Consider the following 56,995-nt stretch of genomic DNA (forward strand, 5'->3'; position numbering starts at 1 on the left):
CATGGGTTCATAGCAGAATACGGTGGCCGATGGCCATTCGCGGTGGGCGCGGAGTGCGAATGCGCCAATATTCGCGCCGATATCGAGCACGGTGTGCGGGGTCGTCCGAATCGGGACAACAAAATAGTCGTTGACCTCGTCATGAAGCCATTGCGGAATCGTGCTCATGGTGTCGCGCCCCTATTCTGGACAAGGATGGGAAAAGCAGCGCGAATTATAGGCAAGATTCCTGTGGAAATCGCCATGCGGCGTTTTGGTGAATCCCGTTTTCGTAAAACTGCTATTTGATAATAGAAAATCTACGAAATAATCATCGAAATATCTGACCGTTTTGCTGAAATCAACGGCTGCCGCGTTTATCACGTATCGTAACTTTGCGAAACACTGTTCTTACAGGTAAACCCTGGGATCACGGTAAGATGCCACCCGTGATTGCCGCGTGGCGCCTCCCGGGCCGCAGGCAAGCCTTGGGATGTACGCCTGTGAACGCAGTGAACAACAATCAGCGGCGCACCGAGATCGACCTCATTCGCGGCATCGCGCTGCTCTTCATCGTGGTCGATCATGTCAACGGCAGTGTGCTGGCCGACTACACGATCCGGAATTTCCAGCTTTTCGACGCCGCCGAGGTGTTCGTCTTCCTGGCCGGCTGCTCGGCCGGCGCCGCCTATCTGGCCATGGAAGCGCGCGACGGTGCCAGCGCGGCGCGCAAGCGGCTGCGCCGCCGCAGCTGGGAGATCTACAAGGCATTCGTGCTGACCGGCGTGCTGATGCTGCTGTTCGGCTTTGTGCTGGCGATGTGCAAGATCCCCGCGCCGGCCGTGCGCGCGACCGAGGCGCTCGATTTCATGGCGCAGCCGCTGGCCACGCTGCTGCAGGTCTTCGCGCTGGCGCGCCAGCCGTTCGTGTCCGATGTGCTGCCGATGTACGCCGTGTTCATCGGCATTGCGCCGCTGGCCATCCGCTGGGCGCGCGCGCAGCCGCTGGCGTTTATCTGCGGCAGCGTGGCGCTCTGGATCATGTCGCCTACGCTGCTGCCGCTCTTGCCCAGCAGCGAGCCGCGCGGCTGGAGCTTCAACCCGTTTGCCTGGCAGCTGATGTTCGCCCTGGGTCTGCTGGCGCGGCTGCGTCCCGACTTCGTCCTGCCACAGCAGACCATCGTGCGCCGTGCCTTTACGGCCGGCGCCGTGGTGGTGGCGCTGCTCTGCATGGGCGCCGCCTACCTGTGGATGCGTCCGCACCTGTATGAGTCCTGGCTACCGGCATGGATCCCTACGATGGCGTTCCCGCTGCCCAAGCAGAGCCTGGCCGCGCTGCGCGTGGTCAGCTTCCTGGGTCTGGCATGGCTGGTGTACCTGGCCGTGCGCGCCGGGTGGATCGCGCGGATGGCCCGCTTCATGGGCCCCGTCGTGCAGATCGGCCGCCACAGCCTGTTCTGCTTCGTGCTGGGCGCCGTGGTGTCGGTGGGCATCGAAGGTCTGACCTATGGCTTCGCGGGTGGGCGCCCGACGCGGCCCGTGGCCCTGACGGGCGACCTTATCGCGGTGGCGGTGCTGCTGCTGGTGGGCGGCTGGTATGGCCGCCGCAAGGAAGCCCGGAAGGTCGCGGCCAGGTCGAAGATGGTGTCGGCCTAGGCCCTGTTTCGCTGGCTACGGGCGGGCCTGGCTGCGCACCCAGGCAATGGCGCGCGCCAGTTGCGGCGAGGTATCGCCGGCCCGGTAGCTCATGATCACGGGCGAGATGAAGCCGGGGGCGTCGATGGGCACGTAGCGCACGTCGTCGCGATGCAGCCGCTGCACCGACGCCGGCACCAGCGTGATGCCCAGGCCCGCCGCCACGAGGCCCAGCGCGGTCTGCAGTTCGTTGGCTTCCTGCACCACGCGTGGTTGCAGGCCCTGCGCGCGGAACAGCGACAGCACGTGATCGGCGTAGCTGGGGCGCGGTCGGGCGGGATAGAGGATCAGCGGCTGGCGCGCCAGATCGGCCGCATCGAACGGCGCGGCCGGGGGCGGGGCGGTGACCGGCATGGCGGCGACCAGTGTCTCGGCCATCACCACCTGCTGGACGATGGCCGTGTCGTTGAAGGTGAGCCGGCCGAACGCCAGGTCGATGCGGCCGGACTTGAGCGCCTCAAGCTGCTGGACCGTGATCATTTCCGTCAGGCCGACTTCCACCTCGCTGTCATCGCCGCGCAACTCGCGGATCAGCTCCGGCAGTACGCCATAAAGCACCGACGGCACAAAGCCGATGCCGAACCAGCGCTTTTCGTTGCGGCCGATGCGGCGCGTGCCTTCCAGCGTTTCTTCCAGCCGCTGCGTCAGTTGCAGCGATTGCTCCAGCAGGAAGCGGCCCGCCTCGGTCAGCTTCAGGCCACGGCCCACGCGGTCGAACAGCGCCACGCCCACTTCTTCCTCGAACTGACGGATCTGCCGCGACAGCGGCGGCTGGGCCATATGCAGCTTTTCTGCCGCACGCGTCACATTCAGTTCCTGGGCGACGGTCTGGAAATAGCGGAGGTGGCGGAGTTCCATGGCGGAGGAGGGGATACGTCGATGCATACCCATCAGGTATGGATCGAGACATCTTCGGTCTTGGACGCCAGTCAGGTCAAGGTCCATACTGGGTGCAACGCGTACATGAGCATGGAAAAGGTATGACTGCGACAATTTCTTCGATCGAGGCCATCCTGGTGGACCTGCCGACCATCCGGGCCCATCAGCTGGCCATGGCCACGATGCAGCAGCAGACGCTGGTCATCGTGCGCCTGCGTTGCAGCGACGGCGTGGAGGGTATCGGCGAGGCCACGACCATCGGCGGCCTGTCGTATGGTGACGAAAGCCCCGAGGGCATCAAGCTGACGATCGACACCTACCTGGGCCCTGCGCTGGCCGGGCAGGACGCCACCAACGTGCATGGCGCGATGGCGCGCCTGAACAAGGTGGCGCGCGGCAACCGGTTCGCCAAGTCGGCGCTGGAGTCGGCCCTGCTCGACGCGCAGGGCAAGCGCCTGGGCGTGCCGCTGGTCACGCTGCTGGGCGGCGCCGTGCGCGACACGCTGCCGGTGCTCTGGACCCTGGCCAGCGGCGACACCGGCCGCGACATCGAGGAAGCCGAGCGTTTTCTGGAAGAACGCCGGCACAACACGTTCAAGCTCAAGATCGGCCGCCGCAGCGTGCGCGACGACGTGGCGCACGTGTCGGCCATCAAGCGTGCGCTGGGCGACCGGGCCCGCGTGACCGTGGACGTCAACCAGGCCTGGAACGAAGCCGATGCCGCGACCGGCATCGCCATGCTGGAAGCCGCCGGCATCGATCTGATCGAGCAGCCCACCCCGCGCGAGCATCGCACCGCGCTGGCCCGGCTGGCGGCGCGCTTCGTGGTGCCGATCATGGCCGACGAAGCCGTGACCGGGCCCGAGGACGCGATGGAACTGGCCCGCCTGGGGGCCGCCGACGTGTTTGCGCTGAAGATCGCCAAGTCGGGCGGCATCTTCGGCATGCTGCGCACGGCTGCCGTGGGCGACGCGGCCGGCATCGCGCTCTATGGCGGCACCATGCTCGAAGGCGCCGTGGGCACCATCGCCGCCGCGCACGGCTTCTGCACGCTGCCGCAACTGGCGTGGGGCACCGAGCTGTTCGGTCCGCTGCTGGTGAAGGACGACATCGTGGTGGACCGCCCGGTGTTCAAGGACTTTGCGCTGCACCTGCCGAAGGGTCCGGGGCTGGGCCTGGCCATCGACGAAGACAAGCTACGCCACTATCGCCGCAAGGCGGGCTGAGACGGTCATTCAGCCATTCCGATTACGCATTCAATCCGGAGACACATCCCATGTTGTTCCTTGTCAGGATGGACGTGCAGATCCCGCACGACCTGCCGGCCGCTACGGCCGACGAGATCAAGGCCCGCGAAAAGGCCTATTCGCAGGACCTGCAGCGCCAGGGCAAGTGGCAGGCGCTGTACCGCGTGGTGGGCGAGTATGCCAACTACAGCGTGTTCGATGTGGAATCGAACGACGAACTGCACACGCTGCTGGCCAGCCTGCCGCTGTTCCCGTTCATGAAGATCCACGTCACCCCGCTGGCAAAACACCCGTCGTCGATCCGCTGATCGGCAACCAGAAAAGAAGGAACGGAGACATGAAGTCCTTGCTGCAACGGTCGGCCCGCGTGCCGGCCGCATTTGCCATTTCCGCATCGCTGCTGTTTGCCGCAGCCGCCCCGGCGCACGCCGCCTATCCCGACCATCCGATCCGCTGGGTGGTGCCGTTCCCAGCGGGCGGTGCGATGGACAACATCGCGCGTACGCTGGGCGAAGACATGGCGAAGTCGCTGGGCCAGGCCATCGTGGTCGAGAACCGCCCCGGCGCCGGCGGCAATATCGGCGCCGAGATGGTGGCGCGCGCGCCGGCCGACGGCTACACGCTGATCATCGTGGCCAACGGCATGGCCGTGAATCCGGCGCTGTACGGCAAGCTCAGCTACGACCCGATCAAGGATTTCGCGCCGGTGTCGCTGCTGGCCGTGGTGCCCAACGTGCTGGTCGCCAACAAGGCGAAGAATCCGCAGAAGACGGTGGCCGAGGTCATCGCCAGCGCCAAGGCCCGGCCCGGCAAATACACCTATGCGTCGGCCGGCAACGGCACGTCGATCCACCTGGCCGGCGAGCTGTTCACGTCGATGGCGCACGTGGACCTGCTGCATATCCCGTACAAGGGATCGGGCCCGGCCATGACCGATCTGCTGGGCGGACAGGTGGACTACATGTTCGACAGCATCACGTCGGCCAAGCCCCATATCGACAGCGGCAAGCTGACGCCGATTGCGGTGACCACCAGCAAGCGGTCGACTGCGCTGCCCAATGTGCCGACGGTGGCCGAGGCGGGCGTGCCGGGCTATGAGCTGTCGCCGTGGTTTGCCGCGTTCGTGCCGGCCAAGACCCCGCAGGCGGTGATCGACACGTTGAACCGCGCCATGCTCGAATCGCTGAAGAAGCCGTCCGTGCAGCAGCGTCTGGCTGGCATCGGCGCGGAGCCGATCGGCAGCACGCCGGCGCAGCTGAAGGACCACCTGGCCAAGGAAACGGTCAAGTGGGGCACGCTGATCCGCGAACGGGGCATCCATGCCGACTGAGCGGACGGCGGCGACCGATTGCCGCCAGCGGCGCTGACCGGATTGTGTTTTTCCCCTCGCCCATGGAAGGGCGAGGCGCGAGTCGGGCCTTGCTGCTACGGCACGATTGTCAGGAACAGGTACGCCGCGAAGATCACCATGTGGACCACGCCCTGGAGGATGGTCGTGCGGCCCATGCCAAGCGTCAGCGACGCGACGATCATCGTCAGGAACAGCAGCACCATTTCCTTGGCGCTCAAGCCCAGTTCCAGCGGCTGCCCGATGGTGATGAACACGATGGCCACCGTCGGAATGGTCAGGCCGATACTGGCCAGGGCCGACCCCAGCGCCAGGTTCAGGCTGGTCTGGATGCGGTCGGACCGCGCGGCGCGCAGCGCGGCAAGCCCTTCGGGCAGCAGCACCAGTGCCGCGATCACCACCCCGACCACCGCTGCCGGCAACCCGGCGTCCGCAACGGCCTTTTCCACCGACGGCGACAGCAGCTTGGCCAATGCCACCACGGCCACCAGGCAGACCACCAGCAGCACGCCGCTGGCCGCCGCCACGCGCCCGGGGGGCGGCGGCGCATGGACGTTTTCGTCGTTGCTGCCGTCCACCAGGAAGTAGTCGCGATGCCGCACGGTCTGCACGAAGACGAAGCAGCCGTAGAGCAGCAGCGACATCACGCCGGAGAACGCCAGCTGGGACGATGACAGGACAGGCCCCGGCGTGGTGCTGGTGAAGTTCGGCAGCACCATCGTCAACCCGAGCAGCGTGACCAGGATGGCCATGGCCGCATTGGCGCCCGGCGCCTGGAAGGCCTGCTCGCGATGGTGCAGCGCGCCCACAAACAGGCAGATGCCGACAATGCCGTTGCAGATGATCATGACCGCCGCGAACACCGTGTCGCGCGCCAGGCCGGCTTTCTCCGGCCCGGACGACAGCATGACCGATACGATCAGCGCCACCTCGATCACGGTCACGGCAACGGCCAGCACCAGCGTGCCGAACGGTTCGCCAACCTTGTGAGCCACCACCTCGGCATGATGGACGGCCGAAAACACCGCACCGGCCAATGCGATCGACATCAGGGCGATCAGCCAGGCCTGCCCCGTCATTGCAACGCCCAGGCCGAAGGCGGCCCAGGCGGCCAGCGGGGACCAGATGGTCCAGGCCGGCAGTTTGTTGGCAGTTGCCATGTCTTGTTCCCTTTGTTCTTGTGGCTCACAGGCGCGAGCGTGCACGCCGCGTGGCGCGGGCGCAAGAGGTTCAGGCAACGACAGGGCGCGGCAGTTCCCGGCGCGTGCGCGGATCAGTCGCGCGACGGGCCGCCGCGCGGCGCGCCGGCGCCATCGTCGCGGCGTGCGGGGGGCGGCGGATCGGTGTCCCGCAGGGCCGGGTGATTTCGATAGATCCAGCGGGCGGCGATGATGATCACCGCCAGAAACGCGAGCGCGTATCCGACAAACGAGACTGCGTGCATGTTCTGACCCAGGTTGGTCCGGCTCTTCTGGCCGGTGGCCGGTCAGTATGGGTGCGGGCCGATATGGCGCCCACCCTCTATCGGTGGGGCGCTGGCATCACCCAAACGCGGGGTGTGCCGTTCCAGGATCGGTGATGCGACAGCGATGTCTTGAGGGCTCAACTCGTGTGGAGTTCGACAAATGTCGTCTATGGGCAACACATTGTCGTGATCGGCATACATTAAGCGCGTCTTTTCCCCGTGGGACTACAAACGAGAACCGTTATCACTTACATTCGTGGCCTTTGTCAGTGTCTTGTTACAAGGGAAGACCATGAATTCGAGCCGTCGCGGACTGCCATTCGCCGCGCCCCACTTTGCCCCGTGCGCCACGGCGCTGGCTGTCTCGATGCTGTGCCTGACGCCGCAATGGGCGGCCGCCCAGGACGCCCCGGGACCGGTGCAGGGCGGTGAGACGGAAAAGATGCTCGAAACGGTGCAGGTTTCCGGAAACTGGCTCGGCACGGGGCTGCAGAACAGCGTGAAGACCTTCCCGGGCGCGCGCACGGTGGTCAGCGAGCAGCAGATCGAACAAAGCGGCGCACAGAGCATTGGCGACGTCATGCGCCGCATCCCCGGCGTGCAGGCGACCGACAACTCCGGCACGGCCGGCAGCGCCGTGTCGCTCAACATCGGCGTACGGGGCCTGTCCGGTCGCTACACGCCGCGCTCCACGGTGCTGCTCGACGGCATCCCGATGGCCGTGGCGCCGTACGGCCAGCCCCAGTTGTCGTTTGCCCCGGTCAGCCTGGGCAACATCGAATCGATCGACGTGGTGCGCAGCGGCGGCGCCGTGCGCTACGGCCCGCAGAACGTGGGCGGCATCATCAATTTCAACACCAGGCCGATTCCGGGCGTGTTCAGCGGCGAGGCGTCGGTACGCGAGAACCTCTACACCGAAGGTGGCGGCAAGAACACCCAGTACAACGCGTTCGTGGGCACCACGCTCGACAGCGGCCTGGGCATCGCGCTGCTCTACTCGGGCATGACGGGGCGCGAATGGCGCCAGGGCAGCGACGACAACGTCAACGACCTGGCCGTGAAGTTCGCCTACGACATCACGCCGACGTCGCAGGTCTACGGCAAGTTGTCGTACTACGACGTCAAGTCGAAGACGCCGGGCGGGCTGAGCGTGGCGCAGTACAACGCCAATCCGTTCCAGAACACGCGCCCCGACGACTACTGGAGCGGCAACCGCTACGGTTTCGACCTGGGCTACGTGAACACGATTTCCGCGAACCAGGAATTCGAGATCCGCACGTTCTTCAACGAAAGCTACCGCCAGAGCACGCTGCAGCAGAGCGCCACCGTGATCGCGCACCAGCCGCGCAACTACACGACGTTCGGCATCGAGCCGCGCTTCACGCAGCGTTTCGGCGTGGGCCCGACCACGCATGACGTGACGGTCGGCTACCGCTACATCCGCGAACGCGGTGACGACAACCAGTTCAGCACGAACCGCCAGACCGGCGTGAACGGTCCGACCACCACGTTCGACAATGCCACCGACGCCCACGCCGTCTACATCGACGACCGCATCGCCTACGGCAACTGGCGCATCGTGCCGGGCGTGCGCTTCGAGCATATCGACACGTCCCGCCAGCAGCGCAACACCGCGACGCAGTGGGAAAGCCTGAACAACAAGGCGCTGCCGTCGGTCAACGTGTCGTACCTGGTGAACAGCGCCTGGACGGTGTTTGCCGACTACAGCACGTCGTTCGGCCCGGTGCAGAACACGCAGCTCAATTCGCAGACGCCGAACAATCCGCTGCAGCCTGAAGTGGCCAAGACGTTCGAAGTGGGTACCCGCTGGACGGACAGCCGCATCAAGGGCGAGCTGACCGCGTTCAAGATCAAGTTCGACAACCAGATCCTGCAGGTGCCGGGCCTGTTCCCGGCCACGTTCCAGAACATCGGTGCGACCGATCACGACGGCGTGGAAGCGGCCATCGACTACACGTTCGACCGTGCCAGCGTGCTGGGCGGCCTGAACCTGTACGCCAACTACACGTACACGCGCGCGATCCAGAAATCGGGCACCACGGCCGGCCTGGACGTGCCGTTCTACTCACGCACCACGGACACGATCGGCGCACGCTACGACTGGCGCAGCTGGACGTTCAACGTCTCCACCACGCACCAGAGCAAGCAATACGCGGATCTGGCCAACACCGTGGCCGAGAGCGCGGACGGCAGCAACGGCCTGATCCCGGGCTTCCGTACGTGGAATATCCAGGCCATGTTCAAGCTGCCGCAGCGCAAGAACACCGACATCACGGTCGGCATCAACAACCTGTTCGACAAGCGGTTCTATACGCGTACCACCGACAGCAATGCCGGCCGCCTGGTGGGCGCGCCGCGCATGGTCTACATCCAGGCCCGCGCCGCGTTCTGAGCGTAGCCGGAACGGCTAGTCCGAAGGTGGCGGCGGCCCCTTTGTCGTCCCGCGCGGCGGCAACGGGGCCGGCTCCGCCACCAGTTTCTCGGCTGGCAGCAGGCGCAGCAGCGTTCTGGCCACCTCGGGATCGCGGCAGTTCAGCCATTCGTCCCAGTCTTCGCGTGGCAGGATCACCACGCCGCGCTTCTCGTCTCCGGGTTTGTGAAACCGCTGCATCAGCGGATGCTGGTCGGCATTGACCGTCGGCATCGTGAACGACACGGCGCCACCGGGCCATGCCCGCCAGAGCCCGGCAATCGCAAACGGCTCGCCGCCCGGCAAGCCGATCTTCCACCGCACCGCCTTGCCGCTTTCGTAGTTCGGCTCGTAGAACGCCGCGGCCGGCACCAGCGCCAGCTGGCAGGACTTCCAGAACCTGGCGAAGGACGACAGCTTCCCGATGGTCTCCACACGCGCATTGGCGGTGGGGTAGTAGCGCGTGCCGGGCGGGATGGTCGCCTTGGGCACCATGCTGAACGATGCCAGCACGCTTTCCCAGGCCGCGTCGCCCGTATTCTGGCGCACGATGGGCGCGGCATAGTCGGGCCATGTCTCCTCGGGATACAGGCCCGGCGGGGGCTCGACGCCAAAGATCTCGCGCAGGATGCGTTTCTGGACGGGGGCATAGTTGACGCACATGGGGGCTCCGGGGGCGCGGTTCTGCCGCCTATGGTCGGCACCGCGGCGCGGGCCGTCAATACGCGATCATCGGCGGCGCGTTCGTGCCTCCGGACGTTATGCCGGTCTTTGTGCCGGACTTTGCGCCGGACTGAAGCGCCGCGGACGCCGTCCGGCTGAACGGCTGGACGGTGTCGGGCTGCGCACTTGTCCGGGATTGCCGCCAGCCGGCTCAAACGCCCACCGTGACGCCGGGCGATGCGGCATGTGACGCCAATGCCGCTACGGGCGGGCAACGGACGTTTGAAACACCGGCGCAGGGGCGGCCCCACGGACGGCGACTTTGCCGGGGCGCTTCCTATAATGCCTGTGTGGCGCGGCACCACGTGGGCAAAACGGCCGCACCGCGCCACGCGTGCTTGCAGGCAGGGGCGCGCTTCCCACCCATCTCCACGTCAAATGGGGAGACACATATCATGCTGAGTAGCGAAGCGGTGCTGACGCAGGCGCGAGCCGCGTTGGCGCATGTGCCATATCAGGGCCACCAGATCCATCCCACCATTCACCTGCGACTTTCCGACGGAGCCCTGATTCTGGAAGGCGAAGTGGCCGACGTCATGGACAAGACGCGCGCCACGGCCCGGCTGCGCCGTCTGGACGGCGTTTCCACCGTGATCGATCACCTGCGCATCGCCCATGCCGGCCCGATAGTGGGCGATGGCGATCTGCGCGCGGCCGTTTGCGATCGGCTGCTCAATGCGATCGACTTCCGTAACTGCAAGATCTGCGCGAAGGTGAAGGGGCAAGTCGAGCCGGTGCGCGAAGCCGTGGGCGAGCGCAGCGGCTGGATGGAGGTGGCGGTCCATGACGGCGCGGTCATGCTGAGCGGCCAGGTGATCAGCCTGTCGCACATGCGCCTGGCCGGCGTGCTGGCGTGGTGGTCGCGCGGCTGCCGCAACGTGATCAACGACATCGTGGTGGCGCCGGCCGAGGCCGACAGCGACGAGGAACTGAGCGAGGCGTTGCAACTGGTGCTGGAAACCGACCCGTTCGTGGATGCCGCGCGCATCCGCGTGCGTACCGAGGGCCGGGTCGTGACGCTCGACGGCTACGCGTCCAGCGACGGCGCGCGCAAGCAGGTGGAGCGCGATGCATGGTACGTGCAAGGCGTGGAGGACGTCATCAACCATATCGCCCTGAGTAGCTGACATCTAGTCGACGATGCCGGCATCGACGCGCGCTGCCTGGTCTTCCACGCGCCAGTAGCGGCGCCGCGTGCGCAACGCAAAGCGCGAGCGGTATTCCGACATCGACATCTGCATGGTTCGCTGGAACAGGCGCCGGAAGGCGGCGGCATCGCTGTAGCCGCAGGCCTCGGCAATCGCCTGCGTGCCGTGCAGCGTGACTTCCAGCAGCATGCGTGCGCGCTCCACGCGCAGGCGGTGCAGGTAATCCAATGGGGTGCGCCCGGTCACCTGGCGGAAATGGCGTAGCAGCGTCCGTTCGCTGACGGCTGCGGCGCGCGCCACGGCCGCCAGCCGGTAAGGCTCGCCAACATGCGCCTGCAGCCAGCCGATGGCGCGATAGACCGGGCTATCGGCCGTCTTGCCAAGCCAACGCTGCGAAACCAGCTCGGGTGCCCACTGCTGGCGTTCGGGCTGGTAGAGCAGCAGGCGCGCCACTGCCTGCGCCAGGTCGGGATCGTGCAGATGGCCCAGCACGCGCAGCATGAATTCGGTCTGCAGGGCCGGCGCCACGCAATGGAAGACCTGCCCGTGCAGTCCCATCGGTTCATCCGATGACAGGTCGCACGCGGGAAAGCGTTGCGCGAACCAGCTCTGGAACATCCACGGCGCGCCGCAGCGCGCGCCATCGAGCTGCCCCAGCAACAGTGGATAAGCCATCCCGGTGTAGATCGACGCCACCCAGCCCCCGGCATCCATATGCCGGGCCAGCAGGCGTTGCGTGGCGGTATCGGCGGCGGCCAGTTCGCCGAGATGGGGCGCGCTGGCCGCCATCAGTCCCGGCACCACGATCAGCACCTGGGCCTGGCGCGGAGCGCCCCGGCGCGATGTGGACAGGCCGGGCAGCGGGTCGGGCAGGGCGCGTCCGCTGGCGCCGATGATCTCCCACGTCAACCGGGCCGGCGCGCCCGGCTGCTGCAACCGCGCCACGCCCGCGGCGGTACGCAGGACATCGAGCGCGCCGAACAGCGTGCCAGGCATGGCATCGGGCAACCAGAGCAGCTTGACATGCAGGGGCGCGGCGGGCGGGGGCGTGGGGCGCATGGCGGGATTGGCATCGGGATTGGCGATATTGAACCTCCCCTCCGGATAGCGCAAGCGATACATTGGAGCTCCAACGACAACAGAGAACAGGAGACCCGCATGCCGCTTTCCCTTCGCCGCCTTGCCCGCGCCACGGCTGGTGCCACCGCCATCGCCCTGGCCGCCGCAATGGCCTGCGGTGCCGCGCTGGCCGCCGGACCCGACCAGGCGCTGCTCGATGCCGCGCGCGCCGCGCAGCCCGCCGTGGTGCAGTCGCTCAAGGACATGGTGACGATCGAATCGGGCAGCGCCGACATGCAGGGGCTGACGCGCATGGCCGACTACACGTCGCAGAGGCTGCAGGCGCTGGGCGCGAAGGTGGAGCGGCTGCCCATGACCACCAGCGCCGCGCCGATGGTCAAGGCCACGCTGACCGGCACCGGCAAGCGCCGCATCATGCTGATCGGCCATATGGACACGGTGTATCCGGCAGGCATCCTGGCGTCGCAGCCGATCCGCGAGGACGGCAACCGGCTCTATGGCCCCGGCATCGCCGACGACAAGGGCGGCCTGGCCGTGATCCTGCATTCGCTGGAAATCCTCAAGGCGCAGGGCTGGAAGGACTACGCGCAGATCACGGTGCTGCTGAACCCGGACGAGGAAATCGGCTCGCTGGGCTCGGGCGAGACCATTGCCACGCTGGCCGCGCAGCACGACGTGGTGCTGTCGTGCGAGCCCAACGTGGCGAAGTCGGTGGCGAAATCGGAATCGCTGCTGCTGGCCGCCGCCGGCACCGCCACGGCGACGATGCAGGTCAAGGGCCGGTCATCGCATGCCGGCGCGGCGCCCGAACTGGGCCGCAACGCGCTGCTGGAACTGGCCTACCAGATGCAGGAAACGCGCGACCTGGCCAAGACGATACCGGGCGCGCAGATGAACTGGACGCAGGCCAGGACCACCGGCCCGCTGAACCAGATTCCGGAGACAGCCACCGCCGTGGGCGATGTGCGCGTGACCGCCGGCGGCGCCGCGCAGAAGCTGCAGGCGGCGTTGCAGCAGAAGGTCGATGCGGGCCATCTGATTCCCGACACGAAGACCACGATTGCGATGGAAGAAGGGCGCCCGGCCTTCGTGGCCGATGCGCGCTCGAAGGAACTGGCCGCGCGGGCCCAGCAGATCTATGCGGAGATGGACGGCCGGTCGCTGATCCTGATGCCGGGCACCGGAGGCGGCACCGATGCGGGCTTTGCAGGGCGTTCGGGCAAGGCGGTGGTGCTGGAAAGCTTCGGCCTGTCAGGCTTCGGCTATCACGCACGCGACGAATACGTGGAGCTGGATTCGATCGTGCCGCGCCTGTACCTGATGACGCGGATGCTGCAGGAGATCGGGAAGCACTGAGGTTAGGGGGATGCCTCTCCCGCGCGCGGGACGTACGCGGGAGAGGGGCAGGACATCAGGCCGCCAGCTGCTGCGGCGCGGCGCCGAAGTGCGGATGCCGCGAGAAGATCTCCGCCGCCCAGTTCACGAACACGCGGACCTTGGCCGACAGGTGCCGGTTCTGCGGATACATCGCAGAGATCGGCAGTTCGTCGGTCTGCCAGTCGGTCATGACCTCGACGAGCCGGCCGCTCTGGATATACGGCTCGGCCATGGCGCGCGAGATGCGTGCAATGCCATGGCCTTCCACCGCGCAGCCCAGGTACACGTCGGCATCGTTGGTCGAGATCACCGAGGGCAGCAGCACTTCGGTGCTCTCGCCGCCACGGATCAGCGTCCACGGCGTTTCGCGTCCAGTACGGTTGGACAGGAAGTTGATGGCCTTGTGCTGCGACAGCTCGGTCAGGTCGTGCGGTGTGCCAAAACGCCGCAGGTAGATCGGCGACGCATAGAACGCCAGCTTCACCTGTCCGATGCGCCGTGCCACCATGGCCTCGTCGAGCGCACCCACGCGCAGCACCACATCCACGCCTTCCTTGAGCAGGTCGATGGGCTTGCCGTTGATGGTCAGTTCCAGCTTCAGTTCGGGATAGGCATTGAAGAAGTCGTGCAGTTGAGGCATCAACACCAGCTGCGCGAGCCCGCTGGTGGTATCCACGGCCAGCGTGCCTCGCGGCGAGTTGTTGTGGCGCGTCAGCGACTGCTCCGCTTCCTCCACATCCGCCAGGATGCGCACGCAGCGTTCGTAGTAGGCAGCGCCATCGGTGGTCACGCTGATCCGGCGCGTGGTCCGGTGCAGCAGCTTGACGCCAAGGTGGGTTTCCAGGTTTTGTATCAGGCGGGTGAGGGTGGCCTTGGGCAGGTCCAGCGACTCCGCCGCGCGCGCAAAGCTGCCGACATCCACCACCCGAGTGAATGCCTGCATTGAGACAAGACGATCCATGATGTTGCTTTCGAAAGGAGTAAGACCGGGCTACGTTCCGAAGGATGTCTGGCGGTATGGGTCCGCTGCATGTCAAGTGCGCGGCCTGGATTTGCTGCCGGCGGTCCGCCAGTGGCGGCCGGAGCGGGGACGGGTGGAGGGTGGGGCGCCGGCGTTTGCGCTGTTTCCCCAAGTGCGCAGATGCCGAAGGACCGGAGTGAATCACATTTCAGGTATCCATTTCAAGCCGTGTGGGTTCACTTCGATGATTATTCCAACGCAGAAACAGTGCATTGGCAATAGGTCGCTTTATCCCATCGTTGTCAATCACCATAATTCGCTGCATCGCAATACAGTAATCGACGGTCTTTGCCGGCCGCCGTGCCAACCATGACCAAGACCACGACTCCCCGTAGTTCCGCCGTACAACCGGCCGCAGAACAGGGCGAGGCAATCGTGATCCAGCACGTGGTGGCCAGCGGCGAGCGCGAAATGAAGGTCTGCGTGGGTTACCCCGCAGGTTATTGGCCTGTGAGCGCCGGTGCGCCATTGTTGCCGTGGATGCTCTACCTGCATGCCGGCGGCTTTGTCGACGGCGGTGTCGAAGCCGCGAAGGAACTGGTGCGGGATCTGGCGGAGTCGGTCCCGGCCGTGGTGGTGACGCCGGATTACTCGCTGGCGCCTGAAAATCCGTTCCCGGCAGCGCCCGAGGACGCCGTGAACACGGTGTCGTGGGTGCTCAAGCAGGCCCGCAAGCTCAAGGTCGACAAGCTGCGCTTTGCGCTGGTGGGCGAGGAAGCCGGTGGCAACCTGGCCATCGCCACGGCGCAGATGCTGCGTGACCGTGGCCTGCCACAGCCGGCGGGCCAGTGGCTGATCCGGCCGGTGACCGATCCGTGCCTGCAGCACGCGTCGTCCGGCGGGCAGGTGCCGATGGAAATGCTGCGCAAGCTGGCGTGCAACTATCGCGACTACCTGCCCACGCCGGCCGCCAGCGTGCACCCGTATGCGGCCCCGGCGCTGGCCTCGCGGCTGGCGGGACTGCCGCCCACGCTGGTGCAGGTGGCGGAAAAAGACGCCCTGCGCGCGGAAGGCGAGGCCTTCGCCGCCAAATTGTCCAAGGCCGGCATCCCGGCCAGGGCCCTGATCATGCCCGGCGCCTGTGGCGACGGGGTGGAACAGTCCCATGAGATGTGTCAGGCATGGGTCAAAGAAGGTGCGCGGTTCCTGCGCGAAAGTTTCGCCAAGGCCGACGACGCCTCGTAATCCGGTCCGAACGCCGGCCGGCGCCGTGAATGCTGTGACGGTGCCGGATTCTCCCGCCAGCGCCCTTTGAGGCTGGCACCCCTGTAGTGGCTTGCTTCTGTCCGATCCGGGACGGAGGACCCCTTGTTGTTCCCGTTTTTCCGGCCCCCTGGGCGGGCGGGCAGCGTTCGGCCTGATTTTTTGCTTTTCCAGTTGAAGAAACCCGACGAAAACACGGAGTGAAGAAAGATGAATGACAAGTCTCGACGCACGCTGATCGCCTTTGCCATCGTGGCAATTCTTGGGGCGGGCGTGGCAACCTCGGTACTGCAACCCTGGCACGGCGGGGAAGCACAGGCCAATACGCCGCCCCCGGCGCCGGCCGTGGAAGTGTCGGCCGCGGTGGGCCAGACCATCACCGAATGGGATGAGTTCTCGGGCCGCATCGAAGCCGTGGACCGCGTGGAAATCCGTCCGCGTGTTTCCGGCACCATCGAAACGGTGCATTTCCGGGAAGGCTCCATCGTGAAGAAGGGCGACCCCCTGTTCACGATCGATCCGCGCCCGTACGCCGCCGAAGTGGCACGCGCCGAAGCGGCGCTGGCCGCTGCGCAGGTTCGTGCATCGCATGCGCAGACCGAGAAGGCCCGTGCGCAGCGCCTGCTGGACGACAACGCGATCTCGCGCCGCGAGTTCGACGAGCGCATCAACGCCGCCAGCGAGATGTCGGCGGACGTGCGCGGCGCGCAGGCGGCGCTGGAAGTGGCGAAGCTGAACCTGAGCTACACGCGCATCGTTGCACCGGTCTCGGGCAAGGTGTCGCGGGCGGAAATCACCGTGGGCAACCTGGTGGCCGCGGGCGCCGCGTCGCCGCCGCTGACTTCGGTCGTGTCGGTCTCGCCGGTGTATGCCAGCTTCGATGTCGACGAGCAGAGCTACCTGCGCTACACGGCGCCGGGCGCCAGCGGCGGCAAGAACGACCTGCCGGTGTTCCTGGGCCTGGCCAACGAGGACGGCAATCCGCACAAGGGCAAGATCCATTCGATCGACAACCGGCTCGATACGCGTAGCGGCACCATCCGCGTGCGCGCCGTGTTCGACAACGAGGATGGCCGTCTGCTGCCGGGCCTGTACGCCAAGGTCAAGCTCGGCGGCGGCTCGCCGCATCCGGCCGTGCTGGTCAACGATCGCGCCATCGGTACCGACCAGGGCAAGAAGTTCGTGCTCGTGGTCGACAAGGCCAACAAGCTCGTGTATCGCGAAGTCGAGCTTGGACCGACGTACGAAGGGCTGCGCGTGATCCGCAAGGGGCTGCAACCGGGCGAGAACATCGTCGTGAACGGCCTGATGCGCGTGCGCCCTGGCGACACCGTGGCACCGAAGGCCGTGGCCATGGCCTATCGCAGCGAGCTTGAGCCGCGCGGCACCACCCCCGACCGCAAGCAGGCCGCGGAAGAGGGCAAGGCCGGCAAGGCCAAGGTGAGCTGAGCGCCCGCCCGAAGCCACACCGAACTGAAATTCCCCCTGCAGCAGTACATGGCGTCCGCTCGACGAGCGGACGGCCAGGGGGACTGCTTTCGCCGAGACCAAGATGAATCTCTCGAAATTCTTTATCGATCGCCCCATTTTCGCGGGCGTGCTGTCGGTGCTGATCTTCCTGATCGGCGCCATCTCGATGTTCAAGTTACCGATCTCGGAGTACCCGGAAGTGGTACCGCCCTCGGTGGTGGTGCGCGCGCAGTTCCCGGGCGCCAACCCGAAGGTGATCGCCGAGACCGTGGCCACGCCGCTGGAGGAACAGATCAACGGCGTCGAGGACATGCTCTACATGAACTCGCAGGCCAACAGCGACGGCAACCTGACGCTGACGGTGACCTTCAAGCTGGGCACCGACCCGGACAAGGCCCAGCAGCTGGTGCAGAACCGTGTCTCGCAGGCCGAGCCGCGCCTGCCCGAGGACGTGCGCCGGCTGGGCATCACCACGGTCAAGAGCTCGCCTGACCTGACCATGGTGGTCCACCTGGTGTCGCCGAACGACCGCTACGACATGACGTACCTGCGCAACTATGCGCTGATCAACGTGAAGGACCGCCTGGCGCGGATCCAGGGCGTGGGTCAGGTGCAGATGTTCGGCTCGGGCGACTACTCGATGCGTGTCTGGGTGAACCCCGAGAAGATCGCCGAGCGCGGCCTGGCCGCGTCCGACGTGGTGCGCGCCATCCGCGAGCAGAACGTGCAGGTGGCGGCCGGCGTGATCGGCCAGTCGCCGTCGCTGCCGGGCACCGACCTGCAGCTGTCGGTGAACGCCCAGGGCCGTCTGCAGACCGTGGAGGAGTTTGGCGACATCATCGTCAAGACTTCGCCCGACGGCGTGGTGACGTACCTGAAGGACATCGCGCGCATCGAACTGGGTGCGTCGGAATACGCGCTGCGCTCGCTGCTGGACAACAAGTCCGCCGTGGCGCTGCCGATCTTCCAGTCGCCGGGCTCCAACGCGATCCAGATCTCGAACGACGTGCGCAAGACCATGGCCGAGCTGAAGGCCAACATGCCGGAAGGCGTGGACTACAGCATCGTCTATGACCCGACGCAGTTCGTGCGCCATTCGATCGAGGCCGTGGTCCACACGCTGTTCGAGGCCATCGCGCTGGTGGTGCTGGTGGTGATCCTGTTCCTGCAGACGTGGCGCGCATCGATCATCCCGCTGCTGGCGGTGCCGGTGTCCATCGTCGGTACGTTCGGCCTGATGCATGCGTTCGGCTTCTCGATCAACGCGCTGAGCCTGTTCGGCCTGGTGCTGGCGATCGGTATCGTGGTGGACGATGCGATCGTGGTGGTGGAAAACGTCGAGCGGAACATCGAGGAAGGGCTGTCGCCGAAGGAAGCCACCTACAAGGCCATGCGCGAAGTGTCCGGCCCGATCATCGCCATCGCCCTGACGCTGATCGCCGTGTTCGTGCCGCTGGCGTTCATGACGGGCCTGACCGGCCAGTTCTACAAGCAGTTCGCGCTGACGATCTCGATCTCGACGATCATCTCGGCGTTCAACTCGCTGACGCTGTCCCCGGCCCTGTCAGCACTGCTGCTCAAGGGCCACGACGCGCCCAAGGACTGGCTGACGCGTGGCATGGACCGAGTCTTCGGTGGCTTCTTCGCCCGCTTCAACCGCTTCTTCGGTCGCAGCTCGGACAACTATGGCCGCGGCGTGAAGGGCGTGATCCGCCGCAAGGGTTCGGTGTTCGGCGTCTACGCCGTGATGCTGGTGGCCACCTGGGGCGTGTTCCAGATGGTGCCGAAGGGCTTCGTGCCGGCGCAGGACAAGCAGTACCTGGTGAGCTTCGCAAAGCTGCCTGACGGCGCCACGCTGGACCGTACCGAGGACGTGATCCGCCGCATGTCGGATATCGCGCTCAAGCATCCGGGCGTGGAATCGGCCGTGGCCTTCCCGGGCCTGTCGATCAACGGCTTCACCAACAGCCCGAGCGCCGGCATCGTGTTCGTCACGCTCGACCCGTTCGACAAGCGCAAGAGCAAGGAGCTGTCCGGCAATGCGATTGCCGCCGACCTGAACAAGCAGTACGGGTCGATCCAGGACGCGTTCATCGCCGTGTTCCCGCCGCCGCCGGTACAGGGCCTGGGCACGATCGGCGGGTTCAAGATGATGATCGAGGACCGTGCCGCGCTGGGTTACGACGAATTGTTCAGCGCCACCAACGCGTTCATGACCAAGGCGCGCGCGACCCCGGAACTGGCTGGCATCTTCAGCAACTACCAGGTGAACGTGCCGCAGCTGGACGTGCAGCTTGACCGTACCAAGGCCAAGCAGCTAGGCGTGCCGGTGACCGACGTGTTCGAGACGCTGCAGACCTATCTTGGCTCGTCGTACGTGAACGACTTCAACAAGTTCGGTCGTACGTATCAGGTCAAGGTGCAGGCCGATGCGCAGTTCCGCCAGCATGCCGAGGACATCCTGCAGCTCAAGGCGCGCAGCAGTTCCGGCGAAATGGTGCCGCTGTCGTCGCTGGTGAAGGTCAAGCAGGGCTTCGGTCCGGATAGCGTCACGCGCTACAACGGCTTTACCGCCGCCGACATGAACGGTGGTCCGGCCCCGGGCTTCTCGTCGGGCCAGGCCCAGGCCGCCGCCGAGCGCATTGCCGCCGAAACGCTGCCCAAGGGCATCGGCTTCGAGTGGACCGAGCTGACGTACCAGGACATCCTGGCCGGTAACGCCGGGGTGTGGATCTTCCCGCTGTGCGTGCTGCTGGTGTTCCTGGTGCTGGCCGCCCAGTACGAAAGCCTGACGCTGCCGCTGGCGGTGATCCTGATCGTGCCGATGAGCCTGCTGGCCGCCATGACCGGTGTCTGGCTGACGCGTGGCGACAACAACATCTTCACGCAGATCGGTTTCATCGTGCTGGTGGGGCTGTCCGCGAAGAACGCGATCCTGATCGTTGAGTTTGCCCGGGAACTGGAACACCAGGGCCGCACCGTGGTGCAGGCCGCGATCGAAGCCAGCCGCCTGCGTCTGCGCCCGATCCTGATGACGTCGTTCGCGTTCATCATGGGCGTGGTGCCGCTGGTGGTCTCGACTGGCGCCGGTGCGGAAATGCGCCATGCCATGGGCGTGGCGGTGTTCGCGGGGATGCTGGGCGTGACGTTCTTCGGCCTGTTCCTGACGCCGGTGTTCTACGTGGCACTGCGCCTGCTGGCCACCCGCAAGCAGCGTCGTGAAGCGGTTGCGACGGATGTGCCGGCTTCGCACGCCGTGCCGTCCGCAGAGTGATGGTGAAAGACATGAACAACATCGTGATGAAGCAGTACCTGCCCAGGCTTGGTGCCCTGGCCGCCGCGCTGGTGCTGGCGGGCTGCTCGCTGGCACCGACCTACAAGGTGCCCGAGACGCCAACCGCCGCCACCTTCAAGGAGGCCGATGCAGCCGCCACCGAAGGCGCGCAGTGGAAGACCGCCACGCCGGCCGAAGGCCAGCAGCGCGGCGACTGGTGGCGCGTGTTCGGCGACGCCGAACTGGACCGGCTGATCGACGCCGCCAACGCGCATAACCAGGACCTGGCCGCAGCCGCAGCCCGCCTGAAGCAGGCGCGGGCGTTCACGGGCGCCACCGAGGCGGACATGTATCCGCAGCTGAGCGCGGGCTTCGACCCGACGCGTACGCAGCCGTCGGCCGCGTCGCAGGGCCTGCCCGATGGCACCCGCGTGTCGCCGCAGACCGTGTACAAGGCGCGACTGTTCGCCAACTACGAGCTCGACCTGTTCGGTCGCGTGGCCAGCAGCGTGAACGCTGCCCGCGCCGAAGAGAAGGGCGCAGAGGACCTGTACCGCTCGGTGCAGCTCGCGTTGCAGGCCGATGTGGCGCAGGCTTACTTTGCCCTGCGTACGCTCGACAGCGACCGTGAGCTGCTGAACGCGACGATCAAGTTGCGAGAGGATTCGCTGTCGCTGCTGCGCAAACGTTACGAGGCGGGCGAGACGACCGACCTGGACCCGGCCCGCGCCGAATCGGAACTGGGCACGGCGCGTGCCGACCTGGCCAGCATCGAGCGTCGCCGTGCCAATCAGGAGCATGCGTTGGCGGTGCTGACCGGCGTGGCCCCGTCGCAGTTCGGGCTGGCCGCCAGGCCGTTCGACACGGCGCCGGTGGCGGTGCCGGCGGGGCTGCCGTCGGAACTGCTGGAGCGCCGGCCCGACATCGCTGCGGCGGAGCGCCAGATGGCGGCCGCCAATGCGCGGATCGGCATTGCAAAGGCCGCGTTCTTCCCGCGCATTTCGCTGACGGCGCTGTTCGGCTTCGAGTCTTCGGACCTGTCGAACCTGTTCAAGTGGTCGTCGCGGACATGGATGCTCGGGCCGCTGGTGGGCACGACGGTGGCGCAAACCATCTTTGACGGTGGCCGCAACAGCTCGAACCTGGCCGGCGCCCGCGCCGCCCACGAGGAAAGCGTGGCGCGCTACCAGCAGACCGTGCTGGTGGCCTTCCGCGAGGTCGAAGACAGCCTGGCCGATGTGCGCTGGCTCAGCCAGCAGGCCACGGCGCTCGATGGCGCACTGGCTGGCGCCCGGCGTGCCCAGCGCATTTCGCGCAGCCGCTACGACGCGGGCGCCGTCGATTACCTGACGGTGATCGACGCGGACCGCACCGTGCTGCAATCGCAGCGCGATGCCAACGCGGTGGCCGGCCTGCGCGCGGCGGCGACGGTGGCGCTGGTGCGCAGCCTGGGCGGCGGCTGGGGCCCGTTGCCGGAGGCGGTGGCGAAGAACTGAGGCAGGTTCGCCTGCCGCCGTGGTGCCCACCCTCTCTCGCAAGCGGGAGAGGGTGGGCATCACAATCGGTCACAAACATTGCTGGCGCGATGTTTCCAGGTCACTACACTGGAAAGATCGCGCCAGTTCTGTTTTAGGGAGGGCCGATATGCGATTCCTTCGCCGGATGGCCGTCGCGATTGTCCTGCTCGGCACCTTGCTGCCCGTCGTCTGTGGCGCGCAGACCGTCACCGGCTCCATCGCCGTCGGCGGCTCGGCACGGGTGAAAGGGCCGGCCACGGTGAACGGCACCCTGAGCGTGGACGGCCATGTCTACGCCAACGGCCCGCTGACCGCTGCGTGGTTCGCGACGCCCGGCCGCGGGTATCCGCCGCCGATGGAGCGGTCGCTGCTCAAGGTCTTTCATGGGCCGTTGACCGTGCAGGGATCGATGGTGGTGCACGGCGATCTCTATGTCGACGGCCCGCTGACGGTGAACGGGCCGCTCGAAGCCGGCGGCGGCATCGATGCCAACGGGCCGATGGTGGAGCGTCAGGCACGTTGATGTTGCACAATGGCGACTTCGCTGATTTTCACGACCCGTCATGGCGCACGTCAGCCAAGGAATTGGCCTCAAGAGCATTGCCCTGTTCGAAGCCGCCAAGGGCGCCCTGGTGATCCTGGCCGGGCTGGGCCTGGTGGCGTTGCTGCACGCCGACGCCCAGGCGCTGGCCGAAGCCATTGTCGGCCGCTTCCACCTGAATCCGGCCAGCCACTATCCGAAGGTCTTCCTGGCACTGCTGTCGCATCCCAGCGACGGCCGGCTGTGGGCCATCGGCGGATCGGCCGCGGTGTACGCGCTGATGCGCTTCGCCGAGGCCTACGGACTGTGGTTTGGGCGTGCCTGGGGTAACTGGCTTGGCGTCTGGTCCGGCGGGATCTACATTCCGGTGGAAGTGTACGAGGCCGTGCGGCATCCCACGTGGATCCATGTGGGGCTGGCGGTGGCCAACGCGCTGGTGGTGGTCTACCTGGTGCAAAGCCTGGCGCGCCGCACGGTCAAGTAAGCCGGGCGGCTCAAATCTGCTAAGGTAGACACGCGATGCCGCGCGCCTGGCGTGCGGCCGCCCTGCCACGCGGTGCTGTCAGACAGCCACCGATATCAACCGCCCTAGAGACCCATCATGATTCACGAAATTGCACAGATCACGATCAAGCCCGGCATGGAAGCGCAGTTCGAGGCCAACGTGGCCAAGGCCAAGCCGCTGTTCCTGCGGTCCAGGGGCTGCCATGGCCTGAATCTGCAGCGGTCGATCGAACAGCCGTCGCAGTACGCGCTGGTGGTGGCCTGGGACACCGTGGAAGACCATATGGTCCATTTCCGCGAGTCGGACGAATTCCAGCAATGGCGCACCCTGGTCAGCGACTGCTTTGCCGCGCCGCCGGCCGTCCATCACGTCAACACGGTGCTCTGAGCGGCCCCGATCGCGACTGACCGCCCACGCACGTGACGCAGGCGCCGATGCGCCAAAGGAGCCCGCCGCATGTCGACCCCTCAGCAGCGCCCCCGGCATTTTTCGATGCTGCGCGACCTGCAGCTGGCGGATTTCTTCACGCTGGCCAATGCGGCATGCGGCATGGGCTCGGTGTTCTACGCGATGTATTTCGTTGCCGAGCCGTCGCTCAGGCATTTCTATATCGCGGCGGCGCTGGCGCCGGCCGCGTTTATCTTCGATGTGCTGGACGGCCGCATCGCCCGCTGGCGCCACGCCCATTCGGCGCTGGGCCGTGAGCTGGATTCTCTGTCGGACATCATCTCGTTCGGCGTCGGCCCGGCCACCCTGGCTTTCGCCGCCGGCATGCGCGGCGGCTGGGACCTGGCGGCGCTGATCTACTTCGTCTGCTGCGGCGTCAGCCGCCTGGCCCGCTTCAACGTCACGGCCGAGACCCTGGCCGAAGGCTCGGCCCTGGGCAAGGTCAAATACTTCGAAGGCACGCCCATTCCCACCAGCGTGGTACTCACCGGCATCCTGGCCTGGTGCGCCTCGCATGGGCTGATCGGCGATGCCCTGCCTGCGGGCGCGATGGCCATCGGCCCGGGCACGTTCCACCCGATGTCGCTGCTGTTCGTGCTGAGCGGCTCGCTGATGATCAGCAAGACGCTGCGGATTCCGAAGTTCTGAACAGGCGATTTCGCATCGAAATCTTTTAGATCGGCTGCGAAGACTTTGAATCGACGGCTTGAGGCGGCTGCGCTATGTTCGGCGCGTATCCGAACCCTCGAGGAGCCGTTTTCATGCCGAATTCCGTTGCCATCAGGCTGGGCAGCCTTGCGCTGCTTGCCGCCGGGCTTGCCGGTTGTGCGTCGCAGGCACCGTCTTCCTACAAGATGACCACGCCGATCCCGCCGGAGATCACCACGCCGGCGTCGGTCGATACCCGCATTGGCAGGCTGGAGTTTTTCGACGGTGTGCCGACGGCCGCGACGGCCCAGAAGGTCTTCGACAACATCGATTTCGCGCGCGGGGTCGAGGCGTTCCTGAATGGCGTGCCCGGGGCGCCGATGGTGGCCATCCGCACCGGCTTGCGCAGCGTGGGCGCGGTGGACAGCACCGTGGGCGTGTACGAGCAGCTGATGGATTCGAAGTCGATCTACCTGACGCCAAACAGCGAGACCATCTACTTCTGGAACTGGATGGATCTCAAGGACGGCCCGGTGGTGGTGGAAACCCCGCCGAACATCCTCGGCGTGGTCGACGATTTCTGGTTCCGCTATGTCACGGACATGGGCAACGCGGGGCCGGACAAGGGCAAGGGCGGCAAGTACCTGTTCGTGCCGCCCGGCTACACGGGCCAGCTGCCGGCCAGCGGCTACTACATCGTCAAAAGTCCAACGTACGGCAACCTGCTGTTCGGCCGGGCGTTCATGCAGCATGGCGACCCGCGTCCCGGCGTGGCCAGCCTGAAGGCCGGGCTCACGGTCTACCGGCTGGCTGACGCGGCGCGCCCGCCGGAGACGAAGTTCATCAACCTGTCGGGCAAGGTCATGAACACGGTCCATGCCAACAACTTCCGGTTCTATGAAGAGGTCAACCAGATCATCCAGGAAGAGCCGGCCGGCGCGTACGGCCCCGACATGACCGGCATCTTCACGGCCATCGGCATGCAGAAGGGCAAGCCGTTCGCGCCCGATGCACGCATGAAGCAGATCCTGACCGACAGTGTGGCGGTGGGCAACGCAACGGCCCGTGCCATCGACTTCCGCAATCGTGACCCGCGTACGCTGATCTTCCCGGACCGCCGCTGGACCACGCCGTTCATCGGCGGCAGCTATGAATGGCTGGACAACGGCGCCCGCAATTTCGACGCGCGCACGCTGTTCTTCTACGCCGCCACGATCGACACGCCGGCGATGGCCGTGGCGATGCCGGGCATCGGCTCGCAGTACGCGGCATCGAACCTCGACGCCGCCGGCACCCCGCTGGATGGGGCCAAGACCTATCGGCTGCACGTGCCGCCCAACGTGCCGGTCAAGGACTTCTGGTCGGTGGTGGTGTACGACACGCAGACCCGCTCGATGCTGCAGACGGACCAGCAGTTCCCGAGCCTGTCCAGCGAGAAGTCGCTGGTCAAGAATGCCGACGGCTCCGCCGACCTGTACTTCGGTCCGCAGCCGCCAGCCGGCAAGCAGGCCAACTGGATCCAGACCATTCCGGGCAAGAGCTGGTTCACGATCTTCCGGCTCTACGGCCCGCTGCAGCCGTGGTTCGACAAGCAGTGGAAGCTCGACGACATCGTCGAGGCCTCGTGAACCCGGGCTGACAAGGCGGGAAAATCCACGATGGAGGCGGGGTCAGCAAGGTTTGCGGGCGGCGTCTACAATCCCCGGACGTTGCCCGCTCCCGCGCAGGGAGCCCCCTGGAATCCAAGGAAACTCCCCATGCCTCATCTCTTCGATCCGTACCAGATCGGCAATCTTGCGCTCGCCAACCGCATCGCCATTGCGCCCATGTGCCAGTACTCGGCGGAAGCGGGCTCGGCCACCGACTGGCACATGATCCACCTGGGCAGCCTGGCGCTGTCCGGTGCGGGCCTGATGATCGTGGAGGCCACGGCGGTGTCGCCGGAAGGCCGGATCTCGCCGGCCGACCTGGGCCTCTACAGCGATGCCAACGAAGCGGCGCTGGGCCGCGTGCTCGATGCGGTGCGCCGCTATTCGCCGATTGCCGTGGCGGTGCAGCTGGGCCACGCGGGCCGCAAGGCGTCCAGCCAGGCCCCGTGGGATGGCGGCGCGCAGATTCGTCCCGATGCCCCGACCGGCTGGCAGACCGTGGCGCCGTCGGCCGTTCCCCATGCCGCGGACGAGGTGCCGCCCACGGCGCTCGACCGCGCCGGCATGCAGAAGATCCGCGACGATTTCGTGGCCGCGGCAAAACGTGCGGCACGGATCGGCGTGCAGGGCATCGAGGTACACGGTGCGCATGGCTACCTGCTGCACCAGTTCCTGTCGCCGATCGCCAACCACCGCACCGACGAATACGGCGGCAGCCTGGAGAACCGCATGCGGTTTCCGCTGGAAGTGTTCGACGCCGTGCGCGAGGCGTTTCCGGCCGAGCATCCGGTGTGGATGCGTGTGTCGGCCACCGACTGGGTGCCGAACGGCTGGGATATCGACGGCACGATTGCGTTGTCGCAGGCGCTCAAGGCGCGCGGCTGCGCGGCCGTGCATGTGAGCACCGGCGGCGTGTCGCCGCAGCAGGCCATCAAGCTGGGGCCGGGCTACCAGGTGCCCTATGCCCAGCGCGTAAAGGCCGAAGTGGGCCTGCCGACGCTGGCCGTGGGCCTGATCACCGAACCGGAGCAGGCCGAGGCGATCATCGCCAATAACGAGGCCGACATGATCTCGATTGCGCGCGCCATGCTGTATGACCCGCGCTGGCCGTGGCATGCGGCGGCAAAGCTTGGCGCGCAGGTCGATGCGCCGAAGCAGTACTGGCGCTCGCAGCCGCGCGGGCTGGAGCACCTGTTCCGCAGCGCGCATTTCGGGCAGCGGTAAGCGCCACGCGGCGCGGGGCGAGGGGTCCCCGAGGTGTCCCCGAGGTGTCCCCGAGGTGTCCCCGAGGTGTCCCTTTCGCGAGGTTCGGCGCAGGAATCGCGAAAGCCGGCGGCTTCGGCATCCGGCAGACTACGGTGTTCAGAAGACCAACAACGAACCCGGGGGAGACACCCAATGAACACCGAGCTTTCGCCAGCGCCGACGGCTGAAAACGCCACCGAGGCACCCCAGGCCGCCCAGGCGGCCACCGATAACCACCCGCTGCGTGTGGTCCTGCTGCTCAATGTCGGCCACGCGCTGGACCACCTGTTCCTGCTGATCTTTGCCACGGCGGTGGGCACCATCGCTTCGGAATTCGGGTTCGCCCGCTGGGAAGACCTGATGCCTTACGGCGTGGGCGCGTTCTTCCTGTTTGGGCTCGGCTCGGTGCCTTCGGGCCGCCTGGGCGACATGTGGGGGCGCCGCCAGATGATGCTGGTGTTCTTCTTCGGGCTGGGCGTGGCGGCGCTGCTGACCGCGCTGGCGCAGGGCCCATGGCAACTGGCGGGCGGGCTGGCCCTGATTGGCCTGTTTGCGTCGATCTATCACCCGGTGGGCATTCCGATGCTCGTGCAGCGCGCGAGCCGGCCCGGTTCGGCCATCGGGCTCAACGGCCTCGCCGGCAACCTTGGCGTGGCCGGCGCCGCGCTGCTCACGGGGTTTCTGGTCCAGGCATTGGGCTGGCGGGCGGCGTTTGCCGTGCCCGGCGTCATCGCCATCATCTGCGGATTTGCCTTTGCGTGGCTCTGCGCGCCGCAAGGGCCGGCGCCGGGCCGCAGCCGCAAGCCGCCGCAGGTGGTCTTGCCGCCCCGGCTGCTGGCCCGGGCGCTGGTCGTGATGACGGCGGCCGCCGTGACCGGCAGCCTGCTGTTCAACTTCACCACCAATGGCAACACCCAGTTCCTCACCGAGCGGTTCGACGGGCGGATCGACGACCCGGTCATGATCGGCCTGCTGCTGGCCGTGATCTATGCGCTGGCGTCGTTCACGCAGGTGATCGTCGGCAAGCTGATCGACACGGTGCCGCTCAAGCGGCTGTACCTGGGCCTGGTGCTGGCGCAGATCCCCTGGCTGGTCCTTGCCGCCCATGCGCAGGGATGGTGGCTGTTCGTGGCGCTGCTGGGCGCCATGGTGTGCATCTTCGGCAGCATCCCGTTCACCGACGCGATGATCGTGCGCTACGTCGATGACAGCGTGCGATCGCGTGTCGCCGGCATGCGGCTGGCCGTGTCGTTCGGCATCAGCTCGCTCTGGCAGTGTGGCTGCTTGGCCCGGTGGTCAAGGCGTCGAGCTTTGCCTCGCTGTTTCTGGCGATGGCCTGCATCGCCGCCTGTACCGCGCTGGTGGTGCTGCTGCTGCCCGGCGAAGCCGCCGCAGGGCAGGGCGAGGCCCGCCGTTGATCCGGGCCCGGACCTGATCCGCTGTCAGGGCAGCAGGTGGGTATCGTTCGGGGCCTGCGGTGGCAGCTTGATGGCCAGCGACCGGAACTCGCCGCTGGTCGCGATCGAGCCTGCGTGCGCCGCACCTTTCGGAATGATGATGAGGTCGCCGGGCCCCACCTGGTGCTGTTCGTTGCCAAGCCAGAAGGTGCCGGTGCCCGCAATCACATACTGGATCTCGTCGGCGCTGGTGTGATAGTGCTTGGGCACATTGCCCGACTGCACGGCAATCGTGCCGCTTGGCGTGTTCACCAGCCCCTTGCTGCGTAGCGTGCCCATGTTGGGCACCTGCGGGCCGATGTCGTCGTTGCTCATCGCAGCCAGGTTCTTGATGATCTGCGGCGTCAGCGCGGACGGCGGCGTCTGCGCGTGGGCCAGCGGCAAGTCCACGTGAGCCGTCAGGAACCCGGCGGCAAACGTGGCAACGAAAGCGGCCGGGACGGCGGCAAGCACGGCAAGTCGATGCATGGTTGTCTCCCTTTCTTGTATTGGCGGTCATGGCACTGCGGCAACGCGGCTCGCCTGCCATGCCGCGCAGCATTGTCTCACCGGGATCGGCATCCCGCGCCAGGGTCCGGGCATCGGGACTTTCCTCCTTGACTTCCGCAGCCGGGCAAGGCGGTACCGGTATCGCCCGCAATCCCGCGCTGCAGCATCGTTCAAACGCCAATAACGAAGGGATTACCATGATTGCCGCGCCCCATCGATGGCGCGACCATCGGCGCAAATAGATTGCAGTGGGCAGTACCCGGGCGCCCCGAAAGCACGCCCGTCATCACAGAAGTAGTCGAAGAACGAACTCTGGGAGACACCAACCATGCAAGTCTATGACGGGCTCGTTTTTGCCTGCGCCATGATCCTTGTCTGCATGTACGCCTATCTGGGCGTGCAGTCGCAGAGCCTTGCGCTGAAATACGTGTCGCCAGCCATCGTGGGCGCATTGACGCTCGTGTATGCGCTGCTGCCGATGCGCATGATCGGCTGATCGCCGCCGCGCAAATGAAAACCCCGCCAGGCCTTGGCGGGGCATGCGCCGTTGCGCCGGCCGCCGTGGCGGCCATGTCCGTTGACGCCTAGCGCAGCGACAACCAGATCGCCTTCGGTTCCGTGAAGTTCTCGATGGCGGCGTCGCCATGTTCGCGCCCCAGGCCGGAGTCTCCCGCGCCGCCCCACGGCAGGCGCACGTCGGTGTACCCATAGGTGTTGATCCAGACCGTCCCGGCACGCAGCTCGCCGGCCACCTTGTGTACGCGCTGAATGTCCGCGCTCCACACGCCGGCGGCCAGGCTGAACGCGGTGCCGTTGGCAATGCGCACGGCGTCTTCCTCATCGTCGAACGGGATCACGCTGGCCACCGGGCCGAAGATCTCCTCCTGCGAAATGCGCATCTCGTGCGCCACGTTGGCAAACACGGTGGGCTCGACAAAGAAGCCGCGCTCGCCCACGCGCACGCCGCCCGTTACCGCGCTGGCGCCTTCCTGCCTGCCGATGGCGACGTAGTCGAGCACGGTCTTCATCTGCGCGGCCGATACCACCGGCCCCATGGTGGTGTCGGGTGCAGCCGGGTCGCCCACGCGGATGGCGCGGGCGCGCGCGGACAGCCGCTCCACCACCTCGTCATACACCTGGCGCTGCGCCAGGATGCGAGAGCCGGCCGAGCACACCTGCCCCGCGTTGAAGAAGATGCCCGAGGCGGCCGCGCGCGTGGCGGCGTCCAGGTTGGCATCGGCAAAGATCACGTTGGCCGACTTGCCGCCCAGTTCCAGCGTCACGCGCTTGAAGTTGGCCGCCGCGCCCTGCATGATGCCGCGGCCCACGCCGGGCGATCCGGTAAAGGTCACCTTGTCGATGCCCGGGTGCGCGACCATGGCGTTGCCCACCACGCTGCCCTTGCCGGTCACGACGTTGAACACGCCGGGCGGCACGCCCGCTTCGAGGGCCAGTTCGGCCACCCGCAGCGCGGTCAGCGGCGTGATCTCGGCGGGCTTCACGATCAGCGTGCAGCCGCAGGCCAGCGCCGGGGCGATCTTCCACATGCCGATCATCAGCGGGAAATTCCACGGCACGATGGCGGCTACCACGCCCACGGGTTCGCGCACCGTATAGGTCAGCGCGTCAGGGCGGGCCGGGATCACGCTGCCGTGGATCTTGTCGCACCAGCCCGCGTAGTAGCGCACCGTGTCGATCACGGCCGGCATGTCCTGGCGGCGTACGGAGGCCAGCGGCTTGCCGGCGTCCTGGCTTTCCAGCGTCACCAGTTCCTCGGCATGGGTTTCGAGCAGGTCGGCAAAGCGGTTCAGGATGCGTGCGCGGTCTGCCGCGCGCATGCCCGCCCAGCCTTTCAACGCCGTGCGGGCGGCCTTCACCGCGGTATCCACGTCGGCGGCGCTGCCTTGCGCCACCAGCGCAATGGGCGCTTCAGTGGCCGGATTGATGTCGGTGGAATACTCGCCAGTGCCGGGCGGCAGGCGCTTGCCGTCGATCAGCAGGTCATGCCGGGGCAGGTCGGGGCGTGAGGCGGTCATAACAGGCTCCTCGCTTGTGTCGTGGTTCTGGAATGACGGGCGCGGTGGCCGAAGCATCACAACAATCAGCCCGCTTTGTTTCTGGAGTGTGGGCGGGCGTCAGACCTAAGTCCAATTAATAGGAATGATTCATTCATACGATTAATGCATGAATGACGGATGTGCTTATCGTCCGGCGCCATGCCATCAGGTGTGCGAGCGCCCCCCAGCAGCGTGGCAGCCCGGCGCTTTCAGCCGGCGTCGTTGAGCAGGGCGCCGATGGCGGCGTGCAGTTCGCCCGGCACCACGGGCTTGTGCAGCAGGGCGGTGCCGCCGGCGTGGACGTTGCGCAGGCGATCGGCGGCAGTGTCGCCCGTGATGACGATGGCGGGCAGGTCGCGGCCCGTGCGCTCGCGGATGGCGGCAATCGCCTCCAGTCCCGTGCGGTGGCCGCGCAGGCGATAGTCGGCCAGGATCAGGTCCGGCGCGAATTCCGCAAGCAAGGCCAGCGCCTCTTCCTCGGTTTCGGCGGCGCGGTTCGGGCAGTTCCAGACCGTGAGCAGGCCGGACATGGCCTCGCGGATGGCCGGATCGTCGTCGATCACCAGCACGCGCAGCCCATCCAGCCGCGTGGCGGCACCGGGCAGGATCGATTCCTCGGGCGCCGTCCACGCCAGTGGCAGGCGCAGGCGGAACACCGAGCCCCGGTCCGGTACCGATGCCAGCGTCACCGAGGTGTGCATCGTCCTCGCCAGGCCGTCCACGATGGCCAGCCCCAGGCCCAGCCCCTTGCGCTGGTCGCGCTCGGGATTCCCCAGCTGATGGAACTCGCGGAAGATCGCCCGATGCTGGGTGGCCGGAATGCCGATGCCGGTATCCCAGACTTCGATCGACATATGGAAGCGCCGCTTGCGACACGCCACCAGCACGCCGCCCGTGCGCGTATAGCGGATGGCGTTGGCGATCAGGTTGCGCAGGATCAGTTCGGTCAGGGTGGGATCGCCAAAGGCTGTGGCCGTGGTATCGCGCGTGCGATAGACCAGTCCGCGCGCGTTGGCCTGCGGGGCGAACTCGTTTTCGAGCTTGTGCAGCAGCGGCTGTAGCCGGAAGGGCCGGGGCCGCGGCGTGACCACGCCGGCATCGAGCTTGGAAAAATCGAGCAGCGTGTACAGCATTTCGCGCGCCGCGCCGGACGATGCCTCGATATGGTCCAGAAGCTGGCGCTGCCGCGCGTCCAGCGGCGTGCGGCCCAGCGACACCAGGAACAGCCCCAGCGCATGCAGCGGCTGGCGCAGGTCGTGGCTGGCCGACGCCAGGAACACCGATTTGGCCCGGTTGGCCTGCTCGGCCTCGCGCTGGGCCTGGCCGGCGCGCGCGGTCTGGTCGCGCAACTGCGAGATCAGCTCGACGTTCTCGAAGCGCAGCGTCAGCGAATGCCGCGCCATGCGGGAGTAGTTGCGCGCGAATACGATCAGCACGAACAGGTACAGTGGGGTGGCCAGGAACATCGGCAGGTAGGCGATATCGTGCGTGACGATGAAGGCCGCCCAGACCGGCACGATGGCCGGGATGAAAAAGCCCACCGCCACAGGCAGGCAAGCCGAGAACACGGCCAGCGCCGCCGCGCTCATGCCGGCAATCAGCGACAGCACGCAGATCACCACGGCGGGCGAGCGGATATCGAGATAGAGCCAGCCCGCCAGCCCCCACAGGCTGCCGATCAGCACCAGCATCGCGGTCATGCCGCGCGCATACAGGCCGGAGCGCGCCTCGGTCAGCCGGTCGCGCATGGCCAACCGGCCAAAGTGGGCGGCGGCGCAGACGACCGCCATCGCCGCTGCCCACGGCAGCGCGCCGGGGTGGCCATCGGTCAGCGACAGCCCGGTGCCCAGGATGATCGCCGCCAGCGCACAGCCCAGCATGGCCATGCCGAAGCTCTGGTCGATCAGCTCCATCTGCGCGGACAGCAGCCGCGGCTCGTCGTAGTGCGGAAGGAAGGGCAACGCCATGGTCGCGCGGCGGGCGGGGCGGGTCGAGATGGCGGTCAGCGATGCGTCTGCACTAGCCCGCGGCGCTGCGCTTCGAGGATGGCCTCCACGCGGCTGACCACGCCAAGGTGGTCGAGGATGGCCGCCACGTGCACGCGCACGGTGTTTTCGGACAGCCCCAGGTGGTAGGCAATGACCTTGTTCGATCGCCCCAGGCTCAATTGCGTCAGCACCTCCAGCTGGCGCGGCGTGAGCTGGCTCGGTTCATAGGCCGGGCCATCGCCGGCGGCGGGGCGGCCCGCGCCGGGGCCATAGCCGCTGCCATCGGCCGGGAAATGCGTGCCGCCCGACAGGCAACTGGCGATGGCGCGTTCGATGTCCACCGCATCGGCAGATTTCGGCAGGAAGCCGGCGATCTCGCGCCGCGATTCGGCCGGGATGGCGTCGATATGCGACGTGCCAGAGACGATCAGGATGCGCGCCGCGGCAAAGTGCCGGCGCAGCACCTTGATGCCTTCGATGCCGTTCAGGCCCGGCATCTGGATATCCAGCAGCAGGATGTCCACGGGCTGGCTGGCGTGGGCCTGCACGGCCTCCATGACCGATCCGGCCTCGATGATCGACGCCACGCTGGGGCTGTCGGCCAGCAGCAGCTTGAGCCCCGTGCGAAACAGGGTGTGGTCATCGATCAGCAGGAGTCGGGCACGCGACATGGAAACACGCACAAAGTGCAGGGGGCGACATGGGGATCGATTGGACTGGATTCGACGCGCGTTGTCCATCGCCAGCATTGGGGGCGCGCCGGGGGGGACGCCGGCGCCAGCCATGCCATGGATACCGGCCTCTAGTCCGGAAAGATTATTGGCAGCGTAGTGGTGCGATGCCAGCATGTTGCCGTGGACGAATTCCGCGACTTGTCCATACCACTTCTGATACCCGCTCCTCCCGGCTGCGGGTATTTTTTTGTCCGCATCCGGGCCCCGCGGCCGGCGTCAGACCGGGATCGACAGCGGCCCGGCCGTCACGTCCCAGGTCGTGGCATCGAGGAACCAGCGCGCCGCATGTGGACCATGCAGCACGTGGAGATCGCCCGACACACGCACCCAGTCGCCTTCGGGCAGGCCCAGCACCGGGGTATCCGGCGACAGCGTGGTGAATTCGGCCAGCCGCTGGTCGCGTGTCTCGCCCCGGAAGCCTTCGATTTCCAGGTTGTAGTAGTGCGGGTTGATCTGGAACGGCACCAGCCCGAGCGCGTCGAAGCCGCCCGGGTCCACCACCGGCATGTCGTTGGTCGTGCGGATGGTCGGCGTGGCCAGGTTGGACCCGGCGCTCCAGCCGATATAGCGCGCGGCGCCGCTGCGCACGCGGGCGGCCATCGGCGCCAGAAGGCCTTGCTGGCGCAGCACCTGCAGCAGGCGGAAGGTATTGCCGCCGCCCACCACGATCAACGTGGCGGCGTTGACCGCAGCCAGCGTATCGGCCTGCTCGTGCAGCGACCGTACCGCGATGCCGACCCGCGCGAAGGCCTCGCGTACCTGTGCGGCGTAGCTGTCCCAGTCGCGCGTCACGCCCGCGTAAGGCACGAACAGGGCGTCGGTACGGCCATCGGCCAGTTCGGCGATGGCGTGGGCAGCGTGAACGAGGTAGCCCTCGTCCGAGGTCGAGTTGCTGAGCAGAAGCAGGTCCATGTCGGGGTGTCGCGGAGTTCCGCCTTGCGGAACATCGGTCCATAAATCAAAAGAAACCGACAATGGTACGCCAATGGCAGCGGCACGCGCACCGGGCGTGTGCCGCTGCCGTCAGTCGATCAGCTTGCCGTCCGCGTCGAAGAACGGGTGCCGCGCCCCGTGGTCGCCAATGGCCGCCAGATGCGTGACCAGGCCGTGTTGCGGATGCCACCAGTGCAGCAGGTAGCCCGGCGGCTCCATGCGGAAGCACGACGGCGCTTGGGGGGCCAGGTCCAGCGCCACCTGGTGCGCCGGGCCGGGCGCGGTCATGGCGATGGTGCCGCCAAAGCGGCGCGTGATCTGCCGGTGCAGATGGCCGCAGATGACGCGTTCCACCTGCGGATGCCGGGCGATGACCGCTTCCAGGGCCGCCGCGTTGTCCAGCCCCTGCACGTCCATGTGGCCGATGCCGGTATGGAACGGCGGATGGTGCAGCATGACCAGCGTGGGTTGCTGGGGCGCGGCGGACAGCGCGGCATCGAGCCAGGCCAGCCCGTCGGGCTCGGCACGGCCTCCCGGCTTGCCGGGCACGGTGCAGTCCAAGCCCACCAGCCGCAGCGGGCCGGCATCGATGGCGTAGTGCACCGGCGCCTCGCCGTTGCCGTTGGCAAACAGATAGTCGTGATCGGCAAATACGCTGCGCAGCGACGTGCGGTGGTCGTGGTTGCCGGGCAGCAGCTTTACGGGCATCGGCAGGCGCTGCAGGATGTCGCGCAGGAAGCGGTATTCGTGGATATCGCCGAAGTCGACCAGGTCGCCGGTGACCACCACCAGATCGGGCAGTTGCGGGGCCGCCAGCAGCGTGTCGATGGCCGCGTGCAGCGCGCCGGCAGTGTCCACCATGCGGTAGGACAGCTTGCCGCCGGCCTTGATGTGCAGATCGGTCAGTTGCGCCACCAGGTAGGGCGCCGGGTTTGCGAGGGTCATACGGCTTGGCCAAGCGTGATCAGGTGTTGGGTGTCGATGCGCAGGCCCACGCGCGTGCCGGCCGCCCAGGCATCGCGCCGGGCGGTATCGACGATCAGCGGCGCGGTGGCGCCCACGTCCACCAGCAGGCGGGTGTGGTTGCCTAGGAACAGCGCCGTGACGACCGTGCCTTCCACATGTGCATCGTCGGCGTGCACCAGCGCCACGTCCTCGGGCCGGAACATCAGGCGCGCGGTCGCGGTCGTCGGCGCATCGTCGGGCGGCCCCATCGGCACGGTGCCGCCGGGCACGCGCCAGCGGCCTGCCTCGGCCGTGCCCGGCAGGTGGTTCATGGTGCCGATGAAGTCGGCCACGAACGCGTTGGCCGGGGCGCGGTAGATGTCCTGCGGCGTGCCGGCCTGGGCAATACGGCCCTTGTCCATCACGATGATGCGGTCGCCCAGCGCCATGGCCTCGGCCTGGTCGTGCGTGACGTACACGGCGGTGATATGCAGGCTGCGCAGCAGCTGGTTGATATCGGCACGCAGCGCATCGCGCAGCTTGGCATCGAGCGCGGTCAGCGGCTCGTCCAGCAGCAGCACGCGCGGCTGCACGGCGATGGCACGCGCCAGCGCCACACGCTGGCGCTGGCCGCCGGACAGCTGGTCGATGCGGCGGTCGGCAAACGGCTCCAGGTGCATCATCGCCAGCATCTCGTCCACGCGGCGGCGGCGCGCGGCGCTGTCCACGCGCCGTACGCGCAGACCATAGGCGATGTTCTCGGACACGCTCATGTTCGGAAACAGCGCGTAGTTCTGGAACACCATGCCCACCCCGCGCTGCTCGATGGGCTGGTCGGTCACGCGCGTGTCGCCAAACCAGACCTCGCCGCCGGCATCGGGCTGCTCCAGACCGGCGATGATGCGCAGCGTGGTGGTCTTGCCGCAGCCCGACGGCCCCAGCAGCACCACGGTTTCACCGGCGCCGATATCCAGGTCCAGCGGCTGCAGCGCCAGTGTGCCGTCTGCGAACGTCTTGGCGCACTGGCGCAGGCGGATGGGAGTGGGCTCATGCATGGCGGCTTCCTGGAACGGTGGAGGCGTTGGGGGTGGGGACGGTCTGTGGCAAGCCCACGGGCGCGTCCGGGGCAGGTTCGGCAACCGGTGCATGGCGGCGTGCGCGGGCCCCCAGCGCGCTGGCGGCCTGCATGACCACCAGCATCGGAATGATCATGACGAAGAACACGATGGTGTAGGCCGACCCGATTTCGAGCCGCATCGACGCGTAGCTGTCGGCCAGGCCTACGGGCAGCGTCTGCGTGGTGGGGGTGTGCAGCATCCAGGTCAGGTTGAACTCGCCCACGGACAGCGTCACCACCATCAGCGCGCCGGCCAGGATGCCCTGGCGGCAGTTCGGCAGCACCACGGTGAAGAAGCGCTGCAGGCGCGTGGCGCCCAGGCTGGCGGCGGCATCTTCCAGCGTGCGGATATCGATGGCCGCCAGGATGGCCAGCACCGCCCGCACCATGAACGGCAGCGTGAACACCACATGGCCGATCAGGATGAACACCCAGCTCGTGCGCAGGCCTTGCCAGCTGCCGTAGAGCAGGATCAGGCCCAGCGCCGTGGCCAGCCCGGGCAGCGCCACGGGCAGCATCAGCAGTTCCTCGATCAGGCGCGTCACGCGGTTGCGCCGCAGCGCCATGTAGTACGCGGCGGGCACGCCGATCACCAGCGTGCAGGCCAGGCAGGCCAGTGCGATGCCCAGCGACAGGAAGATGGTGTTGCGATAGAGCGACCAGACTTCTTCGAGCCAGCGCGTGGTCAGCCCGCTCGACAGGCCCACGAAGATGTTGTTGGTCAGGCCGGCCAGCACGGACAACACCACGGGCACGGTCATGAAGGCGCAGACCAGCAGGGTCAGCGTCAGTTGCAGCCAGTAGCCGGCGCGGCGGGGTTGGGTGGTGCGCATGCGGCGGTCCTCAGGCGGTGGCGGCGACGGTGTCGCCGGAGTACCAGCGCGCCAGCGCCAGCAAGGCCCAGGTGACCACGCCAAGCAGGATCGACAGCGCGGCGGCCATGCCGAAGTTGGCGTAGTTGGTGAACTCGTTGTAGATCGTCAGCGGCAGCACGTCGAGCTGCGTGGCCAGCGTGAAGGCGGTGCCGAACGCGCCCATGCTGGTGGCAAAGCAGATCGCCCCGCTGGACAGCATGGCCGGCATCAGCGCGGGCAGCATCACGTCACGCACCACGCGCCACGGGCTGGCGCCCAGCGAGCGCGCCGCTTCCTCCAGCGACGGGTCAAGCTTCTCCACGGCGGCCATCACGGTCAGGATCACGCGTGGAATCGAGAAATAGAGATAGCCGACGAACAGGCCGGCGAGCCCGTAGGCAAACGTCCATCGCTCGCCCGCCAGCACATCGCCGATGCTGGCCAGCAGGCCGTTGCGGCCCCCGAGCATGATGACCATGAAGCCGATCACCACGCCCGGGAACGCCAGCGGAAAGGTCAGCATGGCCACCAGCACCGGCTTGCCCGGCACCGGGTGCCGCTGCAGGAAGGTGCCCGCGATGCCGGCGATTGCCAGCGTGGCCAGCGTGACCAGCGCGGACAGCACCACGGTCACCATCAGGCTGTGCAGATAGCGGGCGCTGGTCAGCACGGTCCAGTAGACTCCCGCGCCGTCGCGGCCGGTCAGGCTGACTTCGATCAGCCGCGCCATCGGCAGGCAGAAGAACGCCAGGAACACGAGCAGCGCGGGCAGCGCGAACAGGAAGAGGGCGGGAGATCGCTGGGTCATGGTGCGGGCGCGGGCCGGTGGCTTAGCGCACTTCCTTCAGGTACTGGTCGCTGAAGGCCTTCTGCGACTGGGCCATCTTGCCGAAGTCCACCGGCCTGGCGCGGGCATAGTCGGCGGCGGGCAGGAAGCGCGACTGCACTTCGGCCGGCATCGGCACGTTGCGCACCGGACGCAGGTAGGCGTTGGCCCACAGCGCCTGGCCCTGGTCGGACAGCACGAAGTCCAGCACCTTGCGGCCTTCGGCGGCGTGCGGCGCGTTGTTGACCAGGCTCATCACGTAAGGCACCACCAGCGTGCCTTCCTTCGGAATCACGAAGGCCACGTTGGCGCGATCCTTGTACTTCGCGCGGTAGGCGTTGAAGTCGTAGTCCAGCAGGATGGGGATTTCGCCGGACAGCACGCGCGCATAGGCGGTCTGCTTCGGCACGATGGGCTGGTTCTTCTGCAGGTCGCGGAAGTACTTGAAGGCCGGGCCGAAGTTGTCCAGCGAGCCGCCCATGGCCTGGTTCACGGCCACGGCGCCCACATAGCCCACAAAGGCGCTGGCCGGATCGAGGTATCCCACCAGGCCCTTGTATTCGGGCTTGAGCAGGTCGGCCCACGACTGCGGCACGGGCTTGCCGCGCAGCGCATCGACGTTGACCATGAAGCCCAGCGTGCCGGAATGGATGGCGAACCAGTGGCCTTGCGGGTCTTTCAGGCCGTCGGGGATGTCGTTCCAGTGGGCGGGCTTGTATGGCTGGGTTACGCCGTCGGCCTTGGCCTGGATGCCGAAGGTCACGCCCAGGTAGGTCACGTCGGCCACCGGGGCGGCCTTTTCGGCCACCAGCTGCGCCAGCGACTGGCCCGAGTTCTTGTTGTCGAACGGCACGGTGACGCCGGTCTTTTCCTTGATCGCGCGGATCTGCGCGGCCCAGTCGGCCCATTCCGGCGGGCAGTTGTAGCAGATGGCGGTCTGGGCGGCGGCGCCCTGGCTGAAGGCGGCAAAGGTGGTGGCGACAGCGGCGGCGGTGGCCAGCCAGCGCAGCGGACGGCGCCAGAAGGATTGCGTCGACATGTAAGGCTCCCTGGTTAGGTCGGTCGGTCAGTCAGTCGGTGGTTGGATCAGGCAGGAACTGCGGGCGCGCTGACGGTGCCCTCGATACGTAATGCATGCGGCAGCAGCATGGCGTTGCCGTCGGCGCCCGCCGAGCCCACATCGAGCCGGTGCAGCAATTGCGCGACGGCCTGCCTGCCGATGTCGGCATTGGGCTGGACAACGGTGGCCAGCGGCGGCTCCACCAGCGCGCCAAGGGCGATACCGTCGTAGCCCAGGACCGAGACATCGCGCGGCACGCGCAGCCCCAGCCGCTTGAGATCGGAAATCACGCCGATGGCAAGCAGGTCGTTGGTGCAGAAGAACGCGGTGGGGGCGTCGGATTGGGCCATCAGCGCCTGGATCTGCGGCGCGTTGCTGGCCGTGTGGGACGGCAGGTTGACCGGGTCGCGTACCGGCAGGCCGTGGGCGCGCATGGCATCGGCATAGCCGGCAAAGCGTTGGCGGGCGCGGTCCGACGCGGTGAAGGCCCCCGAAATCACCGCGATGCGCCGATGGCCGGCCGCGATCAGCGCGTTGACGCCCTCGCAGGCGCTGGTCTGGTTGTCCACCGACACCGAATGCCGGCCGCGCTGCATGCCGTCGCCCGACACCTTGTTGTAAGCCAGCACGTAGGGCACCGATTCGCGGTCGAGCTGGTCCAGCACGGTGCTGTCGCAGGCGTCGGCCACGGTCAGCACCATGCCGTCGACGCGGTGACGCAACAGATATTCGATGCGCGCGCGTTCGCGGGCCGGATCGTAGTTGCTGGTGACCAGCATCAGGGAGTAGCCTGCCTCCATGGCCGATTCTTCAATTCCGCGCCAGCATTCGGCAAACACGGCGTTGTCCAGCGTGGGCAGCATGACGCCGACGATACGGGTGCGTTGCGCGCGCAGCTTGGCGCCCAGCAGGTTGGGGCGGAACGACAGCCGGCGCGCGGCCTCGTGCACGCGCTGGGCGGTGGCTTCGCGCACCAGCTGCGGATGGCTGAAGACGCGTGACGCAGTGGCCAGCGACACCTTGGCGGCCAGCGCCACGTCGGCCAGCGTGACCCCCTGGCCAGGTTCGGCGGAAGCCAGGCGGGGCGGCAGGACGGCGCGGCGGGATGTCGGCATGCATTCCTCATCGGATGGCGCACTTCAGGATGAAAACGTTTTCATTGAAGTGCCGGAAAATCAGGCGTCAAGGAATATTTGCGCTGCGCTGCCGCAAAGCGGGCAGCGCAGGCTCCCGCGCCTGTCATCGTCGCGCATTGTCACGGGCCTCTGTGACGCGACGATGACAGGCCGGCGGTGCGATCCGATCTGGCGGGGGTGCCTTACTTCGTCTTTGGCGCGGCGCTGAACGTCTTGTTGGCGATCTTCCACACGCCGTCGATCTGCAGCAGGTTCATGTAGTCGGTGAACGTCACCTCGGGATAGTCCAGCACGATCTTGGCCGTGGCGGCGTTGCCCACCACGTCGAAGCTGGCGATATGGCGGCGGCGCTGGGCCTCGTCGGGCTGCGGCTGGCCCTGGAAACGCTTCGAGAACTCGTCCACCGTCAGCGAATGCAGCGCGCCGTCGCGGAACGAAATGATGCGGGCGTCGGCGTGAAACGCCTGGAAGATGTACTCGGCCTTGCCGGTGCGATGGGCTTCCAGGTACTGCTCCAGCGGTGCCAGGGCGGGAATGTGCTGCGAAGTGGCGGCGTGTGCGGTCATGTCTGTCCTCCGTATGGATGCGGGTTGGGCTGGCCCGGAATCGTGCGCCCGGGCCGATGGGGCCGTTCATTGTATCCGTAAATTGTATGCAAAATGGATTTGGACTGTGCCTTGGTCCGGGGCAGGAAAATTTTCGTAACAGACTGCGTGGACGGCCCGGTCAACCAACCGGCGCGCCGGACGTCAAACCGGCATTCCGGCACGCGATGTGCGCACAGGACAAAGGAACGGGCGCCTATGGAACCCCCACGGATCAGCAGGCTGCGTCAATGGCGCATACCAGGTTGGACGGCCTTGCTGGCATGGCTGGCGCTATCGGCGGCGCTGGCCGCCTGTGCGTCGACGGCGGCCGATGATGCAACGCACCATGGCAAGCTGTCGGCGGCCGACCTGCGCTGGCTCAACACGATCAGCTTTGGCGCCGACCAGGCCAGCGTGCAGCGCCTGCAAGCGATCGGGCGGCAGCGCTATCTCGACGAGCAGATCCGGATGCCGCTGGCCGATCCGCCCCAGTTGGCCCAGGCCATTGCCGCATTGCCGCTCAGCCAGGGCGATGCCCTGCAGCGGACGCAGGCCGTGCGCGCCGAGCGGCAGCGTATCCAGGCGCTGACCGACGAGACCGAAAAGCAGCAGGCCCGCGAGGCGCTGAACCGCCAGGGGCGCGAGCTTGTGATCGATACCGGCCGCCGCCACCTGCTGCGCGCGCTCTATTCCCCGGCGCAACTGCGCGAGCAGATGACGTGGTTCTGGCTGAACCATTTCAACGTCTACGCCGAGAAAGGGCAGGTGCGCTACGCGCTGGCCGAATTCGAGGCACGCGCGATCCGGCCGCATGCGCTGGGCAAGTTCCGCGACCTGCTGATGGCTACGGTCACATCGCCGGCCATGCTCGAATATCTGGACAACGCCCAGAGCGCGGCCAATCGCATCAACGAGAACTACGCGCGCGAGCTGATGGAACTGCATACCCTGGGCGTGGCCGGCGGCCCGAGCGGGTCGCGCTATACCCAGCAGGACGTGCAGGAACTGGCGCGCGTGCTGACCGGACTCGGCATTAACGCGCGGGGCGAGCCGCCGCGGCTGTCGGCCGAACGCGCGGCCATGTACCGCAGCGACGGCCTGTTCGAGTTCAATCCCAACCGCCACGACTTCGGCGCCAAGACGCTGCTGGGCCAGACCATCGCGCCGCGCGGGTTTGCCGAGGTGGAGCAGGCCGTGTCGATCCTGGCGCGCGACCCGGCCACGGCGCGCTTCGTGTCGGCCAGGCTGGCCACGTACTTCGTGTCGGACAACCCGCCGCCGCAGCTGGTGACGCAGATGGCGGCCACGTTCACGCGCACCGACGGCGATATCGGCGCGGTGCTGCGCACGATGTTCCTGTCGCACTGGTTCGACCAGTCGGCTGCCGAGGGCGCGCGCAAGTTCAAGGACCCGATGGTCTTCGTGGTGTCCTCGATGCGGCTGGCCTACGATGGCCGGCCGGTGTCGAACCTGCGTCCGATGATCAACTGGCTGAACCAGCTTGGCGAGCCGCTGTATGGCCATGTAGCGCCCGACGGCTATCCGCTGACCGAGAGCGCATGGGCCAGTTCGGGGCAACTGGTCAAGCGTTTCGAGATCGCGCGCACGATCGGCAGCGGGCCGGCCGGGCTGTTCTCGGACGAGAGCGGTCAGCCGGCCGCGCAACGCGGATTCCCGATGCCGAACAACCGCATGTTCTACGACACCATCGAGGGCACGCTGGGCACGGCCACGCGCCAGGCGCTGGCCCAGGCGGGGTCGCAGCAGGAATGGAATGCCGTGCTGCTCAGTTCGCCGGAATGGATGCAGCGGTAGGGCACCGGCACCGGCCATCCAACGATAGGGGCAACCATGAATCGACGCCACTGGCTCAGGACGATGGGCGGCGCGGGGCTCGCGCTGACGCTGCCGACCGTGACATCGCGCGTGTTCGCGCTGCCGGCCCAGGCCGATGCGCGCTTCTTGCTGGTATTCCTGCGCGGCGGCTACGATGCGGCCAACGTGCTGGTGCCGTCCGGCAGCGATTTCTACTACGCGTCGCGACCCAATATCGCCATCCGGCCGCCGGTGGCGCAGGGTGCCGCGCCCGACCCGGCAGCCGCGCTGTCGCTGGGCGTCGATGGCTGGGCCCTGCATCCGGCGCTGGGCGCCACGATGCTGCCGATGTGGCAGCGCCAGCAGTTGGCGTGCGTGCCGTTCGCGGGCACCAGCGACATGTCGCGCAGTCACTTCGAAACCCAGGACGGTATCGAGGCGGGGCTGGCCGGCGACGGCCATGGCGCAGGCGCACCCAAAGGCAGCGGCTTCCTGAACCGGCTGACGCAGGCCATGGGCGGGCAGGCGGCGCCGGTGGCCTTCACCGATGGCCTGCCGATGGTGCTGTCCGGCGCGGCCAACGTGCCCAACGTGTCGCTCAAGGGCACCGGCCGCGCCCCATTCGATGCCCGCCAGACGCAAACACTGGCGCAGATGTACAAGGGCACGCGCTTCGAGTCGCTGATTGCGGAAGGTTTCGACCTGCGCCAGACCGTGGCCGAACAGGCCGAGGCGATGCGCAAGCACGAGGCGGCCATGCGCGCGGCCAGCGCGGGCGCGGCGGGCGAGACCATGTCAGGGCGCATGCAGGAAATGCAGGCAGCCAACCGGCGTGCGCTGACGGCACGCGGTTTCGAGCAGGAGGCGCGCCGCATGGCCGGGCTGATGCGCGATAAATTCAACCTCGGCTTTATCGACGTGGGCGGCTGGGACACGCACGTCAACCAGGGCGGCGCGCAAGGGCAACTGGCCAACCTGCTGGACAACCTGGGCCGCGGCATCGCCGGATTCTCGGAGGAAATGGGGCCGGCGTGGCGCAACACCACCGTGGTGGCCATCTCCGAATTCGGCCGCACCTTCCGCGAGAACGGCACGCGCGGCACCGACCACGGGCACGGCACGGTCTACTGGGTGGCCGGCGGCAACGTGCGGGGCGGGCGCATGGTGGGTGAACAGGTCGCGATTGCCCCGTCAACCTTGAACCAGAACCGCGACTATCCGGTGCTCAACGACTACCGGTCGGTGCTGGGCGGCCTGTTCCGCAGGCTATACGGGCTGGACGACAGCCGCCTGGCGCAGGTCTTTCCGGGTAGCCGGCCAAGCGATATCGGACTGGTGTAGGGCAGGGCGCGACGTCGATCAAGGCTTGCGACGGCTGAAGCGTTGCTCGGTCACCTCGCTGCCCCATTGGGTGCCGGCCGCCTCGCTGGTCAGCACAAAGCCGAACGACTCATAGAGATGCCGGGCCGAATCGAGGCCCTTGAAGGTCCAGAGCCAGGTCTCGTCAAACGCGTGCGCGTCCACGAACTGCATCGCGTGGGCCATCAGCTGCCGGCCCACGCCTAAACCGCGCAGCGCGTCGTCGACGATAAACCAGCGCAGATGGGCGGTCCCCAGCGCCGGGTCGCCGTCGATGGCCAGAGACGCCAGCGTGCGGCCGTCGTCGTGGTACAGCCACAGTGCCTTGCCCGGTGCCGGCAGCGTGGCGGCAAACTCGGCCAGTTCGGTGGCCACCCGCTTTTCGAAGAAGGCGCCAAATCCCCAGTGTTCGGCATAGAAGCGCCCGTGCAGGCTCGCGATATCGCCGATGCACCCGGGCCGGTAGCCTTCGACGATGGGCAGGCTGTCGGGCGTGCCTGCGGCGGCCCTGGCGGCGTTGTCCTGCGCCAGCGCGTCGGCATAGAGCGCCAGGGACCGCAGCAGCGCCTGCTGGTCGGACGGGAGCATGCGGCGCAACGCATTGGATACCTGGTCGGTCGCGAACTGGTCGATCTTCTCCCGCAGCTTTTTCCCTTTTGGCGTCAGGAACAGCTCCGTGGCACGTGCGTCCTCGCTGGAGATTCGGCGATGCAGGAACCCGGCGGCTTCCAGCCGCGCAACCTGCCGGCTGGTGTTCGATTTGTCCAGCCGCAGGATCTGGCCCAGGTCCTTGGCACTGATGCCGGGCGTCATGCCGATCTCCAGCACCGCGTGCACGGCTGAAGGCGCCAGGTCACTATCGGCCAGCGTGGCGCGCATGAAGCCCAGTTCGCGCACCAGGCGGCGCGAGAAATCACGCAGTTCGAGGATGGTCCCGTCGCGGGACTGGGCGGGTGCTTCGATCAGGTCCATGGTGGCCTCCGGCCGGCGGTCGAGGGGTCGCATTGGTTGCGATGCGCAAGCAATATTAGTTGCGATGCGCAACCTTGTCAAAGGTCTGAGGGGGTGGGGGTCACCCTCCCAAAGCAGTACGTGCCACGCCTCAAGTCGGTCCAGGAAGTGCCGTTATCTCAACAGTGGGCGTGGCACCTGCCCACCATATGATTCGTACAACACGATTCCTAGCCAGTTTGAGTGCAAGCCTTGTCGCGACCCCTGACGCCATCCATTGCCGATTGCATCGAGCAACACCTGCTGCGGCCGGTTTTCCAGCCGATCGGCTCGCTCGTCACGGGCGAGGTGTTTGGATACGAGGCACTGATCCGCGGCCCGATGGGCACGCCGCTGGAGAGCCCGATCGCGCTGTTCGCCGAAGCGGCACGCGAGGGCAAGCACGTGGAACTCGAACGGCTGGCCGCCCGCATCTCGATCCGGGCGTTCATGGAATTCGACCTGCCCGGCAAGCTGTTCCTGAACTACAGCGCCGATTCGCTGCGCAATATCGAGGACACGCGCGACGAGGTACGGACCTTTCTGCAGGCCCAGGGCCTGCAATCCGAACGCATTGTGCTGGAGCTGACCGAGCAGGCGCCGCTCGGGCCGCTGGATACGCTGGCCAAGGCCGTGTATTCGATTCGCAGCCGCGGCGCGCAATTCGCGCTGGACGACTACGGCACCGGCCACGCCGGCCTGGGGCAGTGGATTGCCCTGCAACCCGATTACGTGAAGATCGCGCGCGTCATCATTGACGGCGTGGCGTCGTCGCCGTTCCAGCGCGAGGCGCTGCAGGGGCTATGCAAGCTGGCCCGCACAGCGGGCACGCGGCTGATTGCCGAAGGCCTCGAACGCGTGGACGATCTGCTGGTGTGCCGCGACATGGGTATCGACCTGGCCCAGGGCTACCTGCTGGCCCGCCCGTCGCCGGAACCGCCACTGTCGCTGTCCGATGCAGCCCTGCGCGCCCTGCATCGCGGCCGGCTGAGGATTGCCAAGTAACAGGGTGCGGATGGTTTTCTGCGCGTCTCCGCTTTTCCGCTTGGCGTGCGGGGGAGTGGCGCAGGTCAGAGCGCCGCGGGCGCCGAGGCTGGCGCAGGCGCGGAGGATGGTGCCGGGATGGGTGCCGGCATCGGTGCCTGAGCTGGTGCCGGCATCGGTGCCTGAGCAGGCGCCGGCGGCGGCGCCGACGGTTCGCTCGATGCTGCCATCTCATGGCCGCCAGGGGGCACGGCCTCCACCACTTCACCGGGGTCCAGCGCCAGGCCGTTATCCGTCGATGCGGCCGTGGCGGGCGCCGAGGCTGGCGGCATGGCGTCGGCGTCCGTGGCCGGCAAGACCGGCCGGCGCGGTGCCGGGCGCGGCAGTGGCGCGCTGTCGTCCTTGCGGTCCGACGCAAACAGCTTCTGATACCAGCCGCGTACCGTAGCGGTCAGCCCCGAATACCAGGTTTTCTCGTCGACTTCGGCAAACCGCGCGCGTGCGTCTACGATGCGCGCGCGCAGGGCGCGCTGGTAGAAGTCGCCCACGATGGGCAGCGCGCTGTGCGCACCCTGGCCCCAGTAGTCGCTGCGCAGCGTCACGCGGCTGTCGTTGAAGCCTACCCAGGCACCGGCCACCAGTTGCGGATGCATCAGGATGAACCAGCCGTCGGCGTTGTCCTGGGTCGTGCCGGTCTTGCCGGCCACATCGGCGCGAATGCCGTAGCGCGTGCGGATGGCCGTGCCGGTGCCGCGATCGACCACGTCGCGCATCACGTCGAGCAGCGTTTCGTTGGCCGTGGCCGATAGCGCGCGCTCGGGCGACGCGGGCCGGAAGCGGGCCAGTTCCTTGCCGTCGCGGTCCGTGATGCGGGTGATCATCGACGGCGCGATGTACTGGCCGCCGTTGGCGATCGTGCCGTAGGCGCTGACCATCTCCTTGAGCGTGACGGGGCTCGTGCCCAGCGCCAGCGATGGCACTTCCTCCAGTTTGCTGTCGCGCACGCCCATGGCGCGGGCCAGTCTGGCCACGCGGTCGGCGCCCAGGTTCTGCACCAGTTGCGCCGTGATGGTGTTCTTGGAATAGACCAGGCCGTCGCGCAGGCTCATCGCGCGGCCGGTGGGCGCCGTTTCGTCGGTCGGCCGCCAGATTTCGCCGCCGGCCAGCTTGATTTCCACGGGCTGGTCGATGAACGTCTGGTCGGGGCTCTGCCCGCGCGCGAATGCGGCGCCGTAGACAAATGGCTTGAACGTGGAACCGGGCTGGCGGCGGGCCTGCGCCACGTGGTCGAACGCGTCCACGGTGAAATCGCGGCTGCCCACCCAGGCGCGGATTTCGCCGGTGGCCGGGTCCAGCGCCATGAAGCCGGCCTGCACGCGGGTCTTGGTCTGGCGCAGGTTCTGCATGAACGCGTTGTCGCGCATCAGGTGGTTCAGCGCATCGGCATCGGTCTGGCCGCCGGCCACGGCGGCGCGGTATTCGGGCGTTTCGCGCACGAACTGCTGCACCAGGCCCCGGCTTTCGGCCCAGCCCGCGCGCGGCGCCCAGGCGGCATTGGCAATCGACTGCAGCTGGTTGGCCTGGCGTGCCAGCGCCTGGTTGGCCATGGCCTGCAGGCGGGCATCGATCGTCGTATGGATGACCAGGCCGTCGGTATACAGGTTGTAGTCGTTGCTGTCGGCCCACGAGATCAGCCACTTGCGCAGCTGCTGCGCGAAGTGGGCGGCCGGGCCGGGTTCCTCGACCTGCCGCTCGAAATCGATGCGCAACGGGCGCCGGGTCAGCACCTCGTAGCGGGCGGCGTCGAGCTTGCCCCGCTTGACCATCTGCGCCAGCACGATATTGCGGCGTTCCAGCGCGCGCTGCGGGTTCAGTACCGGGTTGTAGTAGCTGTTTCCCTTGAGCATGCCGATCAGCGTGGCGGCTTCCAGCACGTCAAGCTGGCGGGCGGACTTGTCGAAATAGGTGCGCGCGGCCATCTCGATGCCGAACGCGTTGTAGAGGAACGGCACCGTGTTCAGGTACGTCTCCAGGATCTCGTCCTTGGAGTACAGCGCCTCGATCTTCAGCGCCGTGATGGCCTCCTTGAGCTTGCGCGTCAGCGTGGGGGCCCGGCCGATCTCGTCCGGATAGCGGTTGCGCGCCAGCTGCTGGGTGATGGTCGAGCCACCCTGGCGGTCGCCCGAGAACGTGTGCAGCGCCGCCGATGCCGTACGGCGCCAGTCCAGCCCGAAGTGCTGGTAGAAGCGGTGATCCTCGGTGGCGATCAGCGCGTTGACGACGTTGGGCGAAATGTCGGCCAGCTTGACCCAGTCGCGGTTGGCCCAGCGGTAGACGGCCAGTTCCTTGCCGTCGGCCGACAGCACCTGGGCCGGCTGCTCCGACTTGGCCTTGCGGATGTCGCTGATGCCGGGCGTAAACGGGATCAGCAGCAGCAGGTACAGCAGCAACAGCGCGGGAAGCGCGGCCAGGGCCAGCAGGACGGTGCGTCGGCTGGGCCGGCGCAGGCGCTGCCTGAGCTGGGCCAGCCGTGGGGCGATATAGGTCTTGTATGAATCCAGGCGCATTGACGCAAGGCGAGGCAGGGCCGGTGCGCACCGTCACGGACCTGTCAAATGCCTTTCACGGAAAAGTGTGCATCCTACCTGAAGGTGGGTGGGGAAAACCCGCATTCTTCGCTGCCATCCGCCAAATATCCCACAAAAGTGGGGTGTCCCCGCCCGTTGCCGGGCCGCAACAGACACATGGGTTTCATATTTCATTGAAACAATTCGCCTGCCCCCACGGGTCATCGTTTCGGAAAGCGGCAGTACGGATCTCGTCGCCCCGTTCTGAAATAGTGACGGGGAAGCATCTCAATGTCTTGATAAATACGAGAACTCACAGTGAAGAAAGCACTATTTGCGCTGGCGGCAGCGGGTACCTGCGCGATTTCCGGCGTTGCATCGGCCCAGTCCAACACCTCCGTGACGCTGTACGGCATTGCCGACGCCGGCATCGAATTCGCCAACCACTCGGGCACCGCACCGGCCGCCACGGGCAGCAAGGCGATGGTCAGCTCGGGCAACATGTCCGGCTCGCGCTGGGGCCTGCGAGGCGCCGAAGACCTCGGTGGCGGCCTCAAGGCCATTTTCACCCTGGAATCGGGCTTCGACATCGACACCGGCACGTCGGGCCAGGGCAGCCGCCTGTTCGGCCGCCAGGCGTTCGTTGGCCTGCAAGGCAATTTCGGCGCCGTCACCCTGGGTCGCCAGCAAAACGCGCTGTATGACCTGTTCGGTGCCTACGACCCGATGGGCGTGGGCCCGAAGTACTCGCTGAACTCGGTCGACTCGGCCTTCAACGGCCGCGCCGACAATGCCATCAAGTACACGGGCAAGTTCGGTGGCCTGACGGGTACGGCCTTCTACAGCACGGGCCGCGATTCGACCGTGTCGGGCAGCACGGAAGTGCCGGGCAACTATCGCATCGGCCGCAACTTCGGCGCTGGCCTGGCCTATACCGCCGGCGCGTTCTCGGTGGGCACCGCCTACGACCAGTACCAGGGCAATGCCGCCAACGTCGCCGACCGCGCCGTCAAGCGCCTGGCCGTGGGCGGTTCGTACGACCTGGGCGTGGCCAAGCTGTTCGCCGGTTACCGCTGGATGCGTGACGACGGCATCGCCTCGCCCACCACGGCTTCGGCGCGCAACAACGTGTACTGGCTGGGTGGCCTGTATCGCGTGACGCCGGCCTTGTCGCTGACGGGCGCCGCCTACTACCAGGACGCGCACAACAGCGGCAATGATCCGTGGATGTTCGTGCTGTCGGCCGACTACTCGTTCTCGAAGCGTACCGACGTCTACCTGAACGTCGCGTACACGAAGAATAAGGATGCGTCGGCACTGTCGATGAGCAGCTCGGCTCCGGTCACCCCAGGTGCCAACCAGACCGGCGCCGTGGTCGGTATCCGTCACCGCTTCTAAGCAGGGAGACAACCGGCAGACGGGGCCTTTCCCCCCGCGCCTGCCGGATAACAAACGCCCCTCACCCGGCTTGGCGGGAGGAGGGGCGTTCTGCTTCGGGGGTACCCCCCGCCCGCTTCAGGTCGCGGCGCCCTCGGCGGGGCGGTTTGCCCGGTCGGCCTGGGCATCGACCGAACGCAACCGGTCCAGCGCCCGTGTCAGCAAGGCGCCTTCCTCTGCATCGGCCGTGGCACGCAGCGTCTGCACGGCGTGGTGCAGGCGCTCGCGGTCCGGCGCCGAAAGCTTGTCGGTGTCCTCCATGGCTTCGATTTCCTTGTCCACGCGCTTGCACAGCTTGCGCACGAACTCGGGGTCCAGCTGGCCCTGGCTGGCGCCATGTGCGATGTGATAGATCAGGGCCGCCAGCCCCTCTGCCGTGGTCTCTGTTGCGACGGCTGGATCATGTTTCATGTCGGCTCCCCGTTGAGGTCGATTCATTCTAGTGATCGGCGGCGGTCCCGGAAGTTGCGCCTGCCTGGCCATTCCTTCAATTGTGCTGGCGGCGCCGCACCATCTTCTTATTCCCGAAATATTTCATGACGAGAATGTCATCTCGTCGGCCCGACTGAACACGTTGGGAACGCATATGCGACCGGAGGGTCGCCGCGGGCCGGCAGCCGCACCGTTCCAGCGGATCACATGGCAGTCCGCAGAGACACCAGTGAAGGAACGGCGGTGTTGCAGTGAAGTACGCGGGGATCCGAGCCGTCCAACAGGACGGCTCTATTTCTTTCCGGCCCCCCACCGGCGTCATCCCGCAGGCGCGGCGAAATTTGATTATCGTCAATATAACGACGGTATTTTAATTCGATGAGATTGCCATGCCGTCTCGTAAAGGCAAGGCATCCGGTATGTCCTGCACGCGCGCCCAACACATCCATTTCCCCGGAATGCTCGTGTTTATCGGGCCTCAGCATATTCAGCGGCCATGTGATTCGCATGGCGACGCGGTATTCCAATTGACTTGGCTAATCAAGCCAATTGAAACAATTGAATTTTCCCGGGATAACCGTCCACGTAGAGTGCAAAACGCTTGCTGCCGGCCGCGTCCGGCCGTATTCACTGACAAGTGAATATTTGCCGAACGCGCGCAGGAAGCCCCGCGAGAAAGGCCGAGATATCCCCATTTTGCATTTCAATTCACTTGCATTACGGCAGCGGCTTTTGTAACCAACTACAAGGAGGTATTGATTCCATGAACATCGGAAAAACTTTAAAACTTTCCGTCATGGCGGTGGCCGTATCTGCCGCGCTGTACACCAATCCGCTGGTGGCGAGTACGGATGTGACGCCCAATAGTTTCTGGTGGCCAGAGCAACTTGACCTGCAGCCCCTGCGTTTCAATTCGGCGGAATCCGATCCCATGGGCAAGGCCTTCAATTATGCGGAGGCATTTAAGACGCTCGATATCGAGGCGGTCAAGCGGGACATCGCCGGGGTCATGAAGACTTCCCAGCCCTGGTGGCCAGCTGACTTCGGCAACTATGGGCCGTTCTTTATCCGCATGGCCTGGCACGGCGCGGGCGTCTATCGCGTCTTCGATGGCCGGGGCGGCGCTTCGGGCGCCCAGCAGCGGTTCGAACCGCTCAACAGCTGGCCGGACAACGTCGGCCTGGACAAGGCGCGACGCCTGCTGTGGCCGGTCAAGCAGAAGTACGGCCAGAAGATCTCGTGGGGCGACCTCATGGTCCTGGCAGGCAACGTGGCGCTGGAAGAAATGGGCTTCAAGACATTCGGCTACGCCGGCGGGCGCGTGGACGACTGGGAAGCCGAGATGGTGAACTGGGGCCCGGAAAAGAAGATGCTTGCCCATCAACGCCAGGATGCGAAGGGCGCCCTGAAGAAGCCCTACGCGGCAACCGAGATGGGGCTCATCTACGTCAATCCCGAAGGCCCCGCAGGCAAGCCCGACCCGCTGGCTTCGGCCAAGGAGATCCGCGAGACCTTTGGCCGCATGAGCATGGACGATGTGGACACGGTGGCGCTGATCGCCGGCGGACACACCTTCGGCAAGGCGCACGGCGCGCACAAGCCGGCCGGCTGCGTGGGCAAGGAGCCGGCTGCCGCCGGTCTGGAAGAGCAGGGGCTGGGCTGGGTCAGCAAATGTGGCACGGGACATGGCGTGGACACCGTCAACAGCGGCCTGGAAGGTGCTTGGTCGACCAATCCGACGCGTTGGACCCACGAATTCCTGACGTGGCTCTACAGCTTCGACTGGGAAACGACCAAGGGCCCGGGCGGCGCGATCCAGTGGGTGCCCAAGAACAACGCCAGCGCCAATTTCGTGCCCGATGCCCATGATCCGAAGAAGCGGCACAAGCTGATGATGTTCACCACGGACATCGCGCTGAAGATGGACCCCGAGTACCACAAGATCTCGAAGCGATTCCTCGAAAATCCGAAGGAATTCGAGGACGCGTTCGCCAGGGCGTGGTTCAAGCTCATGCATCGCGACCTGGGGCCGAAGTCGCGCTACCTCGGGCCCGATGTGCCCAAGGAAGACCTGATCTGGCAGGATCCGATTCCTCCGGTCGATCACAAGCTGGTGGACGACAAGGACGTGGCCAGCCTGAAGACCACCATCCTGTCGTCGGGCCTGACCATCCCCGAGCTGGTCCGCACCGCCTGGGCATCGGCCGCGACCTTCCGGGTGACGGATATGCGCGGTGGCGCCAACGGTGCGCGCATTCGCCTGGCGCCGCAGAAGGATTGGGGGGTCAACGACCCGGCCGAGCTTGCCAAGGTGCTGAATCGTCTCGAAGCCATCCAGAAGGACTTCAATGCGGCGCAGAAGGGCAGCGGCAAGAAGGTGTCGCTGGCCGACCTCATCGTGCTGGGCGGGACGGCGGCCGTGGAAGACGCGGCCAAAAAGGGCGGTTACAAGCTGAATGTGCCGTTCACGCCGGGCCGCATGGACGCCACGGCGGAACAGACCAGCGTGCAGTCCTTCGCCGTGCTTGAGCCGGTGGCCGACGGCTTCCGCAACTACTATGGCAAGCAGAGCCCCCGCTCGCCGGCGGACATGCTGGTCGAGCGCGCGAGCTACCTGAACCTGAGGGTTCCCGAGATGACCGTGCTGGTAGGCGGCATGCGGGCGCTGGGCGCCAATGCCGGCGGCACGCGCCACGGTGTGTTCACCGACCGGCCCGGCACGCTGAGCAACGACTTCTTTGTCAATCTGCTCGACATGTCCACCAAGTGGTCGAAGTCATCGACCGACCAGGGGATGTATGAGGGCCGCGACCGTGCGACCGGCAAGGTCAAGTGGCAGGCTACCCCGGTGGACCTGATCTTCGGGTCGAATGCGGAGCTGCGCGCCGTCGCGGAAGTCTATGGCTCTGACGACAGCAAGGAAAAGTTCGTGCAGGACTTTGCCAAGGCCTGGGTCAAGGTCATGAACCTCGATCGCTTCGACAAGGCGGCGGCGACCGGGCTCTGACCGGGCGCTGACCGGGCCCCCGAGGCGCCAACCGGGCGGGTCGCAACGGCCCGCCCGGCACGGACGCCTTGCGGCAGGTGTCGCAATCTGAACGTGGCTATCTATACTGGCTCTGTCGCGTGCCCGTGCACGCGGGGGAGCCAGCCATGACACCGAGCCGAATCGCCGCGATCGCCGTGATCGCCCGCATCGCCGTCCTCCTGCTGCCGGTCAGCCTTGCCGGCTGCGTATCGATCAGCAGCAGCGATCCCAACCCGCCGCAATCGTCCACCGTGGTCACGCCTGCCGGCAGTGCAACCACCGTCTGCAGCCCCGGCCCCTGCTAGGGCGCCGGCCGTGCGCCCTGTCGCGCGGCGGCCAGATCCCGCACCTGTCGCATGACGCCCTCGGCGAACAGCACCGGGCCGTGCATCGGGATGCCCGCTTCGCGCAACGCGTCGGCCGTCCAAGTATTGCAGGTATAGAAGCCGTTGTAGCGCGCCGTGGCGCCGAAGTAGAGACCGCCGGGATAGGGGCCGTTGCCCAGCCCCAGCGGCTCGCCGGCGTCGTTTTCCTGGATCGTCCGGTTCAGGAACGCACGCAGGCGGCCGATGCCGGCTTCGTCCAGTTCCAGGTCCACCACATTGCCCGCGCCGAACGCGGCGGCCGGGGTATCGCGCAGGATCGTCAGCAGGATGGCGCCATCGCCGGGCAGCAGGGCCGACAGCAGCGTCAGCGGACCGCGCTCGCCGGTGATCAGGTAGTGGCGGTCGCCAAAGCCAAAACAGAGATAGGTGGAACCGTCATAGCCCCGGGTCACGCGCAGGAGCCGCGCATCGGCATCGACGCTGCGGATGCAGATGTCGGTGTGCCAGTCGCGCTCGACCACCGAGATGGCGGTGACCGGTGGCGCTGCCACGGCCGCCGGTGCCGTGGCGCAGCCGTATATGAGCAGGGTGGTGGCCAGGGTGGTGGCCGCGTGGGTCAGGGCGATGCGCAGGCGGCCGGGCATGGTCACGCGGCCGCCACGGTGCGCCATCGATTCCGGTCTCATGCGATGCCGGCCGCCTGCAGCCCCCAGCCGGCCAGCGCGCACGCCAGCACCACGGCCCATGGCGGCACGCGCCAGACGGCCAGCGCAACCAGCGCCAGCAGGGCCAGCGCGAAATCCGCCGGAGCCAGCACGGCGCTGGTCCAGACCGGGTGATACAAGGCCGCCAGCAGCAGTCCCACCACCGCCGCGTTGACACCTGCCAGCGCGGCACGCGTGGCGCCATGGCGGCGCAGCCGTTCCCAGAAGGGCAGCGCGCCGAAGACCAGCAGGAACGACGGCGCGAAGATGGCCAACAGGCAGAGCGCGCCGCCGGCCCAGCCGTTGGGCGCCAGCGTACCGGCGGCGCCCAGGAAGGCGGCGAACGTGAAGAGCGGCCCGGGCACCGCCTGCGCCGCGCCGTAGCCGGCCAGGAACGTATCGTTGTCCACCCAGCCTGGCGGGACCACGGCGGCCTGCAGCAGCGGCAGCACGACGTGCCCGCCGCCGAAGACCAGCGCCCCGGCGCGGTAGAAGGCATCGAACAGGGCCACCGCGTGATCGCCGGAGGCGCGTGCGGCAAACGGCAATCCCACCAGCAACACCGCGAAGGCGACCAGGCACAGCAGCGCCACGCCATGGCCCACCGGCACGGACAGCGGCTCGTGCGGCACGGCCGCGCCACTGCGGAAGCGGCGCGCGCCAATCAGGCCGGCCACCACCATCACGCCGAGCTGGCACGCCGGCGACGGCACCAGGCTGACCGCCACGGCGGACAGCGCCATCAGCGTGATACGCGGGGCGTCGGGGCAGAGCGACCGGGCCATGCCCCAGACTGCCTGCGCCACCACGGCCACCGCCGCCCCCTTGAGCCCATGCAGCGCGCCGGCCGGCATGAGATTGCCATAGCGCGACAGGCCCAGCGCAAACAGGATCAGCGCCACGGCGGAAGGCAGCGTGAAGCCGATCCACGCCGCCAGCGCGCCCAGGTAGCCGGCGCGTGACAGGCCCACCACCATGCCCACCTGGCTACTGGCCGGGCCCGGCAGGAACTGGCACAGCGCCACGATATCGGCATAGGCGTGTTCGCTGAGCCAGCGGCGCTGCGCCACGAACGCCTCGCGAAAATACCCCAGGTGTGCCACCGGGCCCCCAAACGACGTCAGGCCCAGGCGCAGGAACACCACAAACACTTCCCACGCGGCGCTCATGCCTGGCTGGCCTTGGGGTTGTTCATGCGGATGGTCGCCACCAGCCCGGTGCCTTCCGACGCCGGCCGGTTGGCCAGGTCGATCGACAGTCCGTGCAGTTCGGCAATGCGCCGCGCGATGGAAATGCCGAGGCCGGTGCCCTGTTCATGCTGCGAGCCGCCCCGGAAGAAGCGGCTGCCCAGCCGCGCCAGCTGGTCCGGCTGCACGCCGGGGCCGCGGTCGGCCACCACGATGCAGTCGGGCCCGAAGGTCAGCGTGACGGTAGACCCCGCGGGGCTGTAGCGCAGCGCGTTGTCCATCAGGTTGCGCAGCATGGTGCCAAGCAGCGTGGGGTCGCCGCAAACGTCGATGGGTTTGACGTCGGGGCGCGGCCAGACGATCTCCATGTCGACATGGCGGCGTTCGGCCAGCAGGAGGCAGTCGGACAGCACATGCTGCGACACATCGCGCCAGTTCACCGCGCTGCACGAGGGCGGGCCGTTCTCGTCCTCCAGCCGGCTCATCGTCAGCAGTTGCGATACCAGATGGCTCAGGCGGTCGATGCCGGCTTCGACGTTGATGGCGGCCTGGGCACGCTCGGCCGGGTCGGCGGAGCGCCGGGCCACGTCCCACTGCGCCTTCAGCGCGGCCAGCGGCGTGCGCATTTCGTGCGCGGCATCGGCGGTCAGCCGGCGTTCGTGTTCGAGCAGCGCCGATACGCGGTCCAGCAGGCGGTTCATCGCTTGCACCAGCGGCGCCAGTTCGGGCGGCGCATCGTGCAGCGAGATCGGCGTGGGATCGCCCGGGGCCCGCGTGGCGATGGTGTGCGACAGCGCCAGCATCGGATGCAGCATCCGGCGGATGCCCCACACCAGCAGCGTGGTCAGCAGCGGCAGCCCCACCACCCAGGGCAGCACCTGCGCCTGCAGGTACGACCACACCAGTTCCTCGCGCTCGGCCATGATCTGGCCCACGCAGACGCGCCAGCCGGCCGCGGGACCATCCAGATAGTAAAGGCGCCATGGCACGCCATCGATCTGCCGGTCGGTAAAACCGCGCACGCCGGGCAGGCGCGGCAGGCGGTCGCCGTCGGGATCGATGCGGAAGGGCTGGCCGGTGCCGCGCCAGGTG

The 56,995-nt window shown here is 67.1% G+C and carries 49 protein-coding genes and 1 pseudogene (2 of these 50 running past the window's edge); 25 read left to right on the forward strand and 25 right to left on the reverse strand.

The window, feature by feature from the left end; genetic code table 11:
• Window positions 1-168, reverse strand: the 5' portion of a protein-coding gene (locus AC3G88_RS25655) for an FkbM family methyltransferase (RefSeq protein WP_488773699.1). Its footprint begins 405 nt before the window's first position; the window shows 168 of its 573 coding nt (coding positions 1-168); its start codon is at window positions 166-168; its stop codon lies off the left edge, out of view.
• 323 nt (window positions 169-491) lie between these two features.
• On the opposite strand from AC3G88_RS25655, the gene AC3G88_RS25660 reads away from it, so the two are divergent.
• The gene (locus AC3G88_RS25660) at window positions 492-1,634 is read left to right on the forward strand and encodes an OpgC domain-containing protein (protein ID WP_488773698.1); all 1,143 of its coding nucleotides are present in this window, start codon (window positions 492-494) and stop codon (window positions 1,632-1,634) included.
• 15 nt (window positions 1,635-1,649) lie between these two features.
• On the opposite strand, the gene AC3G88_RS25665 is transcribed toward AC3G88_RS25660, so the two are convergent.
• Window positions 1,650-2,531, reverse strand: a complete 882-nt coding sequence (locus AC3G88_RS25665; protein ID WP_488773697.1) for a LysR family transcriptional regulator — start codon at window positions 2,529-2,531, stop codon at window positions 1,650-1,652.
• 122 nt (window positions 2,532-2,653) lie between these two features.
• Between AC3G88_RS25665 and AC3G88_RS25670 the strand changes: the two genes are divergently transcribed.
• The 3 genes from AC3G88_RS25670 to AC3G88_RS25680 are packed head-to-tail and all read left to right on the forward strand — an operon-like array spanning window position 2,654 to window position 5,129.
• Entirely contained in the window at window positions 2,654-3,778 is a 1,125-nt protein-coding gene (locus AC3G88_RS25670; RefSeq protein ID WP_400395310.1) for a muconate/chloromuconate family cycloisomerase, read from the forward strand.
• 50 nt (window positions 3,779-3,828) lie between these two features.
• Window positions 3,829-4,107 (forward strand): muconolactone Delta-isomerase, encoded by a 279-nt coding sequence (gene catC / locus AC3G88_RS25675; RefSeq protein WP_488773696.1) that lies wholly within the window; start codon window positions 3,829-3,831, stop codon window positions 4,105-4,107.
• 29 nt (window positions 4,108-4,136) lie between these two features.
• On the forward strand, window positions 4,137-5,129 hold the full coding sequence (locus AC3G88_RS25680) for a tripartite tricarboxylate transporter substrate binding protein (protein ID WP_488773695.1): 993 nt from the start codon (window positions 4,137-4,139) through the stop codon (window positions 5,127-5,129).
• Between the two features lie 95 nt (window positions 5,130-5,224).
• Here AC3G88_RS25680 and AC3G88_RS25685 read toward each other — a convergent pair whose 3' ends face one another.
• Window positions 5,225-6,307, reverse strand: a complete 1,083-nt coding sequence (locus AC3G88_RS25685) for a calcium:cation antiporter (RefSeq protein WP_488773694.1) — start codon at window positions 6,305-6,307, stop codon at window positions 5,225-5,227.
• 113 nt (window positions 6,308-6,420) lie between these two features.
• Window positions 6,421-6,591, reverse strand: coding sequence for a hypothetical protein (locus AC3G88_RS25690; protein ID WP_488773693.1), 171 nt, complete (start codon window positions 6,589-6,591; stop codon window positions 6,421-6,423).
• Window positions 6,592-6,904: 313 nt separating this feature from the next.
• Here AC3G88_RS25690 and AC3G88_RS25695 point away from each other — a divergent pair, with 313 nt between their 5' ends.
• Window positions 6,905-9,025, forward strand: a complete 2,121-nt coding sequence (locus AC3G88_RS25695; protein ID WP_488773692.1) for a TonB-dependent receptor family protein — start codon at window positions 6,905-6,907, stop codon at window positions 9,023-9,025.
• Between the two features lie 15 nt (window positions 9,026-9,040).
• Here AC3G88_RS25695 and AC3G88_RS25700 read toward each other — a convergent pair whose 3' ends face one another.
• On the reverse strand, window positions 9,041-9,706 hold the full coding sequence (locus tag AC3G88_RS25700; protein ID WP_488773691.1) for an SOS response-associated peptidase: 666 nt from the start codon (window positions 9,704-9,706) through the stop codon (window positions 9,041-9,043).
• Window positions 9,707-10,161: 455 nt separating this feature from the next.
• Between AC3G88_RS25700 and AC3G88_RS25705 the strand changes: the two genes are divergently transcribed.
• Window positions 10,162-10,893: a BON domain-containing protein gene (locus AC3G88_RS25705; protein WP_400397156.1), complete on the forward strand. Its 732-nt coding sequence runs from the start codon at window positions 10,162-10,164 to the stop codon at window positions 10,891-10,893.
• A 3-nt stretch (window positions 10,894-10,896) separates the two neighbouring features.
• On the opposite strand, the gene AC3G88_RS25710 is transcribed toward AC3G88_RS25705, so the two are convergent.
• Window positions 10,897-11,973, reverse strand: a complete 1,077-nt coding sequence (locus tag AC3G88_RS25710) for a GlxA family transcriptional regulator (RefSeq protein WP_488773746.1) — start codon at window positions 11,971-11,973, stop codon at window positions 10,897-10,899.
• A gap of 99 nt (window positions 11,974-12,072) precedes the next feature.
• Here AC3G88_RS25710 and AC3G88_RS25715 point away from each other — a divergent pair, with 99 nt between their 5' ends.
• On the forward strand, window positions 12,073-13,350 hold the full coding sequence (locus AC3G88_RS25715; RefSeq protein ID WP_488773690.1) for a M20/M25/M40 family metallo-hydrolase: 1,278 nt from the start codon (window positions 12,073-12,075) through the stop codon (window positions 13,348-13,350).
• A gap of 55 nt (window positions 13,351-13,405) precedes the next feature.
• Here the strand turns inward: AC3G88_RS25715 and AC3G88_RS25720 are convergent, their stop codons facing one another.
• A complete protein-coding gene (locus AC3G88_RS25720; protein WP_400393538.1) occupies window positions 13,406-14,332 on the reverse strand; it encodes a LysR family transcriptional regulator in 927 nt (308 codons plus the stop codon).
• A gap of 369 nt (window positions 14,333-14,701) precedes the next feature.
• Between AC3G88_RS25720 and AC3G88_RS25725 the strand changes: the two genes are divergently transcribed.
• The 11 genes and pseudogenes from AC3G88_RS25725 to AC3G88_RS25775 all read left to right on the forward strand — a co-directional run.
• Complete coding sequence (locus AC3G88_RS25725) at window positions 14,702-15,577, forward strand: alpha/beta hydrolase (RefSeq protein ID WP_153948798.1); 876 nt, start codon at window positions 14,702-14,704, stop codon at window positions 15,575-15,577.
• Between the two features lie 228 nt (window positions 15,578-15,805).
• On the forward strand, window positions 15,806-17,044 hold the full coding sequence (locus tag AC3G88_RS25730) for an efflux RND transporter periplasmic adaptor subunit (RefSeq protein ID WP_400393539.1): 1,239 nt from the start codon (window positions 15,806-15,808) through the stop codon (window positions 17,042-17,044).
• 103 nt (window positions 17,045-17,147) lie between these two features.
• Window positions 17,148-20,339, forward strand: a complete 3,192-nt coding sequence (locus AC3G88_RS25735; RefSeq protein ID WP_400393540.1) for an efflux RND transporter permease subunit — start codon at window positions 17,148-17,150, stop codon at window positions 20,337-20,339.
• An 11-nt stretch (window positions 20,340-20,350) separates the two neighbouring features.
• On the forward strand, window positions 20,351-21,835 hold the full coding sequence (locus AC3G88_RS25740) for an efflux transporter outer membrane subunit (protein WP_153948801.1): 1,485 nt from the start codon (window positions 20,351-20,353) through the stop codon (window positions 21,833-21,835).
• A 148-nt stretch (window positions 21,836-21,983) separates the two neighbouring features.
• A complete protein-coding gene (locus AC3G88_RS25745) occupies window positions 21,984-22,379 on the forward strand; it encodes a hypothetical protein (protein ID WP_488773688.1) in 396 nt (131 codons plus the stop codon).
• Between the two features lie 40 nt (window positions 22,380-22,419).
• Window positions 22,420-22,881 carry a DUF2127 domain-containing protein gene (locus AC3G88_RS25750; protein WP_488773687.1) on the forward strand — a complete coding sequence of 154 codons (462 nt, stop codon included), beginning with the start codon at window positions 22,420-22,422 and terminating at the stop codon, window positions 22,879-22,881.
• Between the two features lie 117 nt (window positions 22,882-22,998).
• On the forward strand, window positions 22,999-23,289 hold the full coding sequence (locus tag AC3G88_RS25755; RefSeq protein WP_488773686.1) for an antibiotic biosynthesis monooxygenase family protein: 291 nt from the start codon (window positions 22,999-23,001) through the stop codon (window positions 23,287-23,289).
• A gap of 69 nt (window positions 23,290-23,358) precedes the next feature.
• Window positions 23,359-23,997, forward strand: coding sequence for a CDP-alcohol phosphatidyltransferase family protein (locus tag AC3G88_RS25760; protein ID WP_400396852.1), 639 nt, complete (start codon window positions 23,359-23,361; stop codon window positions 23,995-23,997).
• Between the two features lie 113 nt (window positions 23,998-24,110).
• Window positions 24,111-25,625 (forward strand): DUF1254 domain-containing protein, encoded by a 1,515-nt coding sequence (locus AC3G88_RS25765; protein WP_488894102.1) that lies wholly within the window; start codon window positions 24,111-24,113, stop codon window positions 25,623-25,625.
• 129 nt (window positions 25,626-25,754) lie between these two features.
• Complete coding sequence (locus tag AC3G88_RS25770; RefSeq protein WP_488773684.1) at window positions 25,755-26,870, forward strand: NADH:flavin oxidoreductase/NADH oxidase; 1,116 nt, start codon at window positions 25,755-25,757, stop codon at window positions 26,868-26,870.
• 174 nt (window positions 26,871-27,044) lie between these two features.
• A pseudogene (locus AC3G88_RS25775) lies at window positions 27,045-28,088 on the forward strand (MFS transporter); the annotation flags it as partial.
• A 245-nt stretch (window positions 28,089-28,333) separates the two neighbouring features.
• Here the strand turns inward: AC3G88_RS25775 and AC3G88_RS25780 are convergent.
• Window positions 28,334-28,816: a cupin domain-containing protein gene (locus AC3G88_RS25780; protein ID WP_488773683.1), complete on the reverse strand. Its 483-nt coding sequence runs from the start codon at window positions 28,814-28,816 to the stop codon at window positions 28,334-28,336.
• A gap of 349 nt (window positions 28,817-29,165) precedes the next feature.
• Between AC3G88_RS25780 and AC3G88_RS25785 the strand changes: the two genes are divergently transcribed.
• A complete protein-coding gene (locus AC3G88_RS25785; protein ID WP_194946553.1) occupies window positions 29,166-29,333 on the forward strand; it encodes a hypothetical protein in 168 nt (55 codons plus the stop codon).
• A gap of 88 nt (window positions 29,334-29,421) precedes the next feature.
• Here the strand turns inward: AC3G88_RS25785 and AC3G88_RS25790 are convergent, their stop codons facing one another.
• The 11 genes from AC3G88_RS25790 to AC3G88_RS25840 all read right to left on the reverse strand — a co-directional run bounded on the left by AC3G88_RS25790 (window position 29,422) and on the right by AC3G88_RS25840 (window position 41,053).
• Window positions 29,422-30,873, reverse strand: coding sequence for an aldehyde dehydrogenase family protein (locus tag AC3G88_RS25790; RefSeq protein WP_488773682.1), 1,452 nt, complete (start codon window positions 30,871-30,873; stop codon window positions 29,422-29,424).
• A gap of 230 nt (window positions 30,874-31,103) precedes the next feature.
• The gene (locus AC3G88_RS25795; RefSeq protein WP_488894103.1) at window positions 31,104-32,861 is read right to left on the reverse strand and encodes an ATP-binding response regulator; all 1,758 of its coding nucleotides are present in this window, start codon (window positions 32,859-32,861) and stop codon (window positions 31,104-31,106) included.
• A 35-nt stretch (window positions 32,862-32,896) separates the two neighbouring features.
• Window positions 32,897-33,553 (reverse strand): response regulator, encoded by a 657-nt coding sequence (locus tag AC3G88_RS25800; protein ID WP_488773680.1) that lies wholly within the window; start codon window positions 33,551-33,553, stop codon window positions 32,897-32,899.
• A 279-nt stretch (window positions 33,554-33,832) separates the two neighbouring features.
• Window positions 33,833-34,528 carry a dipeptidase PepE gene (pepE, locus tag AC3G88_RS25805; RefSeq protein WP_488773679.1) on the reverse strand — a complete coding sequence of 232 codons (696 nt, stop codon included), beginning with the start codon at window positions 34,526-34,528 and terminating at the stop codon, window positions 33,833-33,835.
• 111 nt (window positions 34,529-34,639) lie between these two features.
• Window positions 34,640-35,494: a phosphodiesterase gene (locus AC3G88_RS25810; RefSeq protein WP_488773678.1), complete on the reverse strand. Its 855-nt coding sequence runs from the start codon at window positions 35,492-35,494 to the stop codon at window positions 34,640-34,642.
• Window positions 35,491-36,549, reverse strand: coding sequence for an ABC transporter ATP-binding protein (locus tag AC3G88_RS25815; RefSeq protein WP_488773677.1), 1,059 nt, complete (start codon window positions 36,547-36,549; stop codon window positions 35,491-35,493). Before AC3G88_RS25815 ends, AC3G88_RS25810 begins: the two co-directional genes overlap by 4 nt.
• The gene (locus tag AC3G88_RS25820) at window positions 36,542-37,444 is read right to left on the reverse strand and encodes an ABC transporter permease (RefSeq protein WP_488773676.1); all 903 of its coding nucleotides are present in this window, start codon (window positions 37,442-37,444) and stop codon (window positions 36,542-36,544) included. The genes AC3G88_RS25815 and AC3G88_RS25820 overlap by 8 nt, the downstream gene beginning before the upstream one ends.
• Before the next feature lie 10 nt (window positions 37,445-37,454).
• A complete protein-coding gene (locus AC3G88_RS25825) occupies window positions 37,455-38,273 on the reverse strand; it encodes an ABC transporter permease (protein WP_153948816.1) in 819 nt (272 codons plus the stop codon).
• Window positions 38,274-38,295: 22 nt separating this feature from the next.
• Window positions 38,296-39,330, reverse strand: a complete 1,035-nt coding sequence (locus AC3G88_RS25830) for an ABC transporter substrate-binding protein (RefSeq protein ID WP_488773675.1) — start codon at window positions 39,328-39,330, stop codon at window positions 38,296-38,298.
• Window positions 39,331-39,377: 47 nt separating this feature from the next.
• Window positions 39,378-40,466, reverse strand: coding sequence for a substrate-binding domain-containing protein (locus AC3G88_RS25835; RefSeq protein ID WP_488894104.1), 1,089 nt, complete (start codon window positions 40,464-40,466; stop codon window positions 39,378-39,380).
• A gap of 203 nt (window positions 40,467-40,669) precedes the next feature.
• Complete coding sequence (locus AC3G88_RS25840) at window positions 40,670-41,053, reverse strand: nuclear transport factor 2 family protein (protein ID WP_066730839.1); 384 nt, start codon at window positions 41,051-41,053, stop codon at window positions 40,670-40,672.
• 237 nt (window positions 41,054-41,290) lie between these two features.
• Here AC3G88_RS25840 and AC3G88_RS25845 point away from each other — a divergent pair, with 237 nt between their 5' ends.
• A complete protein-coding gene (locus tag AC3G88_RS25845) occupies window positions 41,291-42,889 on the forward strand; it encodes a DUF1800 domain-containing protein (protein WP_488773673.1) in 1,599 nt (532 codons plus the stop codon).
• A 36-nt stretch (window positions 42,890-42,925) separates the two neighbouring features.
• Window positions 42,926-44,230: a DUF1501 domain-containing protein gene (locus AC3G88_RS25850; protein ID WP_488773672.1), complete on the forward strand. Its 1,305-nt coding sequence runs from the start codon at window positions 42,926-42,928 to the stop codon at window positions 44,228-44,230.
• 18 nt (window positions 44,231-44,248) lie between these two features.
• Here the strand turns inward: AC3G88_RS25850 and AC3G88_RS25855 are convergent, their stop codons facing one another.
• Window positions 44,249-45,220 (reverse strand): bifunctional helix-turn-helix transcriptional regulator/GNAT family N-acetyltransferase, encoded by a 972-nt coding sequence (locus tag AC3G88_RS25855; RefSeq protein WP_488773671.1) that lies wholly within the window; start codon window positions 45,218-45,220, stop codon window positions 44,249-44,251.
• 231 nt (window positions 45,221-45,451) lie between these two features.
• Here AC3G88_RS25855 and AC3G88_RS25860 point away from each other — a divergent pair, with 231 nt between their 5' ends.
• Window positions 45,452-46,243 (forward strand): EAL domain-containing protein, encoded by a 792-nt coding sequence (locus AC3G88_RS25860; protein WP_488773670.1) that lies wholly within the window; start codon window positions 45,452-45,454, stop codon window positions 46,241-46,243.
• Window positions 46,244-46,308: 65 nt separating this feature from the next.
• Here the strand turns inward: AC3G88_RS25860 and AC3G88_RS25865 are convergent, their stop codons facing one another.
• Window positions 46,309-48,789 (reverse strand): penicillin-binding protein 1A, encoded by a 2,481-nt coding sequence (locus AC3G88_RS25865; protein WP_488773669.1) that lies wholly within the window; start codon window positions 48,787-48,789, stop codon window positions 46,309-46,311.
• Between the two features lie 318 nt (window positions 48,790-49,107).
• Here AC3G88_RS25865 and AC3G88_RS25870 point away from each other — a divergent pair, with 318 nt between their 5' ends.
• The gene (locus AC3G88_RS25870) at window positions 49,108-50,187 is read left to right on the forward strand and encodes a porin (protein WP_488773668.1); all 1,080 of its coding nucleotides are present in this window, start codon (window positions 49,108-49,110) and stop codon (window positions 50,185-50,187) included.
• A 117-nt stretch (window positions 50,188-50,304) separates the two neighbouring features.
• Here AC3G88_RS25870 and AC3G88_RS25875 read toward each other — a convergent pair whose 3' ends face one another.
• The gene (locus AC3G88_RS25875; protein ID WP_488773667.1) at window positions 50,305-50,637 is read right to left on the reverse strand and encodes a hypothetical protein; all 333 of its coding nucleotides are present in this window, start codon (window positions 50,635-50,637) and stop codon (window positions 50,305-50,307) included.
• Window positions 50,638-51,454: 817 nt separating this feature from the next.
• On the opposite strand from AC3G88_RS25875, the gene katG reads away from it, so the two are divergent.
• Together katG and AC3G88_RS25885 are read left to right on the forward strand one after the other, a co-directional pair.
• Window positions 51,455-53,665, forward strand: a complete 2,211-nt coding sequence (katG, locus tag AC3G88_RS25880) for a catalase/peroxidase HPI (protein ID WP_488773745.1) — start codon at window positions 51,455-51,457, stop codon at window positions 53,663-53,665.
• A gap of 146 nt (window positions 53,666-53,811) precedes the next feature.
• The gene (locus tag AC3G88_RS25885; protein ID WP_153948055.1) at window positions 53,812-53,991 is read left to right on the forward strand and encodes a hypothetical protein; all 180 of its coding nucleotides are present in this window, start codon (window positions 53,812-53,814) and stop codon (window positions 53,989-53,991) included.
• Here AC3G88_RS25885 and AC3G88_RS25890 read toward each other — a convergent pair.
• The 3 genes in view from AC3G88_RS25890 to AC3G88_RS25900 are tightly spaced (each overlapping or abutting the next) and all read right to left on the reverse strand, a layout consistent with a single transcriptional unit that may run on beyond the window.
• Window positions 53,988-54,698 (reverse strand): DUF2459 domain-containing protein, encoded by a 711-nt coding sequence (locus tag AC3G88_RS25890; protein WP_488773666.1) that lies wholly within the window; start codon window positions 54,696-54,698, stop codon window positions 53,988-53,990. The two genes, AC3G88_RS25885 and AC3G88_RS25890, sit on opposite strands and share 4 nt — an antisense overlap.
• Window positions 54,695-55,885 (reverse strand): chromate efflux transporter, encoded by a 1,191-nt coding sequence (gene chrA, locus AC3G88_RS25895; RefSeq protein WP_488773665.1) that lies wholly within the window; start codon window positions 55,883-55,885, stop codon window positions 54,695-54,697. Before chrA ends, AC3G88_RS25890 begins: the two co-directional genes overlap by 4 nt.
• Window positions 55,882-56,995, reverse strand: the 3' portion of a protein-coding gene (locus tag AC3G88_RS25900; protein WP_488773664.1) for an ATP-binding protein. 272 nt of this gene lie beyond the right edge of the window; 1,114 of the gene's 1,386 nt are visible here — the last part of the coding sequence; its start codon lies beyond the right edge, outside the window; it ends in the stop codon at window positions 55,882-55,884. Before AC3G88_RS25900 ends, chrA begins: the two co-directional genes overlap by 4 nt.

It is taken from the genome of Cupriavidus sp. 86D6 (assembly GCF_057815095.1).

Bases quoted from the DNA above. Each gene is read 5' to 3' on its own strand.
- AC3G88_RS25665 (WP_488773697.1), bottom strand. From the start codon at position 2,531: ATGGAACTCCGCCACCTCCGCTATTTCCAGACCGTCGCCCAGGAACTG.
- AC3G88_RS25670 (WP_400395310.1), top strand. From the start codon at position 2,654: ATGACTGCGACAATTTCTTCGATCGAGGCCATCCTGGTGGACCTGCCG.
- catC (WP_488773696.1), top strand. From the start codon at position 3,829: ATGTTGTTCCTTGTCAGGATGGACGTGCAGATCCCGCACGACCTGCCG.
- AC3G88_RS25680 (WP_488773695.1), top strand. From the start codon at position 4,137: ATGAAGTCCTTGCTGCAACGGTCGGCCCGCGTGCCGGCCGCATTTGCC.
- AC3G88_RS25685 (WP_488773694.1), bottom strand. From the start codon at position 6,307: ATGGCAACTGCCAACAAACTGCCGGCCTGGACCATCTGGTCCCCGCTG.
- AC3G88_RS25690 (WP_488773693.1), bottom strand. From the start codon at position 6,591: ATGCACGCAGTCTCGTTTGTCGGATACGCGCTCGCGTTTCTGGCGGTG.
- AC3G88_RS25695 (WP_488773692.1), top strand. From the start codon at position 6,905: ATGAATTCGAGCCGTCGCGGACTGCCATTCGCCGCGCCCCACTTTGCC.
- AC3G88_RS25700 (WP_488773691.1), bottom strand. From the start codon at position 9,706: ATGTGCGTCAACTATGCCCCCGTCCAGAAACGCATCCTGCGCGAGATC.
- AC3G88_RS25705 (WP_400397156.1), top strand. From the start codon at position 10,162: ATGCTGAGTAGCGAAGCGGTGCTGACGCAGGCGCGAGCCGCGTTGGCG.
- AC3G88_RS25710 (WP_488773746.1), bottom strand. From the start codon at position 11,973: ATGCGCCCCACGCCCCCGCCCGCCGCGCCCCTGCATGTCAAGCTGCTC.
- AC3G88_RS25715 (WP_488773690.1), top strand. From the start codon at position 12,073: ATGCCGCTTTCCCTTCGCCGCCTTGCCCGCGCCACGGCTGGTGCCACC.
- AC3G88_RS25720 (WP_400393538.1), bottom strand. From the start codon at position 14,332: ATGGATCGTCTTGTCTCAATGCAGGCATTCACTCGGGTGGTGGATGTC.
- AC3G88_RS25725 (WP_153948798.1), top strand. From the start codon at position 14,702: ATGACCAAGACCACGACTCCCCGTAGTTCCGCCGTACAACCGGCCGCA.
- AC3G88_RS25730 (WP_400393539.1), top strand. From the start codon at position 15,806: ATGAATGACAAGTCTCGACGCACGCTGATCGCCTTTGCCATCGTGGCA.
- AC3G88_RS25735 (WP_400393540.1), top strand. From the start codon at position 17,148: ATGAATCTCTCGAAATTCTTTATCGATCGCCCCATTTTCGCGGGCGTG.
- AC3G88_RS25740 (WP_153948801.1), top strand. From the start codon at position 20,351: ATGAACAACATCGTGATGAAGCAGTACCTGCCCAGGCTTGGTGCCCTG.
- AC3G88_RS25745 (WP_488773688.1), top strand. From the start codon at position 21,984: ATGCGATTCCTTCGCCGGATGGCCGTCGCGATTGTCCTGCTCGGCACC.
- AC3G88_RS25750 (WP_488773687.1), top strand. From the start codon at position 22,420: ATGGCGCACGTCAGCCAAGGAATTGGCCTCAAGAGCATTGCCCTGTTC.
- AC3G88_RS25755 (WP_488773686.1), top strand. From the start codon at position 22,999: ATGATTCACGAAATTGCACAGATCACGATCAAGCCCGGCATGGAAGCG.
- AC3G88_RS25760 (WP_400396852.1), top strand. From the start codon at position 23,359: ATGTCGACCCCTCAGCAGCGCCCCCGGCATTTTTCGATGCTGCGCGAC.
- AC3G88_RS25765 (WP_488894102.1), top strand. From the start codon at position 24,111: ATGCCGAATTCCGTTGCCATCAGGCTGGGCAGCCTTGCGCTGCTTGCC.
- AC3G88_RS25770 (WP_488773684.1), top strand. From the start codon at position 25,755: ATGCCTCATCTCTTCGATCCGTACCAGATCGGCAATCTTGCGCTCGCC.
- AC3G88_RS25780 (WP_488773683.1), bottom strand. From the start codon at position 28,816: ATGCATCGACTTGCCGTGCTTGCCGCCGTCCCGGCCGCTTTCGTTGCC.
- AC3G88_RS25785 (WP_194946553.1), top strand. From the start codon at position 29,166: ATGCAAGTCTATGACGGGCTCGTTTTTGCCTGCGCCATGATCCTTGTC.
- AC3G88_RS25790 (WP_488773682.1), bottom strand. From the start codon at position 30,873: ATGACCGCCTCACGCCCCGACCTGCCCCGGCATGACCTGCTGATCGAC.
- AC3G88_RS25795 (WP_488894103.1), bottom strand. From the start codon at position 32,861: ATGGCGTTGCCCTTCCTTCCGCACTACGACGAGCCGCGGCTGCTGTCC.
- AC3G88_RS25800 (WP_488773680.1), bottom strand. From the start codon at position 33,553: ATGTCGCGTGCCCGACTCCTGCTGATCGATGACCACACCCTGTTTCGC.
- pepE (WP_488773679.1), bottom strand. From the start codon at position 34,528: ATGGACCTGCTTCTGCTCAGCAACTCGACCTCGGACGAGGGCTACCTC.
- AC3G88_RS25810 (WP_488773678.1), bottom strand. From the start codon at position 35,494: ATGACCCTCGCAAACCCGGCGCCCTACCTGGTGGCGCAACTGACCGAT.
- AC3G88_RS25815 (WP_488773677.1), bottom strand. From the start codon at position 36,549: ATGCATGAGCCCACTCCCATCCGCCTGCGCCAGTGCGCCAAGACGTTC.
- AC3G88_RS25820 (WP_488773676.1), bottom strand. From the start codon at position 37,444: ATGCGCACCACCCAACCCCGCCGCGCCGGCTACTGGCTGCAACTGACG.
- AC3G88_RS25825 (WP_153948816.1), bottom strand. From the start codon at position 38,273: ATGACCCAGCGATCTCCCGCCCTCTTCCTGTTCGCGCTGCCCGCGCTG.
- AC3G88_RS25830 (WP_488773675.1), bottom strand. From the start codon at position 39,330: ATGTCGACGCAATCCTTCTGGCGCCGTCCGCTGCGCTGGCTGGCCACC.
- AC3G88_RS25835 (WP_488894104.1), bottom strand. From the start codon at position 40,466: ATGCCGACATCCCGCCGCGCCGTCCTGCCGCCCCGCCTGGCTTCCGCC.
- AC3G88_RS25840 (WP_066730839.1), bottom strand. From the start codon at position 41,053: ATGACCGCACACGCCGCCACTTCGCAGCACATTCCCGCCCTGGCACCG.
- AC3G88_RS25845 (WP_488773673.1), top strand. From the start codon at position 41,291: ATGGAACCCCCACGGATCAGCAGGCTGCGTCAATGGCGCATACCAGGT.
- AC3G88_RS25850 (WP_488773672.1), top strand. From the start codon at position 42,926: ATGAATCGACGCCACTGGCTCAGGACGATGGGCGGCGCGGGGCTCGCG.
- AC3G88_RS25855 (WP_488773671.1), bottom strand. From the start codon at position 45,220: ATGGACCTGATCGAAGCACCCGCCCAGTCCCGCGACGGGACCATCCTC.
- AC3G88_RS25865 (WP_488773669.1), bottom strand. From the start codon at position 48,789: ATGCGCCTGGATTCATACAAGACCTATATCGCCCCACGGCTGGCCCAG.
- AC3G88_RS25875 (WP_488773667.1), bottom strand. From the start codon at position 50,637: ATGAAACATGATCCAGCCGTCGCAACAGAGACCACGGCAGAGGGGCTG.
- katG (WP_488773745.1), top strand. From the start codon at position 51,455: ATGGCGGTGGCCGTATCTGCCGCGCTGTACACCAATCCGCTGGTGGCG.
- AC3G88_RS25885 (WP_153948055.1), top strand. From the start codon at position 53,812: ATGACACCGAGCCGAATCGCCGCGATCGCCGTGATCGCCCGCATCGCC.
- AC3G88_RS25890 (WP_488773666.1), bottom strand. From the start codon at position 54,698: ATGAGACCGGAATCGATGGCGCACCGTGGCGGCCGCGTGACCATGCCC.
- chrA (WP_488773665.1), bottom strand. From the start codon at position 55,885: ATGAGCGCCGCGTGGGAAGTGTTTGTGGTGTTCCTGCGCCTGGGCCTG.